48 protein-coding genes and 2 tRNA genes (2 of these 50 running past the window's edge) are annotated in these 57,671 nt (G+C 55.5%); 24 read left to right on the top strand and 26 right to left on the bottom strand.

The window, feature by feature from the left end; translation table 11 throughout:
* From ABXH05_RS14140 to ABXH05_RS14155, 4 genes are all read right to left on the bottom strand, one after another.
* A protein-coding gene (locus ABXH05_RS14140; RefSeq protein WP_348139732.1) for a class II 3-deoxy-7-phosphoheptulonate synthase crosses the window boundary here: on the bottom strand, positions 1-586 show its 5' end (the start). 794 nt of this gene lie to the left of the window's left edge; the window shows 586 of its 1,380 coding nt (coding positions 1-586); its start codon is at positions 584-586; the stop codon falls past the left edge of the window.
* Positions 587-759: 173 nt separating this feature from the next.
* On the bottom strand, positions 760-2,142 hold the full coding sequence (gene gor, locus ABXH05_RS14145; RefSeq protein ID WP_353561636.1) for a glutathione-disulfide reductase: 1,383 nt from the start codon (positions 2,140-2,142) through the stop codon (positions 760-762).
* Positions 2,143-2,237: 95 nt separating this feature from the next.
* Entirely contained in the window at positions 2,238-2,954 is a 717-nt protein-coding gene (gene rpiA / locus ABXH05_RS14150; RefSeq protein ID WP_348139728.1) for a ribose-5-phosphate isomerase RpiA, read from the bottom strand.
* Positions 2,954-4,435 carry an NAD-dependent succinate-semialdehyde dehydrogenase gene (locus tag ABXH05_RS14155; RefSeq protein WP_353561638.1) on the bottom strand — a complete coding sequence of 494 codons (1,482 nt, stop codon included), beginning with the start codon at positions 4,433-4,435 and terminating at the stop codon, positions 2,954-2,956. The genes rpiA and ABXH05_RS14155 overlap by 1 nt, the downstream gene beginning before the upstream one ends.
* A 223-nt stretch (positions 4,436-4,658) precedes the next feature.
* Between ABXH05_RS14155 and ABXH05_RS14160 the strand changes: the two genes are divergently transcribed.
* The 10 genes from ABXH05_RS14160 to ABXH05_RS14205 all read left to right on the top strand — a co-directional run bounded on the left by ABXH05_RS14160 (position 4,659) and on the right by ABXH05_RS14205 (position 17,175).
* Positions 4,659-5,783, top strand: a complete 1,125-nt coding sequence (locus ABXH05_RS14160) for a M14 family metallopeptidase (RefSeq protein WP_353561640.1) — start codon at positions 4,659-4,661, stop codon at positions 5,781-5,783.
* Between the two features lie 79 nt (positions 5,784-5,862).
* The gene (gph, locus tag ABXH05_RS14165; RefSeq protein WP_353561642.1) at positions 5,863-6,552 is read left to right on the top strand and encodes a phosphoglycolate phosphatase; all 690 of its coding nucleotides are present in this window, start codon (positions 5,863-5,865) and stop codon (positions 6,550-6,552) included.
* A gap of 113 nt (positions 6,553-6,665) precedes the next feature.
* Positions 6,666-6,740 (top strand) — tRNA-Val (locus tag ABXH05_RS14170).
* A gap of 379 nt (positions 6,741-7,119) precedes the next feature.
* Positions 7,120-7,836, top strand: a complete 717-nt coding sequence (locus tag ABXH05_RS14175; RefSeq protein ID WP_353561644.1) for a site-specific integrase — start codon at positions 7,120-7,122, stop codon at positions 7,834-7,836.
* 202 nt (positions 7,837-8,038) lie between these two features.
* A complete protein-coding gene (locus ABXH05_RS14180) occupies positions 8,039-9,604 on the top strand; it encodes a DNA cytosine methyltransferase (RefSeq protein ID WP_353561645.1) in 1,566 nt (521 codons plus the stop codon).
* Entirely contained in the window at positions 9,601-10,029 is a 429-nt protein-coding gene (locus ABXH05_RS14185; RefSeq protein ID WP_353561647.1) for a very short patch repair endonuclease, read from the top strand. Before ABXH05_RS14180 ends, ABXH05_RS14185 begins: the two co-directional genes overlap by 4 nt.
* The gene (locus ABXH05_RS14190; protein WP_353561649.1) at positions 10,022-11,503 is read left to right on the top strand and encodes an ATP-binding protein; all 1,482 of its coding nucleotides are present in this window, start codon (positions 10,022-10,024) and stop codon (positions 11,501-11,503) included. The genes ABXH05_RS14185 and ABXH05_RS14190 overlap by 8 nt, the downstream gene beginning before the upstream one ends.
* On the top strand, positions 11,500-14,154 hold the full coding sequence (locus ABXH05_RS14195) for a Z1 domain-containing protein (RefSeq protein ID WP_353561651.1): 2,655 nt from the start codon (positions 11,500-11,502) through the stop codon (positions 14,152-14,154). The genes ABXH05_RS14190 and ABXH05_RS14195 overlap by 4 nt, the downstream gene beginning before the upstream one ends.
* The gene (locus ABXH05_RS14200) at positions 14,144-15,115 is read left to right on the top strand and encodes a PD-(D/E)XK motif protein (protein WP_353561653.1); all 972 of its coding nucleotides are present in this window, start codon (positions 14,144-14,146) and stop codon (positions 15,113-15,115) included. The genes ABXH05_RS14195 and ABXH05_RS14200 overlap by 11 nt, the downstream gene beginning before the upstream one ends.
* Complete coding sequence (locus ABXH05_RS14205) at positions 15,115-17,175, top strand: AIPR family protein (protein ID WP_353561655.1); 2,061 nt, start codon at positions 15,115-15,117, stop codon at positions 17,173-17,175. Before ABXH05_RS14200 ends, ABXH05_RS14205 begins: the two co-directional genes overlap by 1 nt.
* A gap of 659 nt (positions 17,176-17,834) precedes the next feature.
* Here ABXH05_RS14205 and ABXH05_RS14210 read toward each other — a convergent pair.
* Positions 17,835-19,382 (bottom strand): AICE element replication initiation protein, encoded by a 1,548-nt coding sequence (locus tag ABXH05_RS14210; RefSeq protein ID WP_353561657.1) that lies wholly within the window; start codon positions 19,380-19,382, stop codon positions 17,835-17,837.
* A gap of 1,508 nt (positions 19,383-20,890) precedes the next feature.
* Between ABXH05_RS14210 and ABXH05_RS14215 the strand changes: the two genes are divergently transcribed.
* A tRNA-Val gene (locus ABXH05_RS14215) sits at positions 20,891-20,965 on the top strand.
* Positions 20,966-20,991: 26 nt separating this feature from the next.
* Here the strand turns inward: ABXH05_RS14215 and ABXH05_RS14220 are convergent.
* The 6 genes from ABXH05_RS14220 to ABXH05_RS14245 form a co-directional block, all read right to left on the bottom strand.
* Positions 20,992-21,600, bottom strand: a complete 609-nt coding sequence (locus tag ABXH05_RS14220; RefSeq protein ID WP_353561659.1) for a DUF937 domain-containing protein — start codon at positions 21,598-21,600, stop codon at positions 20,992-20,994.
* Between the two features lie 36 nt (positions 21,601-21,636).
* Complete coding sequence (locus ABXH05_RS14225; RefSeq protein ID WP_353561661.1) at positions 21,637-23,319, bottom strand: ArnT family glycosyltransferase; 1,683 nt, start codon at positions 23,317-23,319, stop codon at positions 21,637-21,639.
* Positions 23,320-23,376: 57 nt separating this feature from the next.
* The gene (locus tag ABXH05_RS14230; RefSeq protein ID WP_353561663.1) at positions 23,377-24,333 is read right to left on the bottom strand and encodes an alpha/beta hydrolase; all 957 of its coding nucleotides are present in this window, start codon (positions 24,331-24,333) and stop codon (positions 23,377-23,379) included.
* A gap of 3 nt (positions 24,334-24,336) precedes the next feature.
* Positions 24,337-24,927 (bottom strand): uracil-DNA glycosylase family protein, encoded by a 591-nt coding sequence (locus tag ABXH05_RS14235; protein ID WP_353561665.1) that lies wholly within the window; start codon positions 24,925-24,927, stop codon positions 24,337-24,339.
* Between the two features lie 5 nt (positions 24,928-24,932).
* Positions 24,933-26,081, bottom strand: coding sequence for an acyl-CoA dehydrogenase family protein (locus ABXH05_RS14240; RefSeq protein ID WP_348139706.1), 1,149 nt, complete (start codon positions 26,079-26,081; stop codon positions 24,933-24,935).
* Positions 26,082-26,204: 123 nt separating this feature from the next.
* The gene (locus ABXH05_RS14245; protein ID WP_353561667.1) at positions 26,205-26,729 is read right to left on the bottom strand and encodes a PAS domain-containing protein; all 525 of its coding nucleotides are present in this window, start codon (positions 26,727-26,729) and stop codon (positions 26,205-26,207) included.
* A 106-nt stretch (positions 26,730-26,835) separates the two neighbouring features.
* Between ABXH05_RS14245 and ABXH05_RS14250 the strand changes: the two genes are divergently transcribed.
* Both ABXH05_RS14250 and ABXH05_RS14255 read left to right on the top strand, forming a co-directional pair.
* Positions 26,836-27,270 (top strand): PaaI family thioesterase, encoded by a 435-nt coding sequence (locus ABXH05_RS14250; RefSeq protein ID WP_353561669.1) that lies wholly within the window; start codon positions 26,836-26,838, stop codon positions 27,268-27,270.
* A 4-nt stretch (positions 27,271-27,274) separates the two neighbouring features.
* Positions 27,275-28,321 carry an LLM class flavin-dependent oxidoreductase gene (locus tag ABXH05_RS14255; RefSeq protein WP_353561671.1) on the top strand — a complete coding sequence of 349 codons (1,047 nt, stop codon included), beginning with the start codon at positions 27,275-27,277 and terminating at the stop codon, positions 28,319-28,321.
* Here the strand turns inward: ABXH05_RS14255 and ABXH05_RS14260 are convergent.
* Positions 28,318-29,571 (bottom strand): NupC/NupG family nucleoside CNT transporter, encoded by a 1,254-nt coding sequence (locus tag ABXH05_RS14260; RefSeq protein ID WP_353561673.1) that lies wholly within the window; start codon positions 29,569-29,571, stop codon positions 28,318-28,320. The two genes, ABXH05_RS14255 and ABXH05_RS14260, sit on opposite strands and share 4 nt — an antisense overlap.
* A 182-nt stretch (positions 29,572-29,753) precedes the next feature.
* Here ABXH05_RS14260 and ABXH05_RS14265 point away from each other — a divergent pair, with 182 nt between their 5' ends.
* Positions 29,754-30,656: an SDR family NAD(P)-dependent oxidoreductase gene (locus ABXH05_RS14265; protein ID WP_353561675.1), complete on the top strand. Its 903-nt coding sequence runs from the start codon at positions 29,754-29,756 to the stop codon at positions 30,654-30,656.
* A 40-nt stretch (positions 30,657-30,696) separates the two neighbouring features.
* Here ABXH05_RS14265 and ABXH05_RS14270 read toward each other — a convergent pair whose 3' ends face one another.
* The 4 genes from ABXH05_RS14270 to ABXH05_RS14285 form a co-directional block, all read right to left on the bottom strand.
* Complete coding sequence (locus tag ABXH05_RS14270; RefSeq protein WP_353561677.1) at positions 30,697-32,574, bottom strand: ATP-binding protein; 1,878 nt, start codon at positions 32,572-32,574, stop codon at positions 30,697-30,699.
* A 108-nt stretch (positions 32,575-32,682) separates the two neighbouring features.
* Complete coding sequence (locus ABXH05_RS14275; RefSeq protein WP_348139692.1) at positions 32,683-33,891, bottom strand: acyl-CoA dehydrogenase family protein; 1,209 nt, start codon at positions 33,889-33,891, stop codon at positions 32,683-32,685.
* 90 nt (positions 33,892-33,981) lie between these two features.
* The gene (locus ABXH05_RS14280) at positions 33,982-34,278 is read right to left on the bottom strand and encodes a putative quinol monooxygenase (protein ID WP_348139690.1); all 297 of its coding nucleotides are present in this window, start codon (positions 34,276-34,278) and stop codon (positions 33,982-33,984) included.
* A gap of 153 nt (positions 34,279-34,431) precedes the next feature.
* Complete coding sequence (locus ABXH05_RS14285; RefSeq protein WP_353561679.1) at positions 34,432-35,235, bottom strand: crotonase/enoyl-CoA hydratase family protein; 804 nt, start codon at positions 35,233-35,235, stop codon at positions 34,432-34,434.
* A gap of 159 nt (positions 35,236-35,394) precedes the next feature.
* Here ABXH05_RS14285 and ABXH05_RS14290 point away from each other — a divergent pair, with 159 nt between their 5' ends.
* Entirely contained in the window at positions 35,395-36,798 is a 1,404-nt protein-coding gene (locus ABXH05_RS14290; protein WP_353561681.1) for a sensor histidine kinase, read from the top strand.
* 15 nt (positions 36,799-36,813) lie between these two features.
* Here ABXH05_RS14290 and ABXH05_RS14295 read toward each other — a convergent pair whose 3' ends face one another.
* The 3 genes from ABXH05_RS14295 to ABXH05_RS14305 all read right to left on the bottom strand — a co-directional run bounded on the left by ABXH05_RS14295 (position 36,814) and on the right by ABXH05_RS14305 (position 40,092).
* A complete protein-coding gene (locus tag ABXH05_RS14295) occupies positions 36,814-37,521 on the bottom strand; it encodes an SDR family NAD(P)-dependent oxidoreductase (RefSeq protein ID WP_353561683.1) in 708 nt (235 codons plus the stop codon).
* Positions 37,522-37,620: 99 nt separating this feature from the next.
* Positions 37,621-38,748, bottom strand: coding sequence for an acyl-CoA dehydrogenase family protein (locus tag ABXH05_RS14300; protein ID WP_353561685.1), 1,128 nt, complete (start codon positions 38,746-38,748; stop codon positions 37,621-37,623).
* Positions 38,749-38,904: 156 nt separating this feature from the next.
* Positions 38,905-40,092: an acyl-CoA dehydrogenase family protein gene (locus ABXH05_RS14305; RefSeq protein WP_348139680.1), complete on the bottom strand. Its 1,188-nt coding sequence runs from the start codon at positions 40,090-40,092 to the stop codon at positions 38,905-38,907.
* Positions 40,093-40,361: 269 nt separating this feature from the next.
* On the opposite strand from ABXH05_RS14305, the gene ABXH05_RS14310 reads away from it, so the two are divergent.
* Positions 40,362-41,177, top strand: coding sequence for an adenosylcobinamide-GDP ribazoletransferase (locus ABXH05_RS14310; protein ID WP_353561687.1), 816 nt, complete (start codon positions 40,362-40,364; stop codon positions 41,175-41,177).
* Here the strand turns inward: ABXH05_RS14310 and cobA are convergent.
* A complete protein-coding gene (gene cobA, locus ABXH05_RS14315; protein ID WP_502947742.1) occupies positions 41,127-42,029 on the bottom strand; it encodes a uroporphyrinogen-III C-methyltransferase in 903 nt (300 codons plus the stop codon). The genes ABXH05_RS14310 and cobA overlap by 51 nt on opposite strands.
* A 194-nt stretch (positions 42,030-42,223) precedes the next feature.
* Between cobA and ABXH05_RS14320 the strand changes: the two genes are divergently transcribed.
* The 3 genes from ABXH05_RS14320 to ABXH05_RS14330 all read left to right on the top strand — a co-directional run bounded on the left by ABXH05_RS14320 (position 42,224) and on the right by ABXH05_RS14330 (position 44,942).
* Positions 42,224-42,922, top strand: a complete 699-nt coding sequence (locus tag ABXH05_RS14320; protein ID WP_353561689.1) for a retropepsin-like aspartic protease family protein — start codon at positions 42,224-42,226, stop codon at positions 42,920-42,922.
* Between the two features lie 100 nt (positions 42,923-43,022).
* Positions 43,023-44,522 (top strand): phosphomannomutase/phosphoglucomutase, encoded by a 1,500-nt coding sequence (locus tag ABXH05_RS14325; RefSeq protein WP_353561691.1) that lies wholly within the window; start codon positions 43,023-43,025, stop codon positions 44,520-44,522.
* Between the two features lie 3 nt (positions 44,523-44,525).
* Positions 44,526-44,942, top strand: coding sequence for a PaaI family thioesterase (locus ABXH05_RS14330; protein WP_353561693.1), 417 nt, complete (start codon positions 44,526-44,528; stop codon positions 44,940-44,942).
* On the opposite strand, the gene ABXH05_RS14335 is transcribed toward ABXH05_RS14330, so the two are convergent.
* The 3 genes from ABXH05_RS14335 to ABXH05_RS14345 form a co-directional block, all read right to left on the bottom strand.
* A complete protein-coding gene (locus tag ABXH05_RS14335; RefSeq protein WP_353561695.1) occupies positions 44,939-45,775 on the bottom strand; it encodes a sulfite exporter TauE/SafE family protein in 837 nt (278 codons plus the stop codon). The two genes, ABXH05_RS14330 and ABXH05_RS14335, sit on opposite strands and share 4 nt — an antisense overlap.
* Before the next feature lie 12 nt (positions 45,776-45,787).
* Entirely contained in the window at positions 45,788-46,813 is a 1,026-nt protein-coding gene (dusA, locus tag ABXH05_RS14340) for a tRNA dihydrouridine(20/20a) synthase DusA (RefSeq protein WP_353561697.1), read from the bottom strand.
* 133 nt (positions 46,814-46,946) lie between these two features.
* Positions 46,947-48,182 carry an acyl-CoA dehydrogenase family protein gene (locus ABXH05_RS14345; protein ID WP_353561699.1) on the bottom strand — a complete coding sequence of 412 codons (1,236 nt, stop codon included), beginning with the start codon at positions 48,180-48,182 and terminating at the stop codon, positions 46,947-46,949.
* A gap of 179 nt (positions 48,183-48,361) precedes the next feature.
* Between ABXH05_RS14345 and ABXH05_RS14350 the strand changes: the two genes are divergently transcribed.
* From ABXH05_RS14350 to ABXH05_RS14360, 3 genes are all read left to right on the top strand, one after another.
* Positions 48,362-48,781 (top strand): DUF4112 domain-containing protein, encoded by a 420-nt coding sequence (locus ABXH05_RS14350; RefSeq protein ID WP_353561701.1) that lies wholly within the window; start codon positions 48,362-48,364, stop codon positions 48,779-48,781.
* A 97-nt stretch (positions 48,782-48,878) separates the two neighbouring features.
* Positions 48,879-49,397, top strand: coding sequence for a molybdenum cofactor biosynthesis protein B (moaB, locus tag ABXH05_RS14355; RefSeq protein WP_348139662.1), 519 nt, complete (start codon positions 48,879-48,881; stop codon positions 49,395-49,397).
* Between the two features lie 16 nt (positions 49,398-49,413).
* A complete protein-coding gene (locus ABXH05_RS14360) occupies positions 49,414-50,595 on the top strand; it encodes a molybdopterin molybdotransferase MoeA (protein WP_353561703.1) in 1,182 nt (393 codons plus the stop codon).
* Between the two features lie 63 nt (positions 50,596-50,658).
* Here the strand turns inward: ABXH05_RS14360 and ABXH05_RS14365 are convergent, their stop codons facing one another.
* From ABXH05_RS14365 to ABXH05_RS14375, 3 genes are all read right to left on the bottom strand, one after another.
* Complete coding sequence (locus ABXH05_RS14365) at positions 50,659-51,897, bottom strand: acyl-CoA dehydrogenase family protein (RefSeq protein WP_348139658.1); 1,239 nt, start codon at positions 51,895-51,897, stop codon at positions 50,659-50,661.
* Between the two features lie 41 nt (positions 51,898-51,938).
* Positions 51,939-53,066, bottom strand: a complete 1,128-nt coding sequence (locus ABXH05_RS14370) for an acyl-CoA dehydrogenase family protein (protein ID WP_353561705.1) — start codon at positions 53,064-53,066, stop codon at positions 51,939-51,941.
* A 264-nt stretch (positions 53,067-53,330) separates the two neighbouring features.
* Complete coding sequence (locus ABXH05_RS14375) at positions 53,331-53,837, bottom strand: MarR family winged helix-turn-helix transcriptional regulator (RefSeq protein WP_353561707.1); 507 nt, start codon at positions 53,835-53,837, stop codon at positions 53,331-53,333.
* Positions 53,838-53,974: 137 nt separating this feature from the next.
* Here ABXH05_RS14375 and ABXH05_RS14380 point away from each other — a divergent pair, with 137 nt between their 5' ends.
* On the top strand, positions 53,975-55,126 hold the full coding sequence (locus tag ABXH05_RS14380) for an efflux RND transporter periplasmic adaptor subunit (protein WP_353561709.1): 1,152 nt from the start codon (positions 53,975-53,977) through the stop codon (positions 55,124-55,126).
* Positions 55,127-55,140: 14 nt separating this feature from the next.
* Positions 55,141-57,671: the 5' portion of an efflux RND transporter permease subunit gene (locus ABXH05_RS14385; protein ID WP_353561711.1), read on the top strand. It continues 583 nt past the right edge of the window; the window shows 2,531 of its 3,114 coding nt (coding positions 1-2,531); the start codon lies at positions 55,141-55,143; its stop codon lies beyond the right edge, outside the window.

Genomic DNA, 57,671 nt, shown 5'->3' on the forward strand with positions numbered 1-57,671 from the left:
CCTGAGGGCTGTCAGCAACGAAGCCCATGTTCCAGCGGTGCACGAAATTGAGGTCCGCATATCCACCCTGTGCGAAAGCACGGAGCAGGTTCAACGTCGACGCCGCCTGAGAATAGGCGCGCAGCTGACGTTCGGGATCCGGCACACGCTGGGCGGCGTCAAACTCGATACCATTGATGTTGTCGCCGAAGTAACTCGGCAATGTCACATCTCCCTGTGTCTCCGTGGGAGCAGAGCGCGGCTTGGCGAACTGGCCTGCAATACGCCCGACCTTCACAACCGGGGATCCGGCAGCGAATGTCAGCACAACAGCCATCTGCAACAGCACACGGAACGTGTCGCGGATATTGTCCGGGTGGAACTCGGCAAAGCTCTCGGCGCAGTCGCCCCCCTGCAGCAAAAAGGCGTTGCCTTCCGCTACTTCAGCAAGGTCCGCCTTCAGCTGGCGAGCCTCACCTGCAAAGACCAGCGGCGGATAGCCGGCAAGGGTCTTTTCCACATCCGCAAGCTTTCCAGCGTCCGGATAGTCGGGAATATGCTTGGCGGGCTTTTCCCGCCAGGACTGGGGCGTCCAGGTATCGCTCATTACTTCCACTCACAAAATCTGCCGCCGGGACGCCCTGAAAACCGCCACAACCTCAAGGTTGGAGCCAAATTTTGTGCATCAGGGACCCGGGGACGAGGCGTCTATATACGCCCGACCGGCGGCTGATTCCACCCCTGCCCTGGCATGGGTGGTTAACACCTGAGCCCAGCCTCTTATTCGGCTGCTACAGCCTCAGGCTGAGGCTCGGGCGTTTTCATGGTCACAAGTTCTTCGGCAGCTGTTGGATGCACGGCAACTGTTGCATCAAACTGAGCTTTTGTTGCGCCCATCTGGACTGCAATACCCACCGCCTGAATGATCTCACCGGATGCCGGCCCGATCATATGGACACCCAGGACCCGGTCAGATGCCGGGTCGACGATGATTTTCATCATTGTCTTCTCATCGCGGCCAGACAGCGTGTGTTTCATGGCACGGAAGGTCGATTTGTAGATATCGACCCGGCCAAACTGCTGGCGCGCCATTTCTTCACTGATGCCGACGGTGCCAATTTCAGGGGTAGAAAATACTGCCGTGGGAATGCAGGAGTGATCCACCGCAACAGGATTGTTGTTGAACACTGTCTCTGCGAACGCTGCACCTTCACGAATGGCAACCGGTGTCAGGTTGGCGCGGTTGGTTACATCACCAACCGCATAGATATTGTCCACATTTGTCTTTGAATAGGCATCGACCTTGATCGTGCCGTTGGGCTCGAACTCGACCCCGGCATTTTCCAGACCCAGGCCCTTGCTGTTCGGGTTACGTCCAATCGCGAACATCACCGCATCGGTGTTGATGACGGATCCATCGCTCAAGGTGACAGCCAGGCCATCATCGGTCTTGTCAATCCGTTCAAAGACAACCCCGGTGCGAATGTCGACGCCCTTCTTATCCATCTCGGCATGCAGATGCGTGCGCAGATCATCGTCAAAGCCACGCAGGATTTCTTCGCCGCGATAAACCAGCGTTGTGTCGGAGCCCAGACCGTTGAAAATGCCCGCGAACTCAACGGAGATGTATCCGCCGCCCGCGACAACAACCCGCTTGGGCAACTCATCAAGGTGGAATGCTTCGTTTGAAGTAATGGCAAGCTCGTGGCCTGGCACTTCGTGGATATTGGGCGTAGCCCCGGTCGCGATGAGAATGACCTTCGCGGTTACATCACGGTTCTGGTTCACCAGGTGGATCGTGTGTTTATCCTTGATGATCGCCCGGTCTTCGATGATTTCCACATCCGAGCCTGCAAGGTTGCGAATGTAAATCCCATTCAGCCTATCGATCTCTTTGTCCTTGTTGGCAATCAAGGTCTTCCAGTCAAACTTCGCGCCTTCGACGGTCCAGCCAAAGCCTTCAGCATCTTCGATGTCTTCAAGAACGTGACTTGCATAGACAAACAGCTTCTTGGGCACGCAGCCACGGATAACGCATGTGCCGCCGACGCGGTATTCTTCGGCCACGGCCACCTTGGCGCCGTGAGAGGCGGCCATACGAGAGGCCCGCACGCCGCCGGAACCGGCGCCGATGGTGAAAAGGTCATAATCATAGTCAGCCATAATGCCGGCCTTTCTTGTTCGTATGCGCCCTAGATGGCACCGGCACGTCCGGTTCCCAAGGTGTTTTCACGATAGCTTGATGAGGGGCCGACAACCTAACTGCGCAGCGTCTCAACAGTGCCGTCGGCCTTGCCGACAAGGGCTGCATGGGCAATGCCCAGAAACAGGCCATGCTCTACGACGCCGGGCAACCGTGCCAGATAGTGACCAAGACCCTTGGGATCGGGAATTTCACCCAGCGCCCAGTCAAAGATGAAGTTGTTGCTGTCGGTGCAAAAAGGTTCGCCGAACTCATCCGTTCGCATTGAGATCGCACCCTCGCACCCAAACAGTTTGCCCGATTCAAGAATGCGGGTGCCAGTGGTCTGGGCACCGAACGGCACCACCTCAACAGGCAGCGGGAAATTGCCAAGCACAGGGACGACCTTGCTCTCATCCGCAATGACGATCATTTGAGTAGAAGCAAAGGCCACGATCTTTTCGCGCAGCAAAGCCCCGCCACCTCCCTTTATGAGGGTCAGGTGCTTGTCCAGTTCATCTGCGCCATCGACCGTCACATCAAGATGTGGCTCATCATCGAGGGTCACGACCTTAAGGCCCACATCCGCTGCCTGCGCTGCTGTCGCTTCAGAGGTCGGGACGCATGAGAGTGACAACCCTTCCTCCTTTGCCTTCCGGCCCAGGGCGGTGACGAAGTGTGCCGCCGTTGACCCCGTGCCAAGACCGACTTTCATGCCGTCCTTCACATAGGCCAGAGCTGCCTCTGCGGCGATGCGCTTTTGATCGTCCTGCGAAAGATGTATGTCGCCCATCAGCTGTTCTCTCCATCAAGACCACCAAAGGTCATGTATTTGGGTTCGAGAAATTCCTCGATACCCCATTTGCCGCCTTCCCGGCCAATACCGGATTCTTTCACGCCGCCAAAGGGGGCTACCTCGACGGACAGCAAGGCTTCATTGATGCCAACAATCCCAAACTCCAATGCTTCACCTACTCGCCAGCAACGACCAACGTCGCGGGAGTACACATAAGCCGCCAGGCCATAGTTGGTGTTGTTGGCCATCTCGATTGCTTCATCCTCCGACCGGAACCGGAAAACAGGTGCTACGGGTCCAAATGTCTCCTCGTTGGCGATGCGCATGTTGGCTTCCGCATCAATAAGAACCGTCGGCTCGTAGAATGTGCCGCCGAGGGCGTGGCGATTGCCGCCGGTTCCAATTTTTGCGCCTTTTTCCAACGCGTCGGAGACGTGCCCTTCAACTTTCTCCAGAGCCGCCTTGTCTATCAGCGGCCCGATCTGGGATCCGTCTTCAGTGCCATGACCAACTTTGAGCTTGGCGACGGCGGCAGACAATTTTTGGGTAAATACGGCGTATACAGAGTTTTGCACCAGAATACGGTTCGTGCACACGCAGGTCTGGCCGGTGTTTCGATACTTTGAGGCGATGGCCCCTTCCACCGCGCGATCAATATCAGCGTCGTCAAAAACGATAAACGGCGCGTTGCCGCCAAGCTCCATTGATGTCTTTTTCACTGTACGGGCAGACTGCTCCATGAGCAGTTTTCCGACCGCGGTCGAGCCCGTGAAGGTCACAACCCTCACATCATCATGGGACGTGTAAACACCACCAATCTCTACTTCATTGCCGGTGACCACGTTGAAGCACCCTTTGGGAATGCCTGCGCGCTCTGCCAACTCACACAGCGCCAAAGCCGACAACGGCGTTTGAGGAGCGGGTTTGCATACGACCGTGCAGCCAGCAGCCAATGCCGGTGCGACTTTGCGCAGGATCATTGCATTGGGAAAATTCCATGGCGTGATGGCCGCCACCACACCAATGGGCTGCTTGGCAACCACGATACGCCGGTCGCCAAAATGTGTCGGCACGGTGTCGCCATAAACGCGCTTTGCTTCCTCAGCGTAGAACTCGGTAAAGGCTGCGCCATAGCGTATCTCAGCCAGCGCTTCGGGCAGCGGCTTGCCCTGTTCGAGCGTCAACAGCAGCGCAAGATCATCTTCATGCTCTGTCATCAGGTCGAACCAGCGGCGGACAACCTGGGAGCGTTCCTTGGCGGTGCGCTTGGACCATAGGACAAAAGCCGTCTGTGCCGCTTCAACCGAGCTGGTTGCTTCTGCTCGCCCCAGATTCGGGACCTGAGCCACAAGGTCGCCATTTGCAGGATTTGTGACGTCTGTGACGGAGCCCGCCTCATGGCGGCACCATTCGCCATTGATGTAAGCATCCTGGCGAAAAAGGCCTTCATCTTTAAGGCCTGTCGGCGCGTCTGCCATGCCCTGTCTCCCCATAGTGTCCTGAACCGGACAACGGCCAGGTACTTGCTGTTGACTGCGTTTCTACCGGTTGAAGCCCCCCGGTGCAAAGCCAACCGTCGACTTGTCCACCAGCTTTAAATCGACTCTTGGCGAATCCACTACCCGGCGCTGATAATGCATCTGAAAAGTAAGCTGCCTCGTCACCTCTCCACCCACGTAAAACCCAAGTGAGAAATCTGTTGTGAGTCCTGCCGCTTCTCCATTTTCCGGCAGCTACCACGAGGCGCGCGAGAAGTTTCTACTTGCGGCTACCAACGCATTTGCTCGCGTTACGGCCATTGAGCATCCGCTCAGCGGCCCGGCGGGCGAAACACTGGCTATTGATATTGGCTGGCTGGGGCCCGAGGACGCGTCCACTGTACTGCTTTGTCTCAGCGGCGTTCATGGTGCGGAGGGGTATGCAGGGTCAGCAGCGCAGATCGCCTGGTTGAACAGCGCGGCACCACAGAACCTGCCGCAAGATCTCGCGGTCCTCATGGTGCATGGGGTCAACCCTTGGGGTTTTGCCTACGGTTTGCGGGGCACTGAGGACAACATCGACATCAACCGCAACTGGCTCGATCATTCGAGGCCCCATCCCGCAAATCCGCTCTACGAACAGATACATGCGGTTCTATGCCCCGATGACCTGTCGGCGAGCAGTGTGGACGCGATGCTTGATGCCGGAGGACGGTTCGTCGAGCAGCACGGGCAATGGGCGCTGGAAGATGCAATCAGCCGCGGGCAATACACTCATGCGGATGGATATCACTTCGGCGGAACGTCCCTTTCATGGTCCACGCAACAGCTCCAGCACATCGTGGCAACCTATCTTGGCCATGCTAAAAAAGTTGCCTATGTCGACTTTCATTCCGGGCCTGTCGGCAACGGTGAAACCATTTTTCTTTGTTTCAGTGAACCGACCAGCGCCGCTCACAAGCGAGCCGGCTTATGGTGGGGCCAAGACGCCCTCATGCCTGCCAATGTAGAAAAACAATGGGGATCACGGCGCCCGACACGCCACGGCATTGTCTTCTGGGGACTGGAGCAACTGCTGAAGGACCACGCAAACGTCACGGGCGCGGTCGTAGAATTTTGCTCAGCAAAATCGCGCTCGGACGTGCGGTATGTCATGCGGGTCCCAATGGTGGAGCGGTGGATGCGCTTTGTGGGTGGTCTGGATGGACCCGAGGCGCCGGGATATCTGCAGGAAATTCGTGAAAACTACGCACCGCAGCGGGGTGACTGGGAGCGCAAGGTGGCTGCTGGCGCAATTGATGTGCTCAACAAAGCCGTCGCCGGGGCTGGCAAATGGTCTGCTGACTGAACGTATTGGAGTCCGGCGCGGTAAAAGGCCACGCCACATCCACATTGCCTAGTGGTCACTGTCATGGCACATGCAGACCATGACAGTTACACCAACAATTCTCTTCGATCTCGATGGCACCCTGGCGGATACAGCGCTGGACCTGACAGAAACCATGAATGTGGTTCTGGCAAAGCACGGGCGGGCCCGTGTTCCCCATGAGCGGGTCCGTGAAATGGTCGGCGGCGGCGCGCGAAAAATCATGGAGCGGGGATTTACATACACCGGCGAACCAGCCAGCGAAGAACTTCTGGATCAGCTGTTTGAAGAGTTTCTCGACTACTATGGAGATCATCTCGCTGATCACACGCAAATATTTGATGGCCTTGTCACAGGCCTCGAAACCCTGGAGCAGCGCGGTTACAAACTCGGCGTTGTGACCAACAAAGTTGAGGGACTATCGCTCGAAGTCATCAAGTTGCTTGGTCTTGATAGATTCTTCCCGGTCCTGATTGGTGGCGACACCCTGCCGGTACGCAAACCGGACCCCACTCCCATCTTTGAAGCTGTGTCGCGGCTTAAGGGAGATCGCGCCTCCACTGTCATGGTGGGTGACAGTCCGTTTGACATTGATGCTGCTAAGAACGCTGGCGTCGGATCAATCGCCGTCTCTTTCGGCTATACGGACGTTCCCCCGGCTGAAATGGGCGCGGACCGTCTAATCGATCACTATGACGAATTCCTGCCCGCACTGGACAGTCTTCTGGCCGAACTGCAATCAGCCCAATAAGGGGGTGAATTGCCTTGCTTGACTTTGCCTGACCACAAATCTAGAACGCCCTTCCCTGCGGTCGGGTCGAGCGATTTGCTCAGTCTCCGTTACACAAGAAAATGTTGAATACCGGGCGCGTAGCTCAGTGGGAGAGCACTGTGTTCACACCGCAGGGGTCGCTGGTTCAATCCCAGCCGCGCCCACCATTTTTCAAGACTTAAGTCATTGATTTAATTGATAAATCTTTGTCTCGACCCTTGGAAAGCCTGACCCGGAACCTCAGAAAATCGATGCTGTCACACCTGTGTCACAGCGAGGTTCACCGTGGCCACAATCAGACAACGCAACAACCGATGGCAGGTTCAGGTCCGCCGTCAGAATTCACCCACCCTGTCAAAGACATTCAGCACACTGAAGGATGCCAGGGCATGGGCACGCGCTGCCGAGACTAGACTTGATCGGGGAGAGCTCGAGACACTCAGGCCAAGCAGTCACAGTCTTGGGCACCTTCTTGAGATCTACCGCGACCGTGTTACTCCCGCCCGGAAGGGAGCCGGGCCCGAATCCTATGTACTTGGCAAACTGATGCGAAGCGACCTCGCGAAACTCCAGTTGTCAGCCCTGAGACCAGAACCATTTGCTCTGTACAGGGACGAAAGACTCAAGGAAGTGAGCGCTGCCACACTCTGTCGCGAGCTCTGGTTGATACAGCACGCCATCCGGATTGCACGACAGGAATGGGGCTGGGTCATTCCGGAAAACCCAATCGAGGGCATACGAAAGCCAACCATCCGGAATGCGCGTACAAGACGCCTCACTGGAGACGAGGAAGGCCGTCTACTTGATGCGTGCGCACAGGCAAGGAATGAGTGGCTTCTGCCCCTGGTAAAACTTGCTATAGCAACCGCAATGAGACGCGGGGAACTTCTCAAGATTGCCGTCTCTGATATTGGTCCGGATCACACAATGGTTTTGTTGCGGGACACAAAGAATGGGCATGACCGTCATGTTCCGCTGAGCCCAGTTGCCCGCGAGATTATCCAGTCACGCGTGGAGAAACATGAAGGTGCTTTGTTCCCGGTCTCTGCCAATGCCGTGAAGCTGTCGTGGCGACGGGCCACAAAGCGTTCTGGGATTGAGGACCTGCGGTTTCATGATCTGAGACATGAAGCCATCAGCCGGTTTGCGGAGATGGGCCTGAGTATTCCGGAGATTGCTGCAATCAGCGGTCACAGGGATCCACGCATGCTGTTCCGCTATACGCATTTGGAACTAGCCCGCATAATAGAGAAACTTGGGTGAGCGGCGGCAAACCGGGATGCCTGCGCTAGACGCGGCTGCTTCAACACTGCATCGTCAGAGCAAATAACATAAAAGGACGCTGTACGCCTGTAGTAATTGCATGCAATGTTGATAGAATTAAGGAAGCAAGTATTCCAGTGTAGATAAAGGCAGCTGATCGCAATGAAGGCCGCAAAATTACGACCAGCTCTGACAAGAAATAATGATAAAGAATTCAGGGGCTAAGAAGGTCTCATATCCAATAATTGACGTTTTCGCCGGGCCGGGAGGCCTCGGTGAGGGCTTTGCCGCGCTTGGCGATGAAGAAAAGTTGCGCCGTTTCAAGACAGCAATATCAATAGAAAGAGATGAACATGCGCATAGCACGCTGCTATTACGTCATTTTTTCAGGCATTTTCCCGAAGGCGAAGCGCCCGAAGACTACTATGACTATTTGAGCAATCGAATCGACCGCGAAGAGCTGTTTATTCGCCATCCAAAAGCAGCCGACGCTGCGACAAGCAGTGCCGTCAAACTTTCACTTGGGCCTGATACCCGCAAGAGGGTGAGTAATCTAATCAATATTGCACTCTCCAAGAGAAAAGACTGGGTCCTTGTTGGGGGGCCACCATGCCAAGCTTACTCTCTTGTTGGCCGTTCGCGAATGCAAGCCGACCCCCGCTTCCAACATGATGAACGTCACTTCCTTTATAGGGAGTACCTTCAGATCATAGCCGATCACCGACCACCGGTGTTTGTTATGGAGAACGTTAAAGGCCTTCTTTCCGCTCGAGTGCAGGGCGAACTCATGATTGATCGTATTCTTGAAGATCTTGCACAACCAGTCTCAGCACTCAGTCGCCGCGGCCATGGTCTTCGATACAATCTCTATTCGCTCTCTCAACCTGACGTTCCAAATGCTGAGCTCGAACCAAGTCAATTTCTTGTTCGAGCAGAAAAGTACGGCGTTCCCCAGGCGCGACATAGGATGTTCATAGTCGGCATACGTTCTGACATCGACGTCCGGCCTGAGGCACTTAGACTGCACACGGCACCAACAGTTAGCGAGACGATTTCAGACCTACCTGAGGTTCGAAGCGGACTGTCGCGCCAGAAGGACAGTTATGAGTTGTGGAGCAAGGCTATTGATGAGCTTTCGAAAATGGGGCTCGAGAGACAACTCAACGGCTCACCCTTTGCTAAGGATATTGTCCAGCGGATAAATGAGTTGGCCGAAAGCGGATACACAACTGGCGGGCGATCATCATCGAAGTACGTATCGCCAAGATCCACCAACCATCCGTCCATTGCGATGCTCACTGATCGGCGACTTGGTGTTCTAACGGGCCACGAGGCTCGCTCACACATGAGCTCAGATCTACAGCGTTACGCATTCGCTGCTACGTTCGCAGAAGTTACAGCTCGCAGCCCCAAACTCGGTGACTTTCCGTCAAAGCTCCTGCCGGATCATAGGAATGTAGACCAGGGTCGAAATGGCAAAATGTTCGCGGATCGATTTCGTGTTCAGATGCCGGATGGCGTATCGACTACTATCACGTCTCATATCTCGAAAGACGGCCATTACTTTATTCACTATGATCCTAGGCAGTGCAGAAGCCTTACAGTTAGAGAAGCCGCACGGCTTCAGACTTTTCCCGACAACTACAAATTCGAAGGCCCAAGAACTGCGCAATACCATCAGGTTGGCAATGCTGTTCCAGCATATTTGGCGAAGCAGATCGCTGCGGTTATCGCGAATGTTCTGGACAGAGCCGGAAAAATCACATGATGGCCGACCGGATCTCGAAAGAACACCGAAGTTGGAACATGTCCCGCATCCGGAGCAAGGACACCAAGCCAGAACTAATTCTTAGGTTGCTTCTTCACCGCGCGGGTTTCCGCTATCGACTTCACGACAAGCGGCTCCCGGGAAAGCCCGATATCGTCATGGCAAGATACAGGGCGGTGATCTTCGTGAACGGCTGCTACTGGCACCGACACAGGGGCTGTCCCCAAGCAACAACACCCAAAACGAACACCGCATTTTGGCAGAAGAAATTCAATGAAACCGTCCGGCGAGATGAGAGAAAAACAGCTGAACTCATCAAGCTTGGTTGGAGTGTAATCGTCGTCTGGGAATGCGAGCTGCAGAAGAATCCGGTCGGTTTCGTCGAAGGTCTGGGTAGACAGCTTAATGAGGGCTGTAATGGCTAGAGAGCACCATCTGCCACCAAGTGCTGCTTCATTGTCCTCGTCAATGCGCGACCTTGGTTACTCACTCGAAACCGCAATTGCCGATCTCATCGACAACAGCATTTCTGCGGAAGCGACCAAGGTCGAGATACTTTGTGATCTGACCCAACAAAAACCAACGCTTGGGATCATCGACAACGGTCACGGCATGGATGAAGCAGGTATAATAAATGCTCTGCGCCATGGCTCAAAAAACCCTTCAGAAACCCGTTCACCTAAGGACTTGGGCCGTTTCGGACTGGGACTTAAGACCGCGTCGTTCTCACAGTGTGAAAGGCTCACTGTCGTCAGCAACCAAGGCGACGGACTACACGCGGCGGAATGGAACCTCGAAACAGTTCACAAGAAAGACGACTGGCTGATCACAATACTTGATCCCGAAGACATCGAAGAACTCCCCTTTCTCGATAAGATCATGGGCGAGGGAACCGCAGTAATTTGGCGGAACCTTGATCGCTTGTTCGAAGATGAGACCGGAGACAAGCGCAACGAGATCGTTAATGAGAAGCTCGATGTTGTCGAGAGACACCTTTCGCTGGTGTTTCACAGGTTTCTAAGTGGCGAAGTGCAAGGCCGAAAGAAACTCTCACTTTCAATTAATGGTCATCCGATTGAACCCTTCGATCCATTCTGTCGGAAGAATTCAGCTACACAGATGCTGCCAAAAGAGGTTGTCCGAATTGATGGAGTAGCTGTTCACATGCAGCCCTACATCCTTCCTCACCACAACAAATTGACTGCAAAAGAATACGACTTCTATCAGGACCGCAGCGACTTCATCTCAAACCAGGGGACCTATGTGTACCGCGGCGGACGGCTCATGGCCTGGGGCGACTGGTTCCGACTTGTTCCCAAGGGTGAAGCCACAAAGCTTGCCCGAGTACAGATCGACTTCCCCAATTGTCTTGATGAGATGTGGACGATCGACATTAAGAAATCCCGAGCGCGCCCTCCAACTCCAGTCAGAGACCGGCTGCGTCAGATAATCGATAAGGTCTCAACACGCAGCACAACAGTGCATCGCGGCAGAGGAAAGAAGCTCTTCGATGAGATCAAAGCGCCTGTCTGGGAGCGATATGCTGATAAGGGAAACATACGGTATGCGCTGAACAAGGAGCATCCGTTGATCGAGGCGCTTCGCTCAGAACTAAGGGATGAGAATGATCGCCGCCTTACGATGCTCATCGAAGCAATTTCATCATCACTCCCCGTAGAAATGATCTATTCGGATTTCTCGACCCATCCGCGCGATATCCATCAGAACGAAACCACGCAGGAAGAGATCAATGAGCGCCTCAGCGCTTTAAAGGAATGCCTTTTTGGAAATGGCGAAGTTGACGTCCAGAGCTTGAGAGAAGTCATGCGTTCGACAAGGTTCTTCGATGGTTTCGAAGATGCCGCAGAAGAATACATTGCAGAAGAGCTGAAGAAATGAATTTCAATAAGGTCGAAAGTCAGAAGAACTTCACAAGTGCGCTTATTTCAGCACTGTCGCTGCTACCTGACACGCCAACGCGCGAGGAAGTTGGGGAGCGAGCAAAGCAGCTGGCCGCTGCATTTGGATATGACGGCCCGCTGGAATCCGTCGTCGAAGATGCACTCATCGCCGCAGACTCAAGTATGGGTGCTGGTGTTTCCCTCGTCGATGTTGAAGCTGACCATGACGATGAGTGGGTTTATAAGCGTGAAGACATCGCGTGGACATATTCTGATGCATACGAGGAGTATCTGAAAAAGGAACAGATGCATCCAACTGTTGTGCGCTCCTTGAGTGACGTGGGAACTAAGATTCTTGGTCATTTGCAGGACCCGACGAGCGACGGAAAGTGGGATCGTCGCGGCCTTGTTATTGGGCACGTGCAATCAGGCAAGACCGCGAACTACATGGGCGTAATCGCAAAGGCTGCTGACGCCGGATACAAGTTCATTATTGTTATCGCAGGTATTCACAACAACCTGAGAAAGCAGACCCAGGAACGCATCGACGAGGGTTTCGTTGGACGCTCAAGCGATCCGGAAGACCGCAAGAGTGTTGGCGTCGGCCTGACCCGCGGCTACCCGCATCCTGCCACGCTCACAAACATCAAGGATGACTTCAGCAAGAGGACAGCCAACCAGAGCGGATGGAAAATCAACGACCTGAATAAGCCGACTGTACTCGTCATCAAGAAAAACGTCAGCACACTGAAAGCTCTCCATGTATGGCTCAAGGAGATGAATGCGCAGGCGGATGGCGTGATTTCTGATGTTCCAATGCTGATGATCGACGACGAGGCCGACAATGCCTCGATCAATACCAATAAGCCCGAACTCGATCCTACAAAGACGAATGCAATGCTTCGGAAGATTCTCGGACTGTTCGCGAAGTCATGCTATGTGGGCTACACAGCCACACCATTTGCTAACATCTTCATCAATCCGGACTCCTACGATGAGGAAGCCTATGAGGAGCTGTTTCCGCGTGACTTCATTGTCAGCCTCGATGCGCCAAATACCTACTTCGGGCCGGATAAAGTGTTCCTAGATGATATCAGTAGCGCAAGGACTGTGAGGCCGATCCGGGATTGCGAAGACTACCTTCCTTTTTCGCATAAGAAAGATGACTCGGTCCCGGAGCTCCCGCCCAGCCTTTACGAGTCTATTGATCAGTTCATTGTTGCAAGAGCCATCCGCAATCTGAGAGGACAGGTTAACAAACACTGCTCAATGATGATCAACGTATCAAGATTTGTAGCGACCCAGAATACTGTTCGAAGTTTCGTGAGCCTTTATGAAAAGAAAGTCAGAGAGGCTGTGAAAGCAAATTATGCGATGCCGAATTCGATATCGCAAAAGAATGAAGTCATGATTTCATTGAAGGCGTGCCTTGATAAAGAGTTCTCTGATTGCGGGTTCACATGGTCCGACATCAAAGTCGCCCTGAACGATGTCTTCGACAATCTTCGTATATTTGTCGTCAACAGTAAGTCCGATGAAGCACTCGATTACAAGAAGTACGAACGTGACGGAAACAGCCTTACCGCTATAGCTATTGGCGGACTGAGCCTCTCGCGTGGCCTGACCATCGAAGGCCTTACTGTGAGCTACATGTACCGCAATACGCGCATGTACGACACGCTTATGCAGATGGGACGCTGGTTTGGCTATAGACCCGATTTTGAAGATGTGTGCCGGGTCCATTTGTCTCCGGATTCCATCAACTGGTATGGCCACATCGCAGAAGCTTCAGAAGAGCTCCGACAGCAGATCAAGAGAATGCGACGCGACAGAATGAGTCCGAAACAGTTCGGCCTTTATGTGAAGGCTCATCCTGACCGGTTGCTCATTACTGCCGCCAACAAGATGCAAGCTGGCGAGAAGATCATAGTAAACCAGAACCTCAGCGGGCGAATTGTTGAAAGCTATCTCCTGCCGTTCGACAAGGAAATCAATCAAGAGAATGAGGCTCTGATAGCTGAGTACTGGAAAAAGAATTTCGGCCGTGCCGCTTTGGAAGAAACCGGCAAGGGCTGGCTTGCAAGAGATGCAAGGCTTTCGGAGATCGAAGAATTCCTCACTAAGTTTCGTAGTCACCCCGATTTTGCAGATCGCAAGGCTGCTGCACTGAGTTACCTTCGTGCCATTTCAGACAAATACGATGCCGGAGATGTCCTGCTGATTTCGATTTCTGCAACAGGTGAGGACGCGAACAAACACCTGCTCGGAACTCAGGAACGTACCAGTGCCCGGCGCGATGGTGATGCATGGCGAATGAGCAAGGATCGCGTAGCCAGCCGTGGAGATGAGAAACTCGGGCTGTCCGATCCGCAAAAGGATGAAGCAGCGGAGCTTGCCCGCGAGGCTGGCGAGGACAAGAGACCATCGGACTTCCATTTCCGGTCAGCACGCAAGAAGCCTTTATTAATGCTCCATGTTCTTGGACCGGTCGGGAAGGATGCCGATGCGCGTGTGCCCGCGTTCGGCCTCAGCTTCCCGCCAGGCCACTATCAAACCGAAGTTGAAGTTGTTGCAAACCAGGTGTGGATCGAACGCATGCAGGGTGGATCATTCGACACACCCGACGAAGAGGAAGATTATGACGAGTAGCAGAGCGCCATGGGATGAAATGAAGACCCCGGGCAGTGACTATACTGTTCGATATGTGACGGCCCCAGGCGACGTTACCCTGTGCTGGGGGAAAGACACGCACGGGCATTGTCTGTTCATAGTTCAACTTGAGGGCGACCACACAGAGCAGTTCCGAAAGAACGCAACCACCGTGAACGGTATAGAAGTCGATCTGCGTCAGCTTCCGGAACCCGGTAAACAGGGACTGATCCTTACGCTCGAAAAACACGTTGATCGCGATCTTTTCCTCGGCCTGTGCCAAACGCTGATCGGGAATCTCGATGGTATTTCTGATCCTGCTGCAGCCTTAGCTGTAGCCCTGAACCACATCCAGCGTTGGAAGGCTTTCCTTGCGGGAAAGCGAACGCGGGTACTATCGGCGGAAGAGGTACGAGGCCTTTTTTCGGAGCTGTGCTTCCTGCGTCTTCTCAAGGATAAGCACCTTTCCGATGCTCAAGCGGTTGAAGCGTGGTGCGGTCCTGACCGTGTACATCAGGACTTCATCTTTGGCGATACAGCAGTCGAGGTGAAATCGATCAGTGGTCGGGATCGGAGCATAGTGCGCGTCTCTTCAGAAGATCAGCTGGAGACGGTCTCAGAGCACCTCTTTCTCAATGTATACCACCTCACTGAGGCGCCTGAAGGAACACCCAGCCAGTCACTCAACAAACTGGTTTCGGTTGTAGGGCATGAATTGAGTGACGCCGAAGCAATCGAAGACTACTGGAGAAAACTGGCGACGTACGGATATGTGGAGATGCGGGAGTACGACACCCCGAGGTTTCTCGTAAACTCTTCAAACGCTTATCGTGTAGCCGATGACTTTCCTCGGCTGGTGAGATCAGAACTCGCAGTCGGCGTTGTTGATGTAAAGTACAGTCTCCAGTTGGAAAATATTTCGAAGTTCGAGTGTAGCCAGAATGAAATATTGGCGAGCTGATGGAACAGACAACTCCCGAATTTTTCCATGATTTTCGTCAGGAGCTTATGGCAGGGGCTGAGGCTCACGGAGCATTCCAGCTCTCCGAATTCATGGAGGTCTTCTCAACGGAGTTGATCGAAACCGGATTCATCGAGGGCTTCGAGGCCTGCCACTACAGAGCACAGCGAGGAATGCGTGTTGACGGATACTGGTTCAATGATGAAGGCACACTTGATCTGTTCGTTGCAGACTTTGACAGTCGCGATGAGCTCCAATCGCTGACGCAGACAGATGTGAATGCTGCTTTCAAAAGAGTGGAGAAATTCTTCGAAGCAAGCCTCTCAAAGCGGTTCTTCGATGACCTTGATGAAACCACTCCGGAGTACGGACTGTCCCGACAAATATCGGATCGCAAGGCTTTCGTTCGCAAGGTCAATTTTTTCTTGGTATCCGAGCGCACGCTGAGCGACCGCACGCAGAACATTGAGAGTCGGCAGGTCTGCGATGTCGAGGCGACATATCACATCTGGGACGTCTCTCGCCTGCAACGCCAGCGTAGCTCCCGCGGTCACAAAGAAGCGCTGGATATCAACTTCAAGGAAGAATTTGGAAGTGGGTTGAACAGCCTGCCAGCACACCTCGGCTCCGGCGCCTATCAGTCATACCTCATAGTTATCCCCGGGGAGGTGCTTGCTGCACTGTACGGCAAGCACGGAGCACGCCTTCTCGAACAAAATGTGCGCTCTTTCCTTCAGGCACGAGGCAAAGTGAACAAAGGTATCCGCACGACGATACTAAATGAGCCTGGGATGTTCTTTGCCTACAACAACGGTATCACCGCCACAGCTCAGGAGGTAGAGGTAGAGCAAAGCGACGAAGGACTGCAAATCGTTCGGATCAAGGACCTTCAGATCGTGAACGGCGGACAGACCACGGCCTCGCTCTTTCATACAAAGAGGCGTGACAAGGTAGCATTGGATGGTGTGTTTGTTCAGATGAAGCTCTCGGTCATCAGTCCCGAAGACAGTGAGATCGTTGTTCCCAGAATTTCGGAGTACGCCAATACTCAGAATCGCGTGAACGCAGCCGACTTCTTTTCCAACCACCCCTTCCATGTTCGGATGGAAGAATTCTCACGCCGCATCTGGGCACCGGCCCCTAGTGGTGCCATGCGTGAAACCAAGTGGTTCTATGAGCGGGCCAGAGGGCAGTACGCCGACGCACAGTCCAAGCTGACACCGGGTGAGCAGAAGCGCTTTAAGGCTGAGTATCCGAAGCCGCAGATGATCGACAAGACTAGTATCGCAAAGTTTGAAAATGTCTGGGACGATCATCCCAAGTGGGTCAACCTCGGCGCCCAGAAGAACTTCGCTCGCTATGCGGCGCGTATAGGCAAAACTTGGACCAAAAATCAGGGTGACTTCAACGAACTCTACTTCAGACGCGCTATTGCTCGTGCGATTATTTTCAGGTGGACGGAGAAGATGGTCTCCGGAGAGCCTTGGTACAACGGTGGTTTCCGCGCCAACATCGTGGCCTACACAATCGCGGCGATCAACGAGCTCTGCAAGCGGACCGATCAGACCGTCGACTTTCAGAGGTGCTGGAACACTCAGGAGGTCTATGAGGAACTTGCAGAGGCTTTGCGCAAGGCCGCCAAGTTCGTCAACGATGACATCTCACAACCACCTCAGGGCATGTCGCACGTTTCTGAATGGTGCAAAAAGGATTCCTGCTGGGACCGGATACAAGGACAGATTGACCAGCTGGAGAGCGATGTCGGCTCACGCTTCTTCAAAACCCTTGTCGGCATTGATGAGCAAAAAGCTGAGCAAAAGCGGGCCAAGAAAACGCAACAGATTGATGACGGTATTGACGCTCAGAGAAGAGTGCTTGAGGTACCAGCTCAGAAGTGGAGCAAAATCAGGCAAGCAGGAATCGGGAAACGGTTTTTGTCTGAGAAAGAGATTGGAATCTTAAGAGTTGCCGAACAGATTCCACAAAAAATTCCGTCCGAAAAACAAAGTGAAGTCCTTGTAGGGATATTGGAGAGAGCAAAAGCAGAGGGTGTCCTTTAGCGTTTCTGAAAGTACGTTCGCAACTCCGGCTGACGCAACAACCACTCCATAGATTCTGGAGCTGGGAGTATAATCGAGAGCACGTCAATGACGGTTGTGACAGCAGTGACGGCGACCTGAGCGTACTTGTCTCTGCCACCAATGAAATCATCACCACAGACAGCTTTATGATTTATTCTTTATACTGATTATATCACATACAATCCTTAGCTGAGCAGATACAAACCAAACCGCGAGCTGTATCACTGGTTCTGGATTGAACCGCTAGTACTTGGAACCGTCTCGAGATGTGATCCAAACGCTTCAACAGCTTAAGACGACACAGGGACTGAAGGCAGCACTAGCTCCGCTGTACACAAGCTGTAGCAGATGCGGACTTGGCCTGCGTTTCTCCCAAGAGCTCTCGGAGCTCAGATATGGAGCAAAATGAAGTCTGATTGACAGAAGTGGTAATTGCTTGGAAATGAGCTGTGATGGCGGAAGGCATGTCTATCTGGCTACGCCAGAAAGAGTGGAGCCCTACCGGCCACTGATAGATGGGGAATATGGTGGCCACTGGTGAACAATTGGCTCCAATCATCCGTCACTGCCGTCACAGCTGTCATACGGAAAAGGGGCTAGGTTTTGCCTGCCCCCTCGCCGCCTAGTTCAGGTCTTCACTAAACCAGCTCATCGTCATCGTACTGAGTGTTCGAATCTTGCGGCAGATGCTCAGCTGCATTGAAACCCGGAAGCTTCTTGAAAACCAGCGATCTTGATTTTCCCGTCCTACCGCGTTCAAGGATTAGACCCAGAGACTTCAGTTGCTCGTATCTTTGAGTCAGACACTTACTCAGGCCTGCGGGATCTTTAGGCCAGGCTGCTGGGCGACTGCCCAGAAAGCCACTCGTGACAGCCTGGTAGAGGTCTGAGGCGGTGTGCTCTATCACATCACCGTCTTCGCCCGCGATCACTGTACATACCTCCCGAACAACCACATCAGATAACGCCAGCGTCGACTGCTGGCGGTCTTGATGCCGCATGAACACTTTCTCAAAAGAGCCCGGCGCCCAACCTAGCCCCTCTTCAGCTGCAGTGGCATATCTCAGGAAGTCTGCCGCACGATGGTCGAAGTTCTCTTTTGTGGACTCCAAGTTTCGCAGCACCGATGAGATGCCATTGTAGAGACCTGCCAGGATTTGCGGTTTCAGTCTTTCGTATTCCGCAAACACCTGCTGCTTTGGCCGTACCCCACCTGCTTCCGAGAGTGGTGGCAAAGTAATAACCATGGATCTGGTCATCAGGTCGGATCGTCTGATGTAGTCCCCAATGCCGGTGGCAATTACCGGACGCCTGAAGGTAAGCAACCGTTCGTCCGCATCAGTGTAAAGCGCCCTTGCAGCAAAACTGCCCCCGGTCGTAAGCCGGCACAAGGCATCAGACATATTGCCTTTGATATGGTCCAGATTGTCAAAGGTAACACACCAGCGATTGTGGGCGCTCACCGCAAGGTCTCTCTCGCTTCTTGGCAATGCGCGCGCCAGACCTGGGGAGGGATCAATCAGTCCGGCAATAATTTCCATTGCTGATGTCTTGGCCGACCCTGCAGGTCCCTCCATAGACAGCAGCGGGAATGCTGGACAGTTCGCGATTGAGCTCACGACGATAAAGGCAACTATGAGCTTTTGCTGGTCCGGGTCCTTGACCGGCAGCACCTGCCATAGAAGATCGAGAGACCCGGACTTTGCAGGTTCAGGCAACTCAGCTGCGGTTCCAGGCCGCCGGAAGATCGTGTTGGTAATTTGCGATCCGTATCCTCCTGCAGACACGACGACAGCCTCTCTACGCCCAGTGTCAATCTCAACGACTGAAGATCCATCTTCCTTGTCACGAACAACGGTTCTAATGGGCAGGTCCCTTTTGTCAGCAGACAGAAGCGCAAAACCTTCGAGGCGATCAATCGTTTCGCCAACAGCTTTGCCGCTGGGTACCTGGTTCGTTTTCTCGAACAGTGCCTTTCGTATGAGAGTTGATGCGGCCTCTGATTTTATCGGGTGAGCCGTGTTCTGGTCTTTAGAGCGAACATACGGAACGCCTTCCTGATCACAGAAGACTTCCAGTCCATCGATCAGGAAAGCATTGGCATCTAAACTATTGCCTTTTTCAGTACTCCTATTCAGATTTGATTCTAAATTTTCATTCTCATTTCTATTGTAAGAATTGCTCATATAAATATATTCCATATAATGATATTTTTTAGTTGTGATCCCAATAAGATTGGTATAAGTTTCCTTCTATATATAGAAATAGGTACCTAGTTCCAATTTCCATTTTGGAAGGGGGCACGAATACTATATGGCGCTGTGTATTGTGTCAAGCCCTAATTTTCTATATTTGGAACTTTCTTCCTATTGCGGCGCCGCTTGGCCACACACCGCCTATTCTGTTGACGGGCCGCGGTCACTGACTGGGTTGCCAACAGGCGTGATCTCAGACACGCACCAGGCTCTGGCCACCTGAGCAATCGCAGGATTGGCAATAGGTACGCGGGCACTTCAACGGGACCGACCGACACAGGACGCCTCCCCTCATGTCTTTTGGCTTGAATGTCGGAAGGTAGGGTCCCGCTAGGCCACTTGCTTATGGCTGCCATGAGACTTCTGGCCTGAGCACCGGCTGCACGGCGTATTGGGGAAGGCTATCCCCTCGCACACGGCGCGGCTCAAGCCCCTTGCAGTCATCACTGCACGTCAGAACCGCCAATGCAGATCCGTGTTCACCGCCAGATCGATTTGCCGGACCAGAAAAAGCTTGATCCCACCCGCAGGCGTGGTGATCGAGACCGGTGCCGGAGAACTTGAGCAAGGATTGGATGTACACCAGGCAACGCACACCCCCCTATCTTACAAAGCGTTTTCCAATCATTCTTTGCCCCCCCGTTTACTGCAAACTGGTGTGGAAACGGGTGGTCCAGGATGATTTCCAATCTCGGGTCCATCCTTCGGTAGAGACCGGGAACGGCTGCCAGTCTCATCCCCTCATTAGGGAGACCGGTTCGCAGCTGGTGGACTTTTGTTCCATCACTCGTATTCAAAGAAACCGGGCTGGGCCAATGTACACCTCCAACCCGACCCGAGCTTGTTCAAGGAATAGCCCTTAATGATTCACAGGAGACCCTGGACTGCGATTTTCGTAATCAGCTGCCTGGGACCCACAAAAGCAAACAGTGAGTCAGTGGACTCCCATGGGCGTCTGAGCGGCATTCAGATTTATTGGTCTGACGGTGACAGCGGTCGCATCGGTGAAATGAAGTTTCTGCTGGCAGATGTTGATGCACCTGAAACCGGTTCTTTGACCCAACGCGGCGGTGCCAGGTGTGAAGCTGAGCGTTAACTCGGGTACGAGGCCAAAGAGTTCATGGTTGAAACGACCAGGGATTCCAAAATTGAGATCATCCGCGACTATGGAACTGATCGCTGGGGCCGGCATCTCATCGAGCTTGCCGTCAACGATACGAATATTGCGTACCTGGCGTTTGCTGCAGGTCACCTGAGACCTTGGCCGCACGATGGCACCAGGGCCCTGTCACCAAAACCTGACTGGTGTGCCAGGGACTAGGTACGCGAACCGGTCACACTGGTGTCACAGCGGGACGTAATTTTCGTGGACGAACGGACATATCGACGCTAAACTCGTTTTCTCTAGAGTATTGATTTTATTGCGTTTTTGGTCGTAAGGGCGCGTAGCTCAGTGGGAGAGCACTGTGTTCACACCGCAGGGGTCGCTGGTTCAATCCCAGCCGCGCCCACCATTCAACAAACAGATCACCTGCACGGCCTATTGCTTGAAGAAGCCGCCGATCACATCATCCAGCATCGAGCCGTCACCGTCCTGATCAAGGGCAGATGTCAGAAGGTCTGCAGCCTTGCTGCCGCCTGACTTGCTGCCGCCACTCACGACGCTGTTCAGCACACCGCCTACGAGGGATCCAAGGCCACCGGAATCATCCTGTCCCTGATAGGCCTGACCACCGCCAGCCTGCTTGCTCATTGCGCCCATGACCATGCTTGCAACAACTGGAAGCATCTTCTTGAGAATGTCATCGCTAATGCCGGTCTTTTCAGAGGCACGTGCTGCGAGTTGACGACTCACGTCCTTGGAACCAAGCACATGTCCAAGAATGCCATTGCCTTCTTCAACAGCCTGCGGTGACGCAATTTTTGATGGATCATCCAGGTATTGATCGTGGCTGCCGCCCGCCAATGCGCCCATCAATGAGGCCAGGCCACCTTCCTGCGCGGTATTTTTCTTAACACCTGCGGTCAAGGCAGGCACAAGCGCACTCAATGCACTGCCTGCCTGCCCACTATCCAGGCCAAATTGCTTTGCCAGCGCGTCGGTGGATTGACCCTGCTGGGCCTCCATCAAAATGTTCATCAGGCTCATTATTTTGACCTTCCGTCGGAATGAGTGCGTCGAACCCTAACGGGTCGTCAGGAGATAGGCAGTCAGACTGACCGCATCCCCGCGTGAATAGTTCAAGCCATCTACCGTCAATGCCGGAACAGGAGTGATGCCTAGCCGCGTAGCTTCTTCAAAGAATGTGGCCGCTTCACGTTCCTCGACAAGGGCAATATCTGCCTCGCCGACTGCCAGCGCGTTGGCAGCAGCGGTGCCATTCGTCAGCCTGGTTTTGGTTCCAAGAGCGAACACCAGACTGGGTTCTGAAAAACCAGCAGATACAACACGCATGCCAACAAGGTCGCGGTCCTCCATCGCCTGCGCCGTGCGGTCAGCCAACCAAAGCGGGTCGACACGTGGGCGGGCAAATTCAAGAAGCGCAACTGAGAATGCAATGCCTGTGACAGCAACGGCGAGGACCACTCCTGAAGCCCTTGCCCGCCAGGCCTGAGCCAGCACTTGAACTGCCATGGCTGCAAATATGCCCGCGCCTACAACAGGCCATGGCCCCGGCTCTACAGCTGTGCCTTCCGGCAACAAGACCGGCAGCGCAACAATGGCTGCTGCCAACACCAAAGCGACGAGTGCCCACGCAACTATGTTTGCGCGTGCCAGCTTGGTTTTGAGGAGTTGCGGGTTTTTCAGGGAAGCTGCCAGCAGCGCTGCAACCAAGATGGCGAGCGCTGGGTAAACCGGGAGCACATAATGCGGCAGCTTGGTGGGAACGATTTCATAGACGAGCCAGTTTGGAATGATCCATGCGGCCAAGAACATGACAGGTGCGGACTGACGTTCCCCCCAGGCCCGGGCAATCGCGGGCATGAGCAAAAGGTTAGCCGGAAAAAATGTCACCAGGAGCAGCAGGGTGTAGTATCCAAAGGGTGCTCCATGGCTTTCCTGCCCTCCTGCCAGTTTTGGCAAGAAGTCGCCGCCAACAGCTTCGCCAAAGAAAGCCCCATTGGTGGATAACCAAACGCTGACCGCCCACGGCAATGTCAGAAGAAGGAGCAAAACTCCGCCGCGTATTGGACGCAACAGAAAGATCCATTTGATCTCACGGGTCGCGACCACAAGACCGACCATGGTCAGACCGCTGATCATCGGTGCTATCGGACCCTTGAGCAGAATGCCGATCGACATCGCCACCCAAAAAAGAACAGCGTTGCCGAGGCCCGGATCGAAACGTGTTGGGTCTCGCGCGAGCCACACGCGTGCTAGTGCAAGTTGGGCTGCCATGATGGAGGCCGCGAGTGCCGCATCCGTCTTGGCGATATTGGCCTCGGCAACCAGAACCACTGTGGTGGCAATCAGCGCGCCGGCCATGAGCCCCGCACGCCGGCCGTAAAACAGGGACGCCACACGCCATGTGAGGAGCACCACCAAAATCGCTGCAATCAAGGATGGAATTCGAAACGCCCAGATACCGGGATGCCCATTGGGGTCATCCAGGCCAACAAGACTGGCCGCGCCAGATGTGACGGCCTGCGCCCAGTAGATGGCAACCGGCTTTTTGGCCCGCAAATCTTCCTGAAAATGCGGCACCATATAGTCGCCGGTCTCATGCATCTGCACGGTTGCCTGCGCAAAGCGCGCTTCGTCGCGATCCAGTGCGGGAAGGGTGAACAGGCCCGGCAGATAAAGCGCAAGGCACAGCAGCAAAAGAGCCGTTACCGGTCGCTTCTCAACAGCATTGAAAAAAGGCATGGGCAGGCGCTTTTCAGACAGATGTCAGGCAAAGGATCTATGGGTCACTTAATGCCCTCATTTTGGCTGCAAAGCCACCTCTTCCAAGGAGGGAAGTGCAGCATCACGGTCGGCAATCCAAGCCTCAATGTCTTGGTACACCGTTTCGTGCTGAAGGTCTCGCAGGAGCATGTGCCAGCCGTTCTGGTACCGCACAAAGCGTTTTGGTCCGGGAAGCTGGGCTACGACGGCCTCAACCGGTGCTGCAGGCACGATCTCGTCTTTTTCACCAAACAGAATCAAAGTTGGGTGGCCAACGTGTGCGGCGGCCTCAAAGGCGTCATCCATGAGGGTGACAAGGCCATAAATCGCGTCGACCCGCGTTTCACGGATCATGCGGTTATCACGGCTCAAGGCACGCAGCATCTCGATGTTGTCTGAAGGCCACAGGCGTAGCCCCTCACCTGTCAGGTAGTACCAAGGGGCGACATGCGCCACTGTCCACAAGGTGGCCCGATAAACAGGGTTGAGCTGGGACCACCCCCAAAAAGCAGGGCCTGACAGGATAAGCCCCTCAATGGGCAGATCGTGACGCGACGCTGCAACAGTTGAAACTGCGCCCCCCATGCTCACCCCAAGGAGGTAAATGGGCGTCTGTGGAGCCTGCGAGTGGACGGCGTTCACAAGCGTTGCCACGTCATCTGCCAATGCGTCGGTGCCCGCCCAGCGTCCGCGATTGGGTGTATTGCCGAAGCCACGCTGATCAAGGGCGATGAGGGTAGTGCCGCGATCCGCAAACCATGGTCCCGCCATATGAAATGCGTTCGCATAATCGTTGAACCCATGTGCCGCGATGATGATCGCGCGAGGATCAGCTGCAACATAGTGACGTAACGCGATCTCGCGGCCGTCGGCAGATATCAATTTGTCGGAGTTCAGGACGGGATCAGCGATCGCCGGTCCGGGCAGATCAAGGCGGGGCGCGCAGGCGGCAAGCCCGATCATCAAAGCTGCAATGAGATAGTTGGCGCGCATGGATCAGACTCGCTTCGCGACCTCCGCCCGCAAAACAGGCAGGACATCCGCTTCAAACCATGGATTTTTCTTCAGCCATGTATTGTTGCGCCACGAGGGGTGCGGGAGCGTAATGGCAGACGGCATGTAGTCACGCCATGCAGCCACTGTTTCAGTCACTGTTTTTTTGCGCGCTTTGCCCAGATGCCATGCCTGTGCGTATGTGCCGATAATGACGGTGAAGTCGACTTCTCCAAGGGTCTCAAACAGCTGCGTCCGCCATAGTTTTGCACACCGTTTGAGCGGTGGCTTGTCGCCTCCCTTGGCATCCAGCCCTGGGAAGCAAAACCCCATGGGAACAATGGCGATACGGCTTTCGTCATAGAAGGTGTCGCGATCAACGCCCAGCCACTCCCGCAAACGGTCACCGGACGGATCATCAAAGGGCACCCCGCTCGCATGCACCCGGGTTCCCGGCGCCTGACCGACAATGCAAACACGTGCACTGGTGCTGGCGCGCAGGACCGGCCTGGGATCATGAGGCAGATCGTCCGCGCATTCCGTACATGCGCGGATGTCCTTCAACAGCTTCTGGACAGCGGCCTCATCAGCCATACAGATTAGCCTGCTTCGCGCAGCATGTTGCGCGCGATCACTACCTGCTGAATCTGGCTGGTGCCCTCATAAAGCCGGAAGATCCGGACATCACGGTAAAGCCGCTCAATGCCATAGTCAGCGATGTAGCCTGCTCCACCATAAATCTGCACTGCACGGTCTGCCACACGGCCGACCATCTCGGAACAGAAATACTTGGAGCACGACGCTTCGGTGCCAATGTCTTCACCGGCATCACGACGCTTGGCTGCGTCCATCACCATGCAGCGTCCGGCGTAGGCTTCCGTCTTGGAATCCGCCAGCATGCCCTGCACCAACTGAAACTCGCCAATGGGCTGGCCGAACTGTTTGCGCTCAGACGCATATTCCACACAGTCCGCAATCAGACGTTCAGCAACGCCGACACACACAGCGGATATGTGAAGACGCCCGCGTTCGAGAATCTGCATGGCATTGATGAAGCCCATGCCTTCATCGCCAAGGCGAAGGCGCGCAGGCACGCGGACATTGTCAAAGTTGATGTCACAGATGTGTGCACCCTGCTGACCCATTTTCTTTTCCGGCTTGCCCAGAGAAATGCCCGGCAGGTCTGATGGCACGATAAAGGATGACACGCCCTTGGCGCCCTTAACGTCTGGATTGGTCCGCGCCATCAGCGTAAAGATATGTGCTTTGTTGGCGTTGGTAATGTAGCGCTTGGTGCCGTTGATGACATACTCGTCGCCATCGCGAATGGCTGTGCACCTGACCGAACCTGCATCAGATCCAGCCTCAGGTTCTGTCAGCGCAAAACTTGCAATGATCTCGCCGGACGCCAGCCCCGGGAGCCACTCCTGTTTTTGTTCATCTGACCCAAACATCACAATGCCCTGGCTGCCAATACCGACATTTGTTCCGAATACGGACCGGAATGCAGGAGATGTGCGACCCATTTCAAACATGGTCAGGCACTCGTCTTCCATGGACAGACCAAGGCCGCCGAATTCCTCAGGGATGGCCAGACCAAAAAGTCCCAGGTCCTTCATTTCCTGAATGATGTCATCAGGCACCGCATCATTTTCAGCGACCTGATCTTCCAGCGGGCGCAATCGTTCACGCACAAAGCGGGACACGGAATCAAGGAGCTGTTGGCGGGTTTCTGCGTCGAGAGACATAATCGGGGAACCTTCCGGCGGACGTAATGTGGATTAGGCAAAGCATTGTGTTCGGCGGGAGAGTATCCATCACCCCTCCGCACGTCAAAATGCATTGCTTGGCTCTGAAAAGCGCTTGCCCGTTTAAAGATAGACCACGGCGGCCATCAGGCGATCTACACGGTTGCCAGTCTCGGTGAATGGAAGATAGATGGCTTCAAAATCTCGATACCCCTTGCCTATGATCGCCAGGGTACCACCAGCAGCCACCGGTGCTTTCTGGGCACAGATGCTGCGATAGAATCCCATCATGACCTCAGAGTAGCTTTCACCGAAACGTGAGAGGTCTGACACAAGCGTGCCGGTCAGGTTGGCATCATGGGTTTCAGCACTATGACCGCCAATCAGTCGATATCGGAAATCCTGAGGTACTGCTGCGTCATCCAGGGTGCCATCTGGCCAGATCACATCAATCAGCACGATGTTTGGTAATAGTTCACGCAGCTCTGACGGGTCGATCAGATTTGTAGGTGGCAGTGATCCCTTACTTCCGTTCGATTGCCAGAATGCAAGGGCGCACCTGGTTTGAGCCTGCTCCAACGCATCCACCGGCTTGATAAGCGCCGGGGTTGACCTGGATTTATCAGATTTGGACTTTCCGTCTGGCAAACGTCACCTGCACGCAAAATTCGGACATCTTGGTTGGCTGCCCGGCCCTCTGTGATATGACAGCCGCCATTGAGAAAACACTAACTTGAACAAGAGAATTGGCATCATGGATTTTACACCACCGGCAGGTCTTGAAGGCTGGGAAAAATGGGGCGCCGATGAGCCTTACGAAGATATGGCCGGTCCGTTCTTCTTCCAGCGCACACCCCAAGGCGTTGTGTCTGCCTTCAAGGTAGAGCCCAAACACCTGAATGGCGGCAACGCCATCCATGGCGGCATGCTGATGACATTTGCGGACTATGCCCTGTTCACCATCGCGCTGGAGGAGTTGACCGATACCCATGCCGTCACAATTGCGCTCAACGGCGAATTCACAGCTGCGGGCCCATCCAGTGGTATTGTTTATGCGTCCGGAGAAGTTGTACGGGAGACCGGCAGCATGATTTTTGTTCGGGGAACAATAAATGCTGATGATGCCCGGACAGGACCAACACTGCTAAGCTTCAGCGGCATCGTGAAGAAATTGAAAAAGCGCAGCTAATCAAATGCACCAGCCCCTGTTATCGATACTCGACCAGTCGCCTATTCGCGCCGGAGGCACTGCTGCCCAGGCGCTGGGTGACACCATCGACCTTGCCAAACGCTGCGATGCGTTGGGATATCATCGTTACTGGGTGGCTGAACATCACAACACCAAGTCCTTCGCCGGATCAGCTCCGGAAGTCCTCATAGCGCGGCTGGCGGCGGAAACCAAAACCATGCGCATCGGGTCCGGTGGCGTGATGATGCCGCACTATTCTCCGCTCAAGGTGGCAGAGACGTTTCGGCTTCTTGAGACGCTCTATCCAGGACGGATTGATCTGGGTTTGGGCAGGGCCGCTGGTGCAGAACCACGCACAACGGCTGCCTTGATGCCGGGGCCCAAAGCCTATCCACTTGAAGTGTTCCCGCAGCAGGTGCAGTTGCTCACCCAGTTTCTTGAGGACTCAACGGGACTCGAGGGTGACGCAGGCGGATTTCCGGAAGATCACCCGTACCGGGGCATTCACGCGGCTCCCATGGGTCCCGGCGTGCCAGACATGTGGCTGCTTGGCTCGGGTGGTGATAGCGCCATGCATGCAGCCCAGTTCGGCCTGAGCTACTGCTATGCGCATTTCATCAATCCGGAATCGCCTGATCGTGCGTTCGAGACATATCGCAGACACTTCCGCCCTTCCCGCACCTTAAAGACCCCACGTGCGTCCATGGGCGTGTCGGTCATGGTGGCCGAAACAGAAGATGAAGCGCGCCGGATATGCGCAAGCCGCAATCTCTGGGTGTTGTGGATGATGCAGGGCAAACCCGGGCCCTTCCCGACAATCGAAGATGCACTTTCCTATCCGTATACGGATGAGGAACAAGAGATCATCAAGGGAATTGAAGCCCGCGGAATGACCGGCACACCAGAACAGGTCAAGGCCCAGCTGCTCACCTTGGAGAGCGAACATGATGTCGAAGAGTTCGCTCTTGTGACCATCACCCATGATCATGCCCATCGGGTCCGGTCCTATGAGCTTCTTGCAGATGCATTTGCTCTTGCGAAAGCCGCCTAGGACACGACACCGACCACTGCACCGGTCATGCAGGTAGCAAGCGTCCCGGCGACAAACGCTTTGCCGGCAAGGCCGATGATTTCATCACGGCGTTCAGGAACCAGATTGGTCAATCCGCCAATCATGATTCCAACAGAGCCGGGATTTGCGAATCCACACAACGCATAGACCATGATAAGCTGAGAGCGCTCAGATAGCGCACCCGGTTCCAGATTGGTAAGGGCGAGATAAGCAAGAAACTCATTCAGTACCGTCTTGATGCCCATCAGCGACCCGGCATTGCCCGCTTCGCTCCAGGGAATGCCCATAGACCAGACGATGGGGGCAAACAGCCACCCGAACACACGCTCCAGAGTCAAAGGTGCGTCAGCGACGTCTGGCAGAATACCAAGGGTAATGTCCGCAAGAGCCACCAGCGCAACAGCTACAATGAGCATTGCCGCGATGGCGAGCATCAATTGCAGTCCGCTGGTTGTTCCCTGCACGATAGCATCCATGCTGCCTCGGTATTCAAGGCTTGGCGCATCATTGCCTACAGATGTGCCCTGTGTCGTCTCAGGAACCATGATGCGCGCGATGATGATGGCGGCAGGTAGCGAGATAAATGACGCGGCAATGATATGCCCCAGCGCGCCGTCAACTCGCGCGCCTATAACGCTGGCGTAAAGGACCAGCACCGTTCCCGCCACGGTCGCGAGCCCCACTGACATCAATGCAAATAATTCCGAGCGCGAAAGACGTGCCAGGTAAGGCCGAATGAGAATGGGCGCCTCGACCATTCCCATGAAAACGTTTGCGCCAGACGCCAGCCCCAGCGCGCCGCCGATATTCAAAGTACGCCGCAGAACCGCCGAAAGCGCTCCAATGACTATCGGCAAAATGCGCCAGTGCCACAGCAGGGCGGCCAAGGCGGAGACCACAAGCACGATGGGAAGCGACTGAAAGGCCAGACTGAAGCCGGCGGCCGGGTTGGTAACCTCAAAGGGGGCATCCCCGCCACCGACATATCCAAAGACGAATGATGTTCCAGCACGTGTTGCCGCCATCAAGGCATCGACAAGCCCGTTCAGGGAAAGCATGGCCTGGTGGGCAAACGGTACGCGTAGAAACAAAAGCGCGATTACAAGTTGGGCAATCAGGCCCGCCAGGACTGTTTTCCAGGCGAAAATTTGCCGATTCTCACTCAGGCACCACGCCAGCCCGACGAATACCAGCAGGCCGAAAAGGCTCTGCAGCACCAAAAAATCCATAGATAAGGTCCCCGGATTGCCCCGCCCTCGATCAGAGGGGCGAAATTAGACGTAGGCGTGCAGCTTGACCCCACATGGCGGGCATTGCAAAACCTCCCCAGCATTTTTTGCGGTGCCCGTGCCGGGTGCCGCACTCCCTCAACAACTCAGGCATATCGGCCAAAAAGAGGATCAATCAGAACATGACTATTTCGTTCGAAGGTAAGGTTGCAATCGTAACCGGTGCAGGCGGTGGCCTTGGCCGGTGTCACGCTCTTGAGCTCGCCCGTCGCGGTGCCAAGGTCGTGGTCAACGATCTTGGTGGGTCCGTGGATGGCTCAGGCGGATCATCTGAAGCTGCTGACAAGGTCGTTGAAGAAATCAAAGCCCTTGGCGCCGAAGCAATTTCCAACGGCTCAAGCGTCACAGACGATGCTGGCGTTGCAAACCTCGTCAAGCAGACGATGGACGCATTCGGCCGCATCGACATCCTCATCAACAATGCCGGCATCCTGCGCGACAAGAGCTTCGCGAAGATGGACCAGAAAGACTGGGATCTGGTTGTTGATGTGCACCTTGCAGGTTCTGCCAAGGCGACCAAGGCAGTATGGCCGATCATGAAAGAGCAGCAGTATGGCCGCATCATGATGACGTCCTCGTCCTCAGGTCTCTACGGCAACTTTGGCCAGGCCAACTACGGCGCTGCGAAGCTTGGTCTTGCGGGTCTTATGAACACGCTGAAGATCGAAGGTCAGAAGGACAACATCAAGGTCAATACGCTGGCACCGGTTGCCTTTACGCGTATGACTGAAAACCTGATGCCACCTGAAGCAGAAGCCATGCTGAAGCCGGAATTCGTATCTCCCGGCGTGATGATCCTCGTCAGCGACGACGCGCCAACAGGTACCATCCTGTGCGCAGGTGCTGGCGTCTTCGCAGCGGCCCAGGTTGTGGAAGCTGATGGCGTTTATGTGGGCCGTGATGACCTCACAGCTGAGAAGGTTCTGGAAAACTGGGACCAGATCACAGACTTCTCAAACTCCAAGCCGTTCTTCATGGGTGGCGAGCAGACTGGCAAGTTCTTTGAAAAGGCGTCCGGCAAGTAAGCCAACAGCCTGATCAAGAAATCAAGCAGCCGCGTGTGCCTCAGGCATGCGCGGCTGTTTTGTCTTCTGCGGCAGGATCATCCCCAGTCACGCGAAGAATTTCAGCCTGCAGCAGTGCAGTATCAAGCGGCTTGGACACATATCCATCAAAGCCTTGCTCAAGATATGACTCGCGTTGCCCTGCCATCGCGTTTGCGGTGATCGCGAGAACGGGAATTTTGCCCCTACCACTTGGCAGTTTCCGTATTTCCGCCGTCGCCGTGATACCATCCATGACTGGCATCTGGACATCCATCAGCACCACATCGAAGTTTCCGTACGCCACGGCATCCACAGCCTGACGTCCGTTCTCAACAATCTCGTACTGATAGCCAAAACGCTCTATGAAGGCGCGCATGAGCTTCTGATTGATCGGGTGATCATCCGCGACAAGCACACGCAGCGGCCCGTCAGCAGTATTCAGGGCGTCATCGAGACTTATCTCGGGTTTGGTGGGAGCTGCAGCTTCCTCGGTCGGCACGTATGCCGCGAAGAACCGGCATGGAATCTCGACGACGAAAGTCGAACCTTCTCCAACCGTGCTCTCCACGTGAATAGTGCCGCCCATCAAGTGAGCGAACTCCTGGCAAAGGGTAAGCCCGAGGCCTGACCCACCATAGCTGCGTGAGGTGGAAGCATCCGCCTGTGTGAACTTTTCAAAAATGCGCTTCTGGGCCTCGGGTGGAATACCGGGGCCGGAATCAGACACTTCAAAGCGCAAATTGCCGTCGCTTGGAGCGGCAACTGCCACGGCGACAAAGCCGGAGGACGTAAACTTCACAGCGTTGCCCACAAGGTTCGTCAGCAATTGCTGGACTTTACGGCTGTCCAACTCCGCACGGGCCGGGACTGATGGATCGACGTCCACCTTGAAGTCAAGCCCCTCATCGCGCGCGCGTGGCGCCCAGAGGGATTCAATACCTTCGACAATACGTCGGGGATCTTCTTCATCCGCATCAAGAGACATCCGGCCAGCTTCGATGCGCGACAGGTCAAGCGTGTCGTTGAGAAGCGCCAGCAAGTTGTCACCGGATTCCACAATTGTCTGGGCGTAGATTTGCTGCTCTTCAGACAGGTCGCCGCGCTGAAGCATCTGAGCCATTCCCAGCATGCCGTTCATCGGCGTACGGATTTCATGACTCATCATCGCCAGAAACTCGGTCTTGGCCTTGTTTGCCTGATCCGCACGCCGCCTGTCTGCTTCAGCAGCCCGACGTGCAATTTCCAGCTCGCCAATAAGTTCATCCTTGTCCGCCTGGACAATGAAGACGCTCCTGCTCAGACGCAAATTAGCAATCGTGTTGCGAGCCACCAGCATCACCAGGATGATGGCAAGGCCCGCAAGCGCAATGTCCGCAGGTCGGTCTGCATAGAAGGCCGGGACCGTAACAATCAGCAGGCCGGGCACCGCCCCACTGGTTATGGCAATTCTCGGGATCGCACCGTTTTGATTGGTCACCACCATGAGCGATCCGGCCCAGGCCAGTAGCACAAGCGTCGTGCACATGGGATCGTTTGTTCCCATGCCAAACAGCAGGCCCGGCGCCCAGATCAACAGGGTGCCAAGCGAGGCAAGCTGCAAGATCGATGTGCGCCTGTGTACATTGCGAACTGATGTGCGCGTGCGGCTGAGCTTTAGCCGGACAACGGAAAAGGCAATTTCTGCGATTATCACAGCGATGGCCCAGATCATGGCTTCAAGGCCGAGACCCACAGACCAGAAGGCTACTGCCAGCAGACCTGCAAAAAGAACTGAGTTAAGGAGATCCCACTTGTGCACATCAAGATAGTTCTCGACGCCGGCAATAGCTTCGTCGAGTTCAGCCTTGGTGCGAGGCTTGCCCCACAGGGCATGGCGGAATGTTTCCCAGCGCGTCATGGTGGGAATTATTGACCCTGACGGGTTAAAAATTTGATGGTGTACAAACAACAAAAAAGCCGGGGCAAATCGCTGCCCCGGCTTCATTTGTTAGCAAGTGGTTAAGGCTTAGAGCCCCAGCACTGCCTTTGCCATGATGTTGCGCTGGATCTCGTTGGACCCCGCATAAATCGATGCTTTACGCAGACTGAAGTAGTAGGGCGCAGTGACCGGCGCGTAGTCCGGACCCACCACTTCTTCGTTCTTGAGCGCAAAAGTGTCCTCGACAAACGGCATGCCGTAGTAGCCGATGCCTTCAAGAGCCAGCTCAGATATCGCTTGCTGAAGCTCCGTGCCGCGGCACTTGAGCATCGACGATTCCGGGCCCGGATTCTGTCCATTGGACATCGCGGAGAAGATACGCAGCTCTGTGAACTCCATGGCGCGAATCTGGGTTTCGATGTCGTTGACCTTGGCCTTGAAGTGAGGCTGGTCAGCCAGCGTCTCACCATTGATCTTGGTATCGGCAGCGATCTTCCTGACCTTGCCAAGCGACCGGTAGAGACCAGGACCGTATGCATTGCCTCGTTCAAACTCGAGCAGGTACTTGGCGTAGGTCCAACCTTTGTTCTCTTCGCCGATGAGGTTGTCCTTGGGGACCTTCACATCTTCGAAGAACACCTGATTGATTTCCTGCTTGCCTTCCGCAGGACCATCCAGTGTGACCAGTGGTTCAACCTTCACACCCGGGGTGTGCATGTCGATCAACAGGAACGAAATGCCGTCCTGACGCTTCTCCATCTTCTTGGTGCGCACAAGGCAGAAAATCATGTCAGCGTGCTGTGCCTGGGTGGTCCAGATCTTGGAGCCGTTGCACAGATAGTGATCGCCCTTGTCCTCAGCCTTCATCTGCAATGACGCGAGATCAGACCCGGAGCCTGGTTCAGAATAGCCCTGACACCACCACACATTGGTGGCGAGGATATCCGGGAGATATTTCTTCTTCTGCTCTTCGGAGCCAAATTTCATGATAACCGGAGCAACCATCCGGATGCCGAACGGCACGACCAGCGGCACGCCTGCAGCAGACATTTCGCTGTCGTAGATGAAATGCTGGCTCGGAGTGAAACCCGGGCCGCCATGCTCTTCGGGCCAGTGCGTCGCAGCCCAGCCTTTCGCGTGCAGGCGCTTCTGCCACAGAATGTGGTCTTCCTTGTCCAGGTAGCCATTCTTGGTGAGTGACATCTTGCGACGAAGGTCATCGGTGAATGCTTCTGCGATAAAGGCGCGAACCTCTTCGCGGAATGCGTCATCTTCTTTGGAGAAACTCAGATCCATGGATCGGCTCCTGTTCTGTACACTGATTGTCAGGCGAATTCGGCAAGCTGACCTTTGCGGTCAGCTTGCCGTTGTCAAAATTGGGTGTGCTTAGGCAACTGGGTCGAGGTAATCGAGGACGGGTGCCCCGCCGAGAACCGCGCCAAGCTTGGGGCCAGCTGCTTTGAAATGATCTGACTCACCGTGCGCCTTGAGGGCAGCATCGTCCTTGTAGCGCTCCATGATCACGTACTTCGAAGCGTCAGCCTTGGACTTGTAAAAGTCATACATTTCACAGCCCGGCTCATTTGCCAGCACCTGCTCGCGAAGACCTTTGAACACTTCTTCGAATTCAGCTTCCTTGCCAGCCTGGATAGTGAGCGTTGCAACAATGCCAACTGCGGCCATGGTAATTCTCCCTTGGGATTTGTGTTGTTTTCAAAGTTGTAAATTGCGTTGCCGGGACTTTATGTCCCTGACCGTCAGGGGGCAAATCCCCATGACGGCTATTATTTGGCAAAAATGCAAAGTGGTTTGGCGTGGGTGCACTGTGGGCCTGACTTACTGACCTTTGTAAGTCGGCGTCCGCTTCTCAATAAAGGCAGAAACAGCCTCTGCATGATCGTCCGTGTGGTGCGCCAAAGCCTGCATATTGGCCGACATATCCATGATTTGATCAAATGTTGTGGTCATGCCTTGCCGCATCAGCCGCTTTGTCATGCGCAGCACGTGCGGCGGCTGGCCGGCCATTTTGTCTGCCAGTTTGCGGGCTTCGGCCATCAAGTCATCATGTGGCACAACGCGGCTTACGAGACCCCACAGGCAGGCTGTTTCAGCGTCGATTACATCGCCAGTGAAGAACAGTTCGGCAGCCCGTGCGGTGCCAATCACCCGTGGAAGCAACCAGGAACCACCATCGCCAGGCACTAGGCCGATTTTGAGGAAAGTTGCGCCAAAAATGGCTTTGTCCGAGGCAATTCGGGTGTCTGCCAGACACGCAACATCATTGCCCAGACCGATGGCAGGACCATTGACCGCCGCAATCATAGGCACTTCCAGTGACCACAGGGATTTCACGATGCGGTGGATACCGGTGTAGTAACCCCGCGCGATGTCCACACCAGCGCCGGCGAAGCTTCCAGCCTTGTCGTTCATCGCCTTGATGTTCCCGCCAGCCGAGAAGGCTTTTCCCGCACCGGTCAGGATCACCGCCCGAATATCGATATTGCCATTAATCTGCTCAGCAGCTTCGGCGAATGCCGGTCCATCCTCAGCCTCGCCCAAGGCATTGCGGCTGTCAGGCCGGTTGATAGTCAACGTGGCCACATGGCCATCAATGTCGAGAAGCAGCGGCGAAGCGGTCATGGGTATTTCCTCTGGGTTTTTTGCTGGAAAGTGCGGCATTTGCGCGCCTGAACGCGGCTCAGCGAAGCGGTTGTTAACACATTACATGCATAGTCAAGAAGTACGGGCAGGCTTTCGAGCGCTGCCCATTTGTAAATTGATTTCCCGGAGCGACAGGTCGTGACCTTGTCCCCTACCCATATTCCCCGAAGCGCGACACGCTCGCAGCTGGACTATTTCGTCCAGAACATGGCCTCGTCTGGCAAACTAGTGCCTCTCCTGATGGCCGGTGTCGGTGGTATTCTAGTCTTCTGGACGACGCCTTTGGCGGCAGCCCTTTGGTTTGTTGTGACCGCTGGCAGCTATCTGGCCTTTTACTATGTGGCAAAGACCAAGCAACCGCCGGTCAACCAGCCTAAGGCCTTCGAGCGATGGTCGAAGACTGTCGTTCGACTCAATCTTTTCTCAGAACTGAGCTGGGCATCAATGGTGCTGTGGTTTTGGGTGCCCGGAGACGTGCTCAACAACGCCTTTTTGCTCGGCGTTATGGCGGCACATCTGGCTATGGCCGTGGGTCACTCCTCAATCTACTTGCCACTGATGTACTCATCTTTGTTTGTACCTGCGGCAGCCCTAGTGTTTCGACCTATTTTGAGCGGCGACCCCCTGCTGATGGCCATCGGCTGTGTCGCTGCGGTCTACACCTACTTCCTCTATTCAATGGCCAAAGGCATCAACAAGACCTCCACTGACATGCTGACTTTGCGGGATGAGAAAGATGCTCTCATCGCCAAGCTTGAGACGGAAAAGACGACTGCCGAACATGCCCGCACTGAAGCTGAAGAAGCCAGCCAGACAAAATCGGCATTTCTGGCAAGTATCAGCCACGAGCTTCGCACGCCGTTGAACGCCATCATTGGCTTTTCGGATGTGATGCGCGGCGAGACTTTCGGTGAGCTTGGGCACGACAACTACAAACAATATGCGGAAGACATTCACGGCAGCGGCCGCCACTTGCTGTCATTGATTGATGATGTCTTGGATCTTGCTCGCATCGAAGCCGGGCGACTGGAACTGACGGAAGAACCTGTCGACCTATCTGAAGTCGCCAGGGAATGCGCCCGCATGATCGAGATCCCGGCCGAGAAACGCGGCATCTCGCTTGTGCTGGACGTACCCAAACACCATCCGCGCATCCTCGCAGACAATCGCGCGGTTCGTCAGTTGTGGCTCAATCTGATGTCCAACGCCCTTAAGTTCACCGATGACGGTGGCAGCCTCACTTTGTTTGCAAACATCCAAAGCGACGGTTCAGTCGCGTTTGGTGTTGCTGATACCGGTTGCGGGATGGACGAAGATGAGCTTGCACGGGTCATGCAGGCGTTTACTCAGGGTAACTCCAAATCACGCACAGGCGAACGTGGCACGGGACTAGGTCTCGCTATCGTTAGCGGTCTTGTCCACGCCCATGGCGGCTTCCTGGACCTTCAAAGTGCGGTTGGCAAAGGCACGCGCGCAACCGCGGTTCTGCCGCGGGCACGGCTGATCCAAAATGAACTTCAGCCAGTGCGCGATACCGCCTAGGCGCGTACTGGATAACTACCAGTTTTCACCGAATGGCCTGATGACTGTATCGAATGTCCATGTTGAACGCGGCTGATGCGCGACACGAAAGCATTCCTCAGCAATATCGACCGGCTTTGCGAAAAAGTCGTCTGGTTGATCAGGCATCGCCTCACGTGCCCATGGCACGTCAATAACGGCATCAATCGCCACATACGCTGCATGCACACCCTTAGGACCAGCATCCCGCGCAACGCTTTCGAGTAGAATGCGCTGCGCCGCCTTGGTGGGTGCGAAGCCCGCAAAGTTGGCTTTGCCGCGATAGGCAGACGTATTGCCGGTCGCCATCACAACACCCTCACCGGCCTTGATCATCGATGGCACCACCTGCTGGCAGATGTTGAGCAATGCCATCACATTGACCTGAAAGTTCCGCTCCAGAACCTCTGGTTTGATGTCGAGGAAGCTACCAAAGGCACCCCCCACCGCATTATGAACAACGACGGATGGCACGCCGAAATCCTCACTGACCGATTCTATCGTGTGTGCCAGGCTGTCCGTATCAGACACATCACATGCATATGTGTGCGTACCGGCCACCCTGCCTTCAATCTCACGCAGTCGGTCCGTGGAACGGGCTAGCATCGCAACGTCATATCCTCCGACGGCAAACCTTTCTGCCAGCGAAGCACCTGTACCCGGGCCGACACCTGTTACGAGGCAGACCTTCTTTTTCTCAGCCATAGTCTGATCCAATTCGATTGCTTCATGTCAGTAGATACAAAAATGGCCGCTCCTGAAAGGAGCGGCCATTCTTAGTTGTCACATTATCAGGCCTTAGCCTTATGCAGCGTCGGCGTAGCGCTTGAGGTGATAATCGACGTTGCCCAGCTGGGTATCGATCATGGTCAGGCGCTTGAAGTAGTGACCCACGCGCAGTTCGTCGGTCATGCCCATGCCGCCGTGCAGCTGCACAGCCTGCTGGCCAACGAACCGACCCGCCTTGCCGATCTGCACCTTGGCAGCTGAGGCAGCTTTTGTGCGTTCAACGTCACCTTCGCCGAGCTTCAGGTTGACCATGTAGCTGATGGACACTGACTGCTCATGGTTCATGAACATGTCGACCATGCGATGCTGCAGGACCTGGAACTTACCAATTGGCATGCCGAACTGCTTACGCGTCTTGCAATACTCAACGGTGTCATCGACCAGCATCTTCATGCAGCCACATGCTTCAGCAGCAAGAGCGGCGATGCTTTCGTCAGATACCTGCTCAACAAGCGGCAGGCCATTGTCGACTTCGCCGATGACAGCATCTGCACCGACCTTGACGTTTTCGAAAGTGATTTCCGAGGCACGAGAGCCATCAACGGTTGGATAGTCACGCGTGGTGACACCGGTTGCTGATTTGTCGACGATGAAGACCGTAACGCCCTTTTCGTCGCGCTGACCGCCTGATGTGCGGGCTGTAACGATGAGCTTGTCCGCCCAAGGACCGCCAAGCACCACGGCCTTGTTGCCGTTGATCACAAAGCCGTCGCCATCCTTGGCAGCGGTTGTTGTGAGGTCCGCCAGATTGTAGCGCCCCTGAGGCTCTGCGTAAGCGAATGCCCAGATGGTTTCGCCTGCAATGATGCCTGGAATGTGCTCTTCGATCTGAGCCGGGGTGCCGCGACGCAGGAAACCGCCCGCCTGCACCACCGTTGGAATGAACGGCTCGACAACGAGGCCCTTGCCGAATTCTTCCATCAGCACCATCACGTCGATGGGGCCGCCGCCAAGGCCGCCCTGCTCTTCAGAGAACGGCGCTGCCAGCAGGCCAAGTTCGGCCATCTGCTGCCAGTTCTCACGGCTGAAGCCTTCGTCGCTGGCTGTGATCTTACGGCGGGTATCAAAGTCGTACTTGTCCTGAACGAACCGTTCCACGGAGTTGCGCAGTAGGGTCTGTTCTTCGGAGAAGGAAAAATCCATTGCTCAGGCGTCCTTCCTGTTTTCAGGTTGTTTTACGCGAGCCACTTGGACGCGGCCCGTCGAGTCAAAATGTGAATTCATATGATGTCCGTCGCCGGGAGGCGGTGGGACCATAATCCTATCGCCTCCCGGAAACAAAACTGTTCGACGTAGTGATTAGAGCCCCAGCACTGCTTTCGCAATGATGTTGCGCTGAATCTCGTTGGAACCGCCATAAATCGACGTTTTCCGCATGTTGAAGTAGCCCTGTGACACGCCTAGTGCGTAGTCGGGACCAGGCAGCTCGTTGGAGCCTTCGCCATTCGGGGCGGCATATGGATTGGCATAGTTGCCAACGGCTTCCACGGTCAGTTCCGTGATGCGTTGCTGGATTTCTGTGCCTTTGATCTTGAGAATCGAGCTTTCCGGCCCGGGACCCTTGCCTTTGCTTTCCTGAGCCAGTGTCCGCAGTTCGGTGAATTCCAGCGTCGTCAGGTCAATTTCAAGGTCTGCAATCTTGCGCTTGAAGCTGTCCGTCTTGATCAGCGGCTCGCCATCGACGGTTTCTGCACCGGCAATGGTCTTGAGACGCTCAATCGCTTTCTTGGAACGTGCCACACCAGCAATGCCGGAACGCTCGTTGCCGAGCAGGAACTTGGCATAGGTCCAGCCTTTGTTCTCTTCACCGATCATGTTCTCAGCGGGGACACGAACGTCTTCAAGGAAGACTTCATTGACCTCGTGGCCGCCATCGATCGTGATGATCGGGCGCACAGTGATGCCCGGTGTCTTCATGTCGATGAGGATGAAGGAAATACCTTCCTGTGCCTTAACTTCCGTGTCTGTGCGCACAAGGCAGAACATCCAGTCAGCGTGCTGGGCAAGCGTTGTCCAGGTCTTGCTGCCGTTGATCACGTAGTCATCACCATCGCGAACCGCACGGGTGCGCAGGCTGGCAAGGTCAGAACCTGAACCTGGCTCTGAATAGCCCTGGCACCACCAATCTTCACCAGACAGGATGCGCGGCAGATACTTCGCCTTCTGCTCTTCGTTGCCGTAGTTGAAAATCACAGGGCCAACCATGGAGAGGCCGAATGGCAGCAGCGGAGATGTTTCCGCGCGGGCATTCTCTTCACCCCAGATGTAGCGCTGTGTGACGTTCCACTCAGTACCGCCATATTCCTTTGGCCAGTGAGGAGCGACCCAACCCTTTTTGTGAAGCACCTTGTGCCACGCAAGGATGTCTTCCTTGCTCATGTCCTGCCGTGATTTCTTTTCACGCAGATATTCCGGATAATTTCCCTTGATGAACTCGCGAACTTCGTCGCGAAATGCCAGGTCTTCCGGGCTGAACTCAATATCCATGATACTCCCTCCAGGGCGCAGTAAGGCCGACCGTCCGCATTGAGGTTGCGGCCGCACCCATTTATCAAAAAGTGAACACGCGTCACCGTTGCGGGGATATTAGCTCCGATTGTGCGTGTTTCAAGAAAACTGACTCCCCTGCGCCTGTGTGGCGCATCCACCACCACCCCGCTAGGGTCACCTTGACGCGACGTTTTCTGTGATGCCAATTCATCACATAACTTACAATTATGTCGGTAATAGCCTTTGATGATGTCTGACTGCAAGCTATGAGCGATCCCTACCACGCCGCAGATGATGCTTGGACCATCAAAGCCTGGTGGCAGGATTTGCACTCGGCAGCTGCCACTCTTACCCGCTTGCCGCTCCCCCATCCATCTGCTGCCATTGCATTGGACCCACGGGTACGCCGGGCCTATCCTGTGATTGGCGCGCTGATTGGGCTGGCAGCTGGCGGCGTGTTTTTCGCGGCACACGACGTCGGCCTACCTCTGGCAGTTTGCACGGTTTTGAGTGTGGCGGCGCTCATTCTCATCGGTGGACACATGGATGATCATGGGCAGCGCGCAGCCGGTCCTCTCCTGGTTGCTACAATGATCAAGCTTGCGGCGATCTATGTTATCGGCAATCCGTCCACGCCGGATGGCGGGCCTCACATGGTGGTCGTCTCGCTTGCTGCGGCCGGTGCCCTTTCACATGCGGCTGCGATTCTTTTTGAGCCCAATCCTCCAAAAGACGAGGATGTTGAGAACGGGGTGATGCCGGCGCCACCTATGGCAGATCCAAAAGTTGTGATCCTGCCACCGGACGGCACCGAAATTTCCGAAGAAGACATGGATGAGGGGAATGGTCGTGAGCTGGGGCCTGCAACCAGCGCCATCATCATTGCGTTGCTTGTTGCGCTCTTTACCCTTGGCATTCTGCCGGGTGCAGCTGCTGTTGGAGGGGCTGCCATTGGCGCTTGGGGGGCACCACGGATGCTGGCACGGGAAATTGAATCAGAGGTCCTGCCGCTGCCCCTGGCATTGCAGCAATCAGGCGAGGTTTGGGCGCTGCTTGCCCTTGCCATCCTCATGAGCATCTGAGGTCTCACTCAACGGGTCAGGATGCAGGATCCGCCCCTCGGTCAGGGCGCCAAGCCAATCCAACCCCTGTCTCAGACGAACGACTTCACCGATGCAAATGATTGCAGGCGCTTCCATACCAGCTGCTGCAACATCAGCAGCAGCGCGGGCCAGTGTGGTTTCCAAAACCCGCTGATTGGGAGTTGAGGCATTGCTGACCACCGCAACCGGGTCCGTTGGAGCGCGTCCGGCCTCCAAGAAACGTTCCGCAATGACGCCAAGGTGTTTCATGGCCATATACAGGACAATCACAGGTGACCCTTTGCCGATGGCCTGCCAGTCCATGCCATCAGGGACGTCGCCTGCCGCGCTGTGTCCCGTCACAAAGGTAACGGCCTGATTGGTTTCCCGGTGGGTGACGGGAATCCCGGCATAGGCCAATCCACCGGTGCCTGCGCTGACGCCAGGGATCACCCGAAATGGAATTTTCGCACCGACCAGCGCGAGCGCCTCTTCACCACCTCGTCCGAAAACAAAGGGGTCACCACCTTTGAGGCGCAGCACACGCTTGCCTTCGCGTGCGAGCTCAATCAGGCGATCCGAGATATCGCGTTGCTTGGGGCTGGGCTTGCCACCGCGCTTACCGGCGAAAACCAGCTCAGCCGTCGGCTTAGCCAGCGCCAGAATCCGCTCATCCACCAGCGCGTCGTAAACGACCGCATCAGCTTCCGCGAGCCCATGAACCGTATGCAGGGTCAGCAATCCGGGATCGCCGGGCCCAGCACCTGCAAGCCACACCCAGCCGGCGTCGAAGACCGGCAGGCCAAAGCGCTGCCGCATCTCGCCTGGCAAAACGCCGGCAGCTGGTCTCATTTGGGTAGGCCCACTGGTCAAAACGACACCTTAAACACACAAATTTGGCGTAATACCATTTGTATCACAGCGGTAGACAGATAATTACTTGTCCTGATTGCACCAAGTAAAATCGTAGTCTTTTGCTCATACTGTTGCCCACATCTATAGGCGATTGATGAATCCGTGTGACCGGCTTCTTTGGGAGTGACGAGATGTATCGCAATCAGTGGACCTGGATCGGTCTTGGCGGCTTGGCGATCAGCGCTGTTGTTCTGCTTCTGGTGGTCATGAACCCGGGCAGCCTGAATGACGAAAACGATCAGATGCGGCTGGTCTACCTGGTCATTCTCCTGACACTGGTTGGGTCATCCGTGATTGTCGGCTGGCGTGAGCGGGCTGGCCTCGCGCTCAAGCAGGCACTTGTCTGGATCGCCATCGGCATTGTGCTTGTGGCCGCATACTCCTTTCAAAACGAATTCAAAATGCTCGGCCAAAGGCTCATGGGAGAGATTGTTCCCTCCAGTCCGGTTGAACAGAGCAATGGCGAAGTTTCACTGCGGGCAAGCCGTGACGGGCACTTCCATGTTCAGGCATTGATCAACGGAACGAGCGTGAAATTGCTTGTGGACACGGGCGCAAGCGATGTGGCGCTGTCAGCCTCGGACGCAGCCCGGCTGGGCGTTGACACATCGACGCTCAGGTTTGACCGCCTGTACAACACAGCAAATGGCACAGTCCCCGGAGCTCGCGTTGTCCTGGACGAAGTGAAGGTTGGCTCGCTGTCGGTCCGCAATGTCGATGCCTCCATCACCAAAGGGGATGGTCTGTCCCAGTCTCTGCTTGGCATGTCCTTCCTAAGGGAACTAAGTGCAGTGCAATTTGACGGTGACCGTCTCATTCTGCGGCAGTAGGCCAATCAAAACCCACCAAAAACAGCCGATGCAAGGTGGCATGCTGCGTGCTACTCCCTAGCCAACGCCATTGCATTCACCAGCCAAACGAGGCCTGACCATGCTGCCGACCCCCCGCGCAGATATCGCGCCAAACACCCTCGACTATGAGAATGTTCCGCTTGTTGCCCCGCAGGGGTTTCGGGAATACGACGCCCGCTGGCTGTTTGAAAAAGAAATCAATCTGTTAGGTGTTCAGGCACTTGGCCTTGGTCTTGGCACCTTGATCCACGAGCTCGGTGTCAAACCTGAAATTGCCGTCGGGCATGACTACCGCTCCTATTCAACAAGCATCAAGCAAGCGCTCACTACGGGTTTGCTGACGGCTGGCGTCAAAGTTCATGACATCGGCCTTGCTTTGTCGCCCGTCGCGTATTTTTCGCAGTTTGCGCTGGATGTTCCATGCGTTGCGATGGTTACCGCCAGCCACAATGAGAACGGTTGGACAGGCGTCAAAATGGGCGCAAATCGGCCCCTCACTTTTGGTCCTGATGAAATGAGCCGCCTTAAGGAAATCGTGCTTGGTGGAGAAGGCAAATCCCGCGATGGTGGCGGCTATGCATATGTTGACGATATGCGGGATCGCTACATCGCGGACCTGACAGACCGGCCAAAACTCAAGCGAAAGCTCAAAGTGGTTGCTGCTTGCGGCAATGGCACCGCGGGCGCTTTCATGCCGGATGTGCTGAAGGCAACCGGTGCGGAAATCATCCCCCTTGATTGCGACCTCGACCATACGTTCCCACGCTACAATCCAAACCCGGAAGACATGGAAATGCTTCATGCATTGCGTGATGCAGTGCTTGAGCACAACGCAGATGTGGGTCTTGCGTTTGATGGCGACGGCGATCGCTGCGGCGTGGTGGACAACACTGGTGAGGAAATCTTCGCTGACAAGGTGGGCGTCATGCTTGCGCGTGACCTTGCGCAACAGCACCCGAACGCAAAATTCGTTGTCGATGTGAAATCAACTGGATTGTTTCTGACAGATCCTGTGTTGCAAAAACTTGGTGCAACGACGGACTACTGGAAGACCGGCCACTCTTACATTAAACGCCGCAGCCATGAGCTTGGCGCGTTGGTAGGCTTTGAAAAATCGGGCCACTATTTCTTCAATACACCTATCGGGCGTGGCTATGACGACGGCTGTGTTGCTGCCCTTGCCGTGCTCGACATGCTGGACCGTGCTCCGGACAAAAGCATGGCTGACCTCAAGAATGATCTCCCCAAGACATGGGGCTCGCCCACCATGTCGCCCCACTGCCCCGATGACAAAAAATATGGTGTCGTCGACAAGGTAGTTGCACACTACACAGCCAAATTTGAGGCTGACGAAACACTGATGGGTCAGAAAATTCGTGACGTCGTCACCGTCAATGGCATTCGCCTGACACTTGAAGACGGGACCTGGGGCCTGGTACGCGCATCATCCAACAAGCCGGGCTTGGTCGTTGTCGTGGAAAGCCCGGCATCCGAAGAAAATCTGCGCGCCATGTTTGAAGAGATCGATGGGGTGCTGTCGCAGCATCCTGAAGTCGGCGAATATGATCAGAAGCTTTAACCGATGAGCAAAATTCCTGACGGATGGAAGCCCATCCACACATTCGACTACGACACCTTCGAGAAACTTGCCGGGCCGATCTACAAGCCACCTCAACAGGTGGACGGGGAACAGCGCTACGGCTTTCTGGTCGAGAAGCGCCACTGTAATCCTTACGGCATGCTCCATGGCGGCATGCTGTCCACGGTTGCTGACACGCTGCTGGGGTCGGTTGTCTTTCACGCCACAGGCGGGGTCCCCATTGCGACCATCTACCTGAACACAGAATTCATCGCCGGTGCCCGTGAAGGCGACTGGGTAGAAGGCAACGCCACCCTTCGCAAAAAGGGGCGACGCATTGTCTTCACTCAGGGGGATTTCAGTGTGGGTGACAAGCTGATTGCGACCTCTGCCGGTGCGTGGGCAATCATCGGCGCTTAACCGACAAGAACACCATAGAGCATCCGAATTGCCACCAACGCCAGGAAGGCAGCAAAGCCTCGCTTGAGTGTCTTTTGCGGCAATTTGTGCGCAAGGCGCGCTCCGACCGGGGCCATCAGGATGGTGGCCGGCACAATGCAGGCAAAGGCAATCAGGTTCACGTAGCCGATTGATCCCGGCGGCGTCCCCGCCTCATTCCATCCACTGGCGATAAATCCAAGCGTTGCCGGCACAGCGATGATGAGGCCAAGCCCTGCGCTCGTTGCTACGGCCTGATGGATCGTGCGTCCACACAGCGTCATGACTGTGTTGCCGAACGTGCCGCCACCGATCCCCATCAAAGTCGACAGGAATCCAATGATACCACCGATGGCATCACGTCCTGGGCGGCCGGGAATGTCGTCGGCCAGTTTCCAGCTTGATTTGGCGAACGCCATATTGGCTGCAACCACCAAAGCAATGACACCAAAAATAAGCGTCAGTGCGGTGCCGTCGATCATGTCCGCAACAGCCGTGCCGGTCACCACGCCAGCCACAATGGGCAGTATCCAGCTTTTGAGGAGCGGGACATCCACAGCGCCGGATTTGAGATGGCTTCGGAAAGATCGAATGGACGTGACGATGATCGTCGCGAGTGACGTACCTACCGCCACATGCATTTTCACAGCTTCAGGAATTTCAAATGCAGTGAAGACATAAAACAGCACCGGCACGATGACGATGCCACCGCCCACACCGAACAACCCGGCGACAAGGCCCGCGAGCAGGCCTGCAGCAACCAGAGCTGAGACAAAGATCAGAAGAACTGAAAAATCGATACCGGCGAAATCCATGATGGGCGCTATCTACACGTCGCCAGCCGCATACGCACGTTCTTTTCTCTCTGCCACACCTTCATCAGGATCAGGAACAAGCTGCGCACCCGCCATCAGGACCTCCGGTCCTGCGCCCTTCTTGTGCATGTTCTCCGACAGATAGCGCCGGAACGCCCTTGCGCCCGGCGCGCCGTGGAACAGACCGATCACGTGCCGGGCCATCGAGTTAAGTCGGGCACCTGCTTCAAGCTCGGTTTCCACATATGGCAGGAATCTCTCCAGCACCTGGTGCCGACTGGGAACAGCGGCCTTGCTGCCGAAGAAGCGCGAATCAACTGCCGCAAGTACATATGGCTCGTTGTAGGCCGTGCGCCCCATCATCACGCCATCCATGTGGGTGAGATGCTCCTCGACTTCCTCAAGGGTTTGCACACCACCATTGATGCTTATGGGCCAGTCGGGATGTTCCGCCTTCAACCCGTAGACGAGTGGGTAGTCCAGCGGCGGCACGTCACGGTTCTGCTTGGGGGACAGACCATCAAGCCACGCCATGCGGGCATGGACGATGAGCGCATCGGCGCCAGCTGACCGCATGGTTCGAGCAAAAGACGGCAAGACATCCGCAGGAACCTGATCGTCGACACCTATGCGGCATTTCACCGTTATCGGAATGTCGACTTCATTCTTCATCGCCTCCACGCACCGCGCCACAAGGTCTGGCTCGCGCATGAGGCATGCACCAAAGCTGCCCGATTGCACACGGTCTGACGGGCAGCCGACATTGAGATTGATTTCGTCATAGGCCAGGTCAGCGCCAATTCGAGCGGCCTGTGCGAGCTCTGCCGGCTCTGACCCGCCGAGTTGAAGCGCCACCGGGTGTTCCACCGGTGAATAGCCAAGCAGATACCCGCGATCTCCGTTTATGACCGCCGCCGCCGTTACCATCTCCGTGTAGAGGCGCGCATGCGTCGTCATGCAGCGATGGAACACGCGGCAGTGCCGGTCGGTCCACTCCATCATGGGAGCAACGCTAAATCGGTGATCAGCTTTGGCCATTCAACGGCTATGCCCAAACAAGATGCCCGTTCGCACATTCGTGCGGGTCCCGCAGACCTCGGCAGTATTGATAGAATAGCACAGGCTGCTCCGGAAGGACCGGAACAGCCTGTGCAAGATCGTGGTCAGTTACTTAAAGCAAGTCACCGCCAGCCGCAGCAGCTGTGGTGCCATCATTCTTGAAAGCGCGGATAACGTTCTTACCGGTGATCCATTTGTGCACTTCATCAGGACCATCTACCAGACGCTGGGACCGGATGTCCGTATACCAACCTGCCAATGGCGTGTCCGTGCTGTACCCCAGGGCACCGTGCAGCTGAATGGCAGTATCCACCACCTTGTGCACCATGTTGGCGAGGAAGACTTTGGCAATCCCGTTTTCCTGGCGGATATCCAGACCGTTTTCCGCCTTGTACGCGATATGCATCAGCATGAGACGGGCAATGTAAAGCTGGCTTGCACACTCAGCGAGCATGAACTGCACGCCCTGCCTGTCTTCCAGACCTTTGCCAAATGTCGAGCGCTCGGTGACATGCGCCGTCGCCAGATCAAGCGCACGCTGTGCCATCGCGACATTGTGCATGCCATGACGCAGACGCCCGTAGGCCAAACGGTGCTGCCCCATGGCAAACCCCTGTCCTTCGCCGCCGAGTAGATTTTCCTCAGGAACCACAAGGTCCTTGATCTCGATCTCACAGTGGGCAGCTCCCATTTGCTCCGCCACTTCGCTGTGGTGCGCCATGGTGGGGATGTTGCGAATGATTTTGTAGCCGGGATTGGGCAGTTCAACGATAAAGGTCGAAAACTGCTGATGGCGCGCAGCGTCAGGATTTGTTTTCGCCATCACCACCGCAATGTCGGCAACATTTGCTGAACTTGAGAACCACTTCTCACCATTGAGAACGTAGTTCCCCTTGCCGTCCTTCGTTGCGGTTGTCTGCATACCTGTTGCATCAGCGCCGGCGGCTTTTTCCGTCATGGAATAGCAGACGCGCTTGTCACCATTCAGGAATGGCTTGAGGTATTTTTCCTTCTGGAACTCAGTGCCGTGAGCCAGCAGAGTAAGCATGGTTGCATCGTCGGGGCCCTGCGAGTTCATGGACAATGCGCCAAGGTGGCTTTGGCCAAGTTCCATTTGGACCAGTGCATTGGAAAGCGGGCCAAGCCCCATACCGCCGAACTCCTTCGGCATGAATGGCAACCACAGGCCCTGCGCGCGCGCTTTCTTGCGGAGGTCCGCCAGGACTGTCTTGTAGTCCTCGCCGTCGGCCATGCGTTTTTCCGCTGGAATGCACTCGTCCTGCACCCATTTGCGTACGCGGGCACGAACCTCTTTGGCATCGTCTGGAATTACGAAATCGATCGCCATTTTTCTGTTCCTTGTCTTCAATGTTGAATGTGTATTTCTTTCACTCCCATTACAGCACACTCGGGTCGCGTTCGTCGTGGACTTCAAACTCGGTGCCCGCAACACCATGTAAACTCTAAGGTTTCCGACGTATGCTGCGCGTGCGCGCCGTTTCAAGAACCATCGAAGGATTTGTTTCAATGGCCGAGATGCTCCGGGTACCGGAACAGGAAATCATTCTTCCCGACAGCCTGACCGGCGAGGAGCGCGAGACTGCTGAACGCATCGCAAAGCTGGCCAAGCTGCTTGATGCTCAGTTTCCCTTGCCGGGCACACAGGTCCGGCTAGGAGTAGATGGCTTGCTTGGCTTCATCCCCGGCATTGGCGATGCCATTGGGCTCTTACTGGCGGGGTATATTTTTGCGGAAGCATCTCGAGTGAAGGTCAGAAAACGCACGATAGCCGCCATGGCCGTGAACACATTGCTGGATACAGCTGTAGGTGCGGTGCCGGTGCTTGGCGACATTTTTGACATTGCCTTCAAATCAAACATGCGAAATGCCCGATTGATCCTGAAGGATATTGAACGGCGCGGATCTCATCTGGAAGATAAAGACTAAACGCGTATTGCAAATATCACTGTTCCCTCCGGTCTCGCGCTGCAAAGCAGCTTCCCCTATGGTTCGGCTTCCTGACAGTTAAGAGTGGAATTCACCCGTGACAGAAGCAGCCCCCAAAGTCGTCGGCTTTGCCGTTCTGACAATTTCCGATACCCGCGATGAAAGCACCGATACGTCGGGGGCTTACCTCATTGAAGAGATTGGCGCTGCGGGCCACAAGGTGGTTGATCGTGCTATTGTGCAGGATGAGCGCGATGCTATTGCAGCCAAACTGCAGCAGTGGATCGATGACCCCGCGATCAATGCCGTGATCTCGACCGGTGGCACCGGGCTTACAGGGCGCGACATCACACCAGAGGTCTTCCACACGTTCTACGACAAGGAGATCGAAGGCTTCTCTGTCGTGTTCCACATGGTGAGTTATGAAAGCGTCGGTGTCTCAACGCTGCAGTCACGCGCCACTGCCGGCATCGCGGGGGAAACATTCCTGTTTGCTCTGCCTGGCTCAAGTGGTGCTGTGCGGGACGGCTGGGAGAAGGTCCTCAAGGCTGAGTTCGACCACACTCACAAGCCATGTAATCTCATCGAAATGATTCCACGGCTTGGCGAGAAGTAAGATTTCAGTTCTTCGTATGATTTCAGTTGAAGAAGCCCGTGCGCAGATTGCTGCCGCGCTGTCTTCCCTCAGCACTGAAACAGTAACAGCTGCCCGTGCCTTTGGCCGGACGCTCTCACAGGACGTTGTCGCCAACCGCTCACAGCCGCCCTCCGCGGTCTCAGCAATGGATGGTTATGCCGTGCGGTCCGCTGACCTGGGCAAGGGTACTTTCACCCTGCGCGGTGAGTCTCGTGCTGGGGCCGGGCTCGATACTCCCATTGGTGAAATGCAGGCTGTACGTGTCTCGACCGGCGCCCGCATTCCTGAAGGGTCAGACCAGGTTGTCATTCAGGAAAATGTTGAGATATCCGGCACCACGCTGACCACGGATGATCTGGCAAACCCCGGTCGTCACGTCCGTCCCGCAGGTTCTGACTATGAGGATGGTCAACTCCTGCTGGATGCCGGCACTATTCTCAGCCCGGCGAAAGTTTCTCTCGCAGCAGCAGCCGGCTTTGGCAACATCCCCGTCATGCGGCGCCCACGCGTGGCTGTTCTGGCAACGGGCGACGAACTTGTACATGCGGGAGAAACGCCAGAGGGCGATCAGATTTTCAACTCCGGCACACCGGGGCTGTCTGCATTGATCTTTTCGATCGGTGGGCAACCCCTGTCGCTGGGCATTGCACGCGATGACCCGGAGGATGTGCGCGAAGCACTCGCCTCTGCGGAAGGTGCTGACCTGCTGATCACCATTGGTGGTGCCTCCGTCGGTGACCATGATCACCTACGAAGCGTCTTCACGGAAGAAGGCGGCACGCTCATTTTTGAAAAAGTTCGGGTCAAGCCCGGCAAGCCAGCATGGTTTGGCAAACTCGGTGACTTGCCGGTGTTGGGTCTTCCCGGCAACCCTGTATCCGCCATGGTCACCGCCCGGCTGTTTCTGGTTCCGGCCTTGCGTACCTTGCTTGGACAACCCACTGCGCTGGCGCTTGGGTTCGAGACCGCGGTTCTGTCTGAAGCGCTTGAGGCCAATGGTGATCGCGAGACCTATCTGCGCGGCATTCGTGAAGGGGCAACCGGCCCCGTACGTGCAATGGCCAAGCAGGACTCATCCCATCTTGCAGCACTGTCGCAGGCCAATGTGCTGATCCGGCGTCTTCCTGATGCGCCGCCCTGCAACGCAGGTGACACCGTCGAAGTCATGCCTCTTTAGGCACCAAAACAAAACGGCCCGGAGATTTCTCTCCGGGCCGCTTCAATTTCAAAGTGTGGGTGCTTACTTGCCCTTGGGCAGTTCGTTGAACGCGGCGTCCTTGTCCACACGCACATCCTGCGGCAGGCCAAGCACACGCTCCGCCACAATGTTGCGGAGGATTTCGTCGGTGCCGCCGGCAATGCGGTACCCTGCAGCACCAAACCATTGAGCCTGGAAACCACCGTTAAGCGGCGCGATGCTACGGTCGGTAATGATGCCGCCCATATCTTCCATGTCCATGGCGAAGGCCGCGAGGTCCTGCATCTTCGGCGCAGATACGATCTTGCCGATTGACGCTTCTGGACCAGGAGCTGTGCCCTTGGAAAGGGCTGTAATGGTGCGGAAGCGGTTCAGCTTCAGTCCCTGGCTTTCCACGTACCAGTCCGCAATCTTTTCACGGACAGATGACTGGGCAATGGCTGCGCCCTCTTCCATCTCGGTTGACCGGGCCAGAGCAAGCAGTTCACCAAAGTCACCCGCGCCAGCACCACCGCCAACAGCGAGGCGCTCGTTCATGAGCGTCGTGATGGCTGACTTCCAACCTTGCCCGACTTCACCAAGACGCTGACTGTCCTTTACGCGAACATCGGTAAAGAAGACTTCATTGAAGCCTGAATCGCCGGACATCTGCTTGATCGGACGCACTTCAACACCTGGCGACTTCATGTCGAGCCAGAACATGGTCAGGCCCTTGTGCTTGGGCACGTTGGGGTCTGTCCGGGTGATGATGATGCCGAAGTCAGAGAACTGAGCACCTGACGTCCACACCTTCTGACCGTTGATGACCCATTCGTCACCGTCTTTTTCAGCCTTTGTGCGGATGCCCGCAACGTCAGACCCCGCAGCAGGTTCTGAGAAGAGCTGGCACCAGATTTCTTCACCGCGCAAAGCCGGGCCGACAACCCGCTTGCAGGTTTCCGGGTCCGCGTAGGTCATGACGGTCGGCACACACATGCCCAGGCCAATCTCAAACACACCACCTGGCACGGAGAACTTGGCTTCTTCCTGCGAGTAAATGACAGACTCGATGGGTGTGCCGCCGCGGCCGCCCCATTCCTTGGGCCATGTGATCTGTGCGTAGCCAGCTGCAGCCTTCTTGGCCTGCCATTCCTTCGCGCGCTTCACCAACTCATCATCGGACATGTTGCTGCGATTGCGCGAGTTCTCACCTGACGCTGACTTGAGACGTGCATTCTGTGAGAGCCAATCGTGGCACTCTTTGCGGAAGGCGGCTTCTTCTTTGGTATCGTCGAAATCCATAATGGACCTCCTGGTTTGTCGAAATTTCTGAGTGCAGGTGCTTAAGCGGCGTTGCGCTGTTCCAGTTGCCGCACAATGCGTTCTTTCCAACCGCCAACGGCGCCAAGGGCAAGGCCCAGAAGTTTTGAACGGCGATAGTAAAACTGAGTGTTGGCTTCCCATGTGTAGCCAATGCCGCCATGGGTCTGAATGTTCTCTTGCGCTGCGAACCGGAACGCTTCCGTCGCCGCCACGCGTGCACCAGCTGCTGCCAGCGGCAGTTCAGGCGAGTTTGTGGAGAGTGCCCAGGCGCCGTAGTAGCAATGGCCGCGGGCCAGCTCTAGCTTCACATACATGTCGGCAAGCTTGTGCTTGATGGCCTGGTAAGACCCAATCTGGCGACCGAAAGCATAGCGATCCAGGGCATAGCCTTTTGCCATTTCCAGAGCTGCTTGAGTGCCACCGAGCTGCTCAAACGCAAATAGGACAGCTGCACAGTTCATGACGTCCTGTGTGGCCGACCAGCCTTCGCCTTCCTTGCCCAGCAGATCTGCGGATGCACCGTCAAAGGTGATGGTCGCATGGCTACGGGTAGGATCAATTGTGGAAACGGCTTCGCGAGAGACACCGGCTCCGGTCAGGTCCACCAGAGCAAGTGACAGGTCACCTTCGCTCGTGCCGGAGCCTGTCTTCACAACAACCACAGCAAAGTCTGCGACGTCTCCATCGGCAACAGGCAGCTTGGTACCCGACAGCTTGCCACCTGACAAAGTGGTGGTGATGGTGCGCGCGGTCGGCGCCTGCACACCTTCAGCAAAGGCGAAACACCCGATGGCTTCACCGGATGCGACCTTTGGCAACCATGCCTGCTTTTGTTCCTCAGAACCAAAGCGGTTGATCGCTTCGGACGCGAGATACACAGATGATGACAACGGCACCGGCGCGCAGGCGCGGCCTAGTTCTTCCGCAATCACGCAGAGCTCAAGGTAGCCAAGTCCAAGCCCACCATAAGCTTCTGGGATAGTTGTTCCCAGGAAACCCATCTCGGCCAAGCCCTGCCACAACGTCTTGTCATATGGCGCGTCGCTCTCGAGGATTTTACGCACATCCTCCGGCTTGCATTTGTCCGCCAGAAATTTTGCTGCCTGGTCTTTCAGGAGCTTCTGGTCATCGGAGAAATCAAAATTCATGATCTATTTCCTCAACCCTGCTGATTTCATACATGCGCGCTTGAACAATCCGTCAATCCGAACCGGCGCGTCTGCTTTGTTTGAACCTCGTGTGGCGCTCGGACGACTGTCGACAGAGCGCTAGCCCTTGTTTTCTGAGGCAAAAACTAGCGCGCGGCAAGGCTATGAAAAGGGCATTTTTGGGTTTACGCGCGCCCAAACGGGTTTGACGTAGCGTCAGCCTGTCATGCTGCATTGCAAGCGGTTGAGGGTCTTATTGAGAGGTTAGGTCGCTGTTTCGCCATTGGCCTCATCAAGAGCCATGAGATTGGTCTTGATGTGCAGCAGAGCGGTCGTGATGCGCTCCAACTCGGCAACTGAGATCCCCTGAAGTGCCGGGTCAAATATCTCCTCACCGAGAGAGACCATTTCAGCAGCCACCGACGCGAATTTTGGTGTGAGATAGACCCGTTTGACACGTCGGTCCTGTGCATCTGGTTTACGGCTTACAAAACCTGCTTCTTCCAGCCGGTCCACCAGCTTCCCCAATGGTGCCCGTTCCATATCCAACACGTCAGCAAGGGCCGTCTGAATTTGGCCGTCACTGCGCCTTAATGCGGCAAGCACCCGACCCTGCGCCTGTGTTAGGCCAATCTCACGCATCCGTCTGTCGAACAGTCTGCCGATCAGCCGTTGAACATCGTAGACAGACCAGGCGAACTCACCTTCAAGGCTGAGCTCGTTTGTCATGTCTGCGGCGGCACGCTCAGCGTGGGTAACGGCTTTAGGCATCATCATTCCCGACAATACAGGCGGTTTTGGCTGGATCAAAAAGGAACCGGCATATTGTATCCATGGATATATTATGCGTGAATACAAAAGTACAGATTTGGCGATGGCGATTCAGCTTGAATCAATGGGACATGATGATGACGAGTACCAGAGCATCTCTTCTAAGCGCGGCGGCACTGGCGGTTGCGCTTTCTGCCTGTGGTGACGGTGGCGGTGACGCTGCCAATCTGGAAACAACACCAGATCCAGTCATCATGGCATCTTCGGTCGTGGAGCAAATAAGCATTGAGCAGCCCATTGTGGGGACTGGCACAATGGCTCCGCTGCAGAGTACAGACCTTGGTCCCCGGGTTGACGGCATCATTGAAGAGATCTTTGTCCGGGTCGGGCAGCGCGTTTCAAAGGATGATCCTCTCTTCCGCACGCGGGACACGGAACTCAAGCTGAAAGTCTCAGAGCTTGAAAACGAATTGAAGCTCGCATCCGCAACCGCAAAGCAGGCCAGCCGCGACTTCAATCGTATTTCCAAACTGCACAAGCGTGGTAACGCCTCCGCCGGTGCTCTTGACAAGTCCCGCGCCGCCCATGAGTCAGCTCAGGCTCGTTTTGGCATTGCAGAAGCGAAGCTCGGGCAGATCAAGCAGGCCTTGGAAGACGCAATAGTTAAAGCACCCTTTGATGGTGTGATCACCGCTCGCAATGTGCATGAAGGAACATTTATGGCCACCCGTATGGGGGGCGGCGGCATGATGGGACCATCCGGTGTGGTTCAGATCATGGAGATACACATCGTTGCGGCCATCGTGGATGTCCCTGAAGTCCACCTGTCAAAATTTGGGGTTGGCACCCGCGCCAAGGTCATCATCGACGGTCTGAATGATGAGTTTGAAAGCGAAGTCCACCGCATCAATGACTACATAGATCCAGTGAAGCGCACCATCCAAGTGCGGATTGGCATCGCCAATGACGACTATCGCATTAAGCCGGGCTCCTTCGCCCGTGCCATGATTTATCCACCTGCCCGTGAAGTCCTCACCCTTCCGCGTGGCGCTGTGCTTGGCTTTGAAGAACAGCGATATGTTTTCGTAGAGGAAAACGGGATTGCCAAACGCAAGCCGGTGCGTACCGCCCAGCTAGACGCTGAACGGGTCGTCGTACTGGAGGGCCTGTCGCAGGGGACCAAGGTGCTGTCAGGCCCGGGACTTCGAACTCTGGTTGAGGATGACCCGGTGATTGTGTCGGTCCCCGGAGAACCCATCGCTGCTGTCGCAACCGACGAGCCAGCTTAAGCGGGAGCAGGACCATGTGGATTTCAGATGTTTCCATTCGACGCCCAGTCTTTGCGGTCATGCTGGTTGGCGCATTTGTCGTGCTGGGCTGGATCTCGTTAGGACGCATCGGCGTTGACCTCTTCCCACGCGTCGAGTTTCCCTATGTCTCGGTTACAACCCTTCTTGAAGGGGCTGCACCGGAAACCATTGAAACTGAAGTTACGGATTCTGTTGAAGAACAGGTCAACACGATTTCAGGCATCGAGAGCTTGCGGTCCATCAGCTCTGAAGGTCACAGCGCCGTCAATATCGAGTTCGGCCTCGACGAGAATGTGGACGTCAAAGCGCAGGATGTGCGCGACAAGGTCTCACTCGCAGTCGGCGATCTACCGGGCGATGCCGAACAGCCAATCGTGCAGAAAGTAGACCCTGACGCTCAACCGATCATGTCGGTCATGATTTCCGGCGACATGCCTGTGCGCGAGATCACGCGCTACGCAGACCGCGTTGTGAAGGAGCAACTTCAACGTGTTCCCGGCGTCGGTTCCATTCGGCTTGTAGGTGGTCGTGACCGGGAGGTGCGCATCTGGCTTGATGCAGTGCGTCTGCGCGCCTACGGCGTGACGGCGCAGGACGTGATCGACGCGGTGCGCCGCGAGCACGCTGAAATCCCAGGAGGGCGCCTGGATACGGTCGGTCTTCGATCAGAATTCTCGGTCAAGACCAAAGGCGAAGTTCAGAACATCGCAGAGTTTGGCGACATCGTAGTCGCATTCCGTGAGACCGGCCCCACTCGGGTGCGCGACGTTGCGCGCGTTGAAGACGGCATGGAAGACCTGCGGTCCTACGCTGAATTGGACGGAAAGCCGGGGGTCAGTCTCGAAGTACGACGGCAGTCAGGTCGCAACACAGTTGAGGTGGCTCAGGCTATTCGGGCGCAACTGGCTGAAATCAGGAAAACAGCCCCCGAAGGTGTGCGTCTTCTTGCGGCGCGAGACACGTCCAAATTCATCGAAGATTCTGTGAATGACGTCTTTGGCGACATTGGGCTTGGCGTCATCCTTGTCGTGCTCGTCACCTTGGCCTTTCTTCTGTCGGTGCGTGCAACCGCCATCGTGGCCATTGCCATGCCAACGGCCCTGGTCTCCACGTTCTTTGCATTCTACGTGATGGGCTTCACGCTCAATATGATGACACTCATGGCTCTATCCGTTGCGGTTGGGCTGCTGGTTGATGATGCCATTGTTATTCTGGAAAGCATCCACCGCCAGCTTGAGGACGGCCATCCACCCATGCAGGCGGCATCACTGGGTGTAAAGAAAGTCGGCCCTGCGGTTCTTTCAGGATCGCTGTCCATTGCTGCAGTGTTTGTCCCAATCGCATTTATGGACGGCATTGTAGGGCGTTTCTTCTTCCAGTACGGGCTGGCAATCGTGTTTTCGGTCGGTGTGTCGCTCATGTGCTCACTGACTCTTACTCCCATGCTCTGCGCCCGCTTTCTCGAGCGTACCGAAGACGGCAGTCTTGGGCGGGTCGGTCAGTTCTTCGATGATGCTTATGTGCGCCTTGAAGCGATCTATGGCCGCATTCTTGACTTTGCCCTCGCACAACGTTGGATCATCGTTCTGCTTGCCGGGGCCACCATGATGCTTGGCGTTTTTGTCGCCGGCCTCGTGCCATCCGCTTTTGACACGCGGGCTGATCGTTCGGAATTTCTGGGTCAACTTGAGTTGCCGTTTGGTGCAGGCGTGGAACAAACGCGCGAAGTCGCAAGCCGGGCGGCAGCATCAATCCGCCGGGTGGAGAACGTCCGATCCGTCTTTTTTACGGTGGGTGGCGACAGCCGGGAACGCGTCAACCAGGCATCATTCTACATTGCCTTAACGGCCAAGGGTGATCGAGACGTGGGGTTCATTCCCATCATGGATGCGACACGCGCCGCCATGCTGAAGGCGGCTCCGGAAGCAACCCATATTTCCCTGACCGATGTTCCGTGGATATCCGGTGGCGGCTTTACCAACTTTGAACTCGAATACTCGATGTCGGGTCCAGACCTTGATGTGCTGCGCCAGCGTACGGATCTGATCTCATCTCGCATGCGGGAAGCCGGAATTTTCCGCGACATAAAAACCTCATTTGAAGAAGGCAAGCCTGAGGTTCAGGTCATCGTAGACCGAGTGCGTGCGGCCGACCTCTCAGTGCCCGTTCGCTCGCTTGCTGACACGGTACGTGCCCTTGTTGGTGGTGTTGATGTAGCGACCTTCGAAGAGTACGGCCAACGCTATGACGTGCGCGTCCGGCTGGAGGAAGACCAGCGTCATGAACTGCACCAGCTTGAACTCATTCAGGTTCGCGCTTCTGACCGCGAGTTGATTGATCTTGCAAATCTGGCTGCGTTCAATGTTGAAGCGGGACCCGCGCAAATTGATCGGTCAAACCGCTCTCGCAAGATTTCAATCTTCGCAAACACCGGCCCCGGCGTTGCCATGGGTGACGCGACAGCAGAGTTTGAACGCATCATTGACTCAGCCCGCATGCCGCAAAGCTACACCGTGACGGCAGA

Source organism: Pyruvatibacter sp. HU-CL02332, from assembly GCF_040362765.1.
GTDB lineage: Bacteria > Pseudomonadota > Alphaproteobacteria > CGMCC-115125 > CGMCC-115125 > Pyruvatibacter.

Coding starts and splice junctions, on each gene's coding strand:
- gor (WP_353561636.1), bottom strand. CDS start 2,142: ATGGCTGACTATGATTATGACCTTTTCACCATCGGCGCCGGTTCCGGC.
- rpiA (WP_348139728.1), bottom strand. CDS start 2,954: ATGGGCGACATACATCTTTCGCAGGACGATCAAAAGCGCATCGCCGCA.
- ABXH05_RS14155 (WP_353561638.1), bottom strand. CDS start 4,435: ATGGCAGACGCGCCGACAGGCCTTAAAGATGAAGGCCTTTTTCGCCAG.
- gph (WP_353561642.1), top strand. CDS start 5,863: ATGACAGTTACACCAACAATTCTCTTCGATCTCGATGGCACCCTGGCG.
- ABXH05_RS14175 (WP_353561644.1), top strand. CDS start 7,120: ATGCGAAGCGACCTCGCGAAACTCCAGTTGTCAGCCCTGAGACCAGAA.
- ABXH05_RS14180 (WP_353561645.1), top strand. CDS start 8,039: ATGATAAAGAATTCAGGGGCTAAGAAGGTCTCATATCCAATAATTGAC.
- ABXH05_RS14185 (WP_353561647.1), top strand. CDS start 9,601: ATGATGGCCGACCGGATCTCGAAAGAACACCGAAGTTGGAACATGTCC.
- ABXH05_RS14190 (WP_353561649.1), top strand. CDS start 10,022: ATGGCTAGAGAGCACCATCTGCCACCAAGTGCTGCTTCATTGTCCTCG.
- ABXH05_RS14195 (WP_353561651.1), top strand. CDS start 11,500: ATGAATTTCAATAAGGTCGAAAGTCAGAAGAACTTCACAAGTGCGCTT.
- ABXH05_RS14200 (WP_353561653.1), top strand. CDS start 14,144: ATGACGAGTAGCAGAGCGCCATGGGATGAAATGAAGACCCCGGGCAGT.
- ABXH05_RS14205 (WP_353561655.1), top strand. CDS start 15,115: ATGGAACAGACAACTCCCGAATTTTTCCATGATTTTCGTCAGGAGCTT.
- ABXH05_RS14210 (WP_353561657.1), bottom strand. CDS start 19,382: ATGAGCAATTCTTACAATAGAAATGAGAATGAAAATTTAGAATCAAAT.
- ABXH05_RS14220 (WP_353561659.1), bottom strand. CDS start 21,600: ATGAGCCTGATGAACATTTTGATGGAGGCCCAGCAGGGTCAATCCACC.
- ABXH05_RS14225 (WP_353561661.1), bottom strand. CDS start 23,319: ATGCCTTTTTTCAATGCTGTTGAGAAGCGACCGGTAACGGCTCTTTTG.
- ABXH05_RS14230 (WP_353561663.1), bottom strand. CDS start 24,333: ATGCGCGCCAACTATCTCATTGCAGCTTTGATGATCGGGCTTGCCGCC.
- ABXH05_RS14235 (WP_353561665.1), bottom strand. CDS start 24,927: ATGGCTGATGAGGCCGCTGTCCAGAAGCTGTTGAAGGACATCCGCGCA.
- ABXH05_RS14240 (WP_348139706.1), bottom strand. CDS start 26,081: ATGTCTCTCGACGCAGAAACCCGCCAACAGCTCCTTGATTCCGTGTCC.
- ABXH05_RS14250 (WP_353561669.1), top strand. CDS start 26,836: ATGGATTTTACACCACCGGCAGGTCTTGAAGGCTGGGAAAAATGGGGC.
- ABXH05_RS14255 (WP_353561671.1), top strand. CDS start 27,275: ATGCACCAGCCCCTGTTATCGATACTCGACCAGTCGCCTATTCGCGCC.
- ABXH05_RS14260 (WP_353561673.1), bottom strand. CDS start 29,571: ATGGATTTTTTGGTGCTGCAGAGCCTTTTCGGCCTGCTGGTATTCGTC.
- ABXH05_RS14265 (WP_353561675.1), top strand. CDS start 29,754: ATGACTATTTCGTTCGAAGGTAAGGTTGCAATCGTAACCGGTGCAGGC.
- ABXH05_RS14270 (WP_353561677.1), bottom strand. CDS start 32,574: ATGACGCGCTGGGAAACATTCCGCCATGCCCTGTGGGGCAAGCCTCGC.
- ABXH05_RS14275 (WP_348139692.1), bottom strand. CDS start 33,891: ATGGATCTGAGTTTCTCCAAAGAAGATGACGCATTCCGCGAAGAGGTT.
- ABXH05_RS14280 (WP_348139690.1), bottom strand. CDS start 34,278: ATGGCCGCAGTTGGCATTGTTGCAACGCTCACTATCCAGGCTGGCAAG.
- ABXH05_RS14285 (WP_353561679.1), bottom strand. CDS start 35,235: ATGACCGCTTCGCCGCTGCTTCTCGACATTGATGGCCATGTGGCCACG.
- ABXH05_RS14295 (WP_353561683.1), bottom strand. CDS start 37,521: ATGGCTGAGAAAAAGAAGGTCTGCCTCGTAACAGGTGTCGGCCCGGGT.
- ABXH05_RS14300 (WP_353561685.1), bottom strand. CDS start 38,748: ATGGATTTTTCCTTCTCCGAAGAACAGACCCTACTGCGCAACTCCGTG.
- ABXH05_RS14305 (WP_348139680.1), bottom strand. CDS start 40,092: ATGGATATTGAGTTCAGCCCGGAAGACCTGGCATTTCGCGACGAAGTT.
- ABXH05_RS14310 (WP_353561687.1), top strand. CDS start 40,362: ATGAGCGATCCCTACCACGCCGCAGATGATGCTTGGACCATCAAAGCC.
- cobA (WP_502947742.1), bottom strand. CDS start 42,029: ATGAGACCAGCTGCCGGCGTTTTGCCAGGCGAGATGCGGCAGCGCTTT.
- ABXH05_RS14320 (WP_353561689.1), top strand. CDS start 42,224: ATGTATCGCAATCAGTGGACCTGGATCGGTCTTGGCGGCTTGGCGATC.
- ABXH05_RS14325 (WP_353561691.1), top strand. CDS start 43,023: ATGCTGCCGACCCCCCGCGCAGATATCGCGCCAAACACCCTCGACTAT.
- ABXH05_RS14330 (WP_353561693.1), top strand. CDS start 44,526: ATGAGCAAAATTCCTGACGGATGGAAGCCCATCCACACATTCGACTAC.
- ABXH05_RS14335 (WP_353561695.1), bottom strand. CDS start 45,775: ATGGATTTCGCCGGTATCGATTTTTCAGTTCTTCTGATCTTTGTCTCA.
- dusA (WP_353561697.1), bottom strand. CDS start 46,813: ATGGCCAAAGCTGATCACCGATTTAGCGTTGCTCCCATGATGGAGTGG.
- ABXH05_RS14345 (WP_353561699.1), bottom strand. CDS start 48,182: ATGGCGATCGATTTCGTAATTCCAGACGATGCCAAAGAGGTTCGTGCC.
- ABXH05_RS14350 (WP_353561701.1), top strand. CDS start 48,362: ATGGCCGAGATGCTCCGGGTACCGGAACAGGAAATCATTCTTCCCGAC.
- ABXH05_RS14360 (WP_353561703.1), top strand. CDS start 49,414: ATGATTTCAGTTGAAGAAGCCCGTGCGCAGATTGCTGCCGCGCTGTCT.
- ABXH05_RS14365 (WP_348139658.1), bottom strand. CDS start 51,897: ATGGATTTCGACGATACCAAAGAAGAAGCCGCCTTCCGCAAAGAGTGC.
- ABXH05_RS14370 (WP_353561705.1), bottom strand. CDS start 53,066: ATGAATTTTGATTTCTCCGATGACCAGAAGCTCCTGAAAGACCAGGCA.
- ABXH05_RS14375 (WP_353561707.1), bottom strand. CDS start 53,837: ATGCCTAAAGCCGTTACCCACGCTGAGCGTGCCGCCGCAGACATGACA.
- ABXH05_RS14380 (WP_353561709.1), top strand. CDS start 53,975: ATGACGAGTACCAGAGCATCTCTTCTAAGCGCGGCGGCACTGGCGGTT.